The organism is Kribbella sp. NPDC050241 (assembly GCF_044459685.1).
Classification (GTDB): domain Bacteria; phylum Actinomycetota; class Actinomycetes; order Propionibacteriales; family Kribbellaceae; genus Kribbella.
This window is the reverse complement of the sequence record NZ_JBITJE010000006.1, coordinates 390,331-445,376: the sequence shown is the minus strand read 5'-3', so window position 1 is coordinate 445,376 and position 55,046 is coordinate 390,331. Positions and strand designations below refer to the sequence as shown.

The following is a 55,046-nucleotide window of genomic DNA, read 5'->3' as shown; positions in this document are numbered from 1 at the left end:
CCAGTCGACGGACATGCTCTGACCGTCGACGACTCCGACGACAGTGGCGCCGGGTCCCGCGTCGAAGCCGCCCATCGCGAACCGGCCGCCGGCGTGCGGCTCGATCCCGACCGGGTAGCCGAACCACGCCGACGCCTTCTCGGAGGTGGTCAGCGACTCGTACACCTGCGCGACCGGCGCGTCGATCAGCGCCTCTCCGGTGAACTCGGCCGAGGTGAAGTCCGGCCGGGTGGTGAGCGCGCGCCCTTCCAGGTGATCGACCAGGTTGGCCAGCGCGAGGGACCAGAAGGTCTGCAGTACGCCGCGGATCGACGCCCGGCTGATCGCGTCGGCGAAGTCGAAGTGACTCTGGGTAAGTTGGACCAGCGTGGCGTCGTCGGAATCGGCCGTCAGCGCGATCTCGGTGGTGGTCTCCTCACCGTCGAGTGTCCACGCCAGCTTCAGCGTCTGGCCGTCGTACCCCAGCACACGCTGGTGCGGGGCGTCGCCCTCGGGGATGTAGCGGCCCCAGAACTCGAAGGTCGCGGGCAGGTCGACGTTCGAGTGCTCGCCGAGCCAGAGGTTGAGGGCCTTCGGGTCGGTCAGCGCCTGCCGTACGTCGTCGATGCCGGCCCGGGCGCGAACCTGGAGGATGAGCGGTTCAGTCATGGTCTTGGTCTCCCTTGGGGTAGCACGCCACGGCCAGCTTGAAGGCATCGCCTTCGGAGCCGCCGTAGCGTTCGAACAGGTCCTGCAGCGTGCTGCGCAGGTCCTGGAAGAACTCGCGCCGCTGGTCCGGTGGGACCCGGATCTCACCAGAAACCCCGATGGACGGCAGCTCCGGAGCTGTCCGGTCCAGCGCGGCGATGTCGGTCTGGACCTCTTCCATCAGGTCCAGCAGATAGCCGAGGCTCAGTTCGTCCTGGGTTCGGCGGAGGCCGCCGATCCGGCCGACGAGCCGCGGGGACAGCCAGTACGAACGCGCGGTCGCCTGGTAGATGCCCTCGTGGACGCCGCGCACCTTGCGCTCGTCCACCTGCGTCACCAGCCCCGCCTCGACGAGGCGCTTGACGTGGTAGTAGACGCGCTGCGGAGTCTGCCCGAGCTGTTCGGCCACCTCGCCGCAGGTGTGCGGCTCGGCCAGCCGCCGCAACACCTCGATCCGCTGCGGCTTGAACAGCGCCTCGGCCTGTTCGAGCTGCTCCAGGTGCATCACGTCTCTGATCACACAAAAAAGTTTGTACGTAAAAAACCTGCTTGTCAATGCTGTTGCGGATCCATCGGCCGGGAATGTAAACGAGTACTTGCTCGTTCTACTGAGTGCCTCGGTGATGCGTCACCAAGGGAAGCCACCCCAGACCTGGGGCCTTTGCTACGGATCGTCCGGCACGTTCCTGCCGGCGAAGGAAGGAAGCGCGACATGGCAACTGTCTCGTTCAAGGGAGCCACCCGGGTCTACCCGGGCACCGACATCGCCGCCGTGGACAAGCTCGACCTCGACATCGAGGACGGGGAGTTCATGGTGCTGGTCGGACCATCCGGATCGGGGAAGTCGACCGCACTGCGGATGCTGGCCGGGCTCGAAGAGGTCAACGAGGGATCTATCTACATCGGCGATCGCGACGTCACCAACAGCCCGCCGAAAGAGCGCGACATCGCAATGGTGTTCCAGAACTACGCGCTGTACCCACATATGTCGGTCGCCGACAACATGGGCTTCGCCCTGAAGATGCAGGGCCTGCACAAGGACGAGCGGGCCAAGCGCGTCGCCGAGGCGGCCAAACTGCTCGGCCTCGAGGAGTACCTCGACCGCAAGCCGAAGGCGCTGTCCGGTGGTCAGCGTCAGCGCGTGGCCATGGGCCGCGCGATCGTCCGTGACCCGCAGGTCTTCCTGATGGACGAGCCGCTGTCGAACCTCGACGCCAAGCTCCGGGTCCAGACCCGCACGCAGATCGCCGAGCTCCAGCACCGCCTCGGCGTCACCACGGTGTACGTCACCCACGACCAGGTCGAGGCCATGACCATGGGCGACCGGGTCGCCGTACTGAAGGACGGGGTTCTGCAGCAGGTCGACACCCCGCTGAACCTGTACGACAAGCCGCGGAACAAGTTCGTGGCCGGCTTCATGGGATCGCCAGCGATGAACCTGATCGAGGCCAAGATCGCCGACGGCGGTGCGCTGATCGGCGACTACCTGGTGCCGATCGACCGCGCAGCGCTGGCCAAGGCCGGCGACGACAAGACGCTGACCATCGGCGTCCGGCCGGAGGCGCTCCACTTCGCCGACGAGGGGCTGCCGGTGACGGTCGCGGTGGTCGAGGAGCTCGGCTCCGACGCGTTCCTGTACGGCACCGCGGAGCACACCGGGAACCAGCAGATCATCGCCCGGATCAGCACCCGGCAGAACGCCGAGAAGGGCAGCCTGATTCACCTGGCTCCGGACCCGGAGAAGCTGCACCTCTTCTCGTCCTCCACCGAGGAGCGGCTGAACGCCTGATCACTGTGCTGCCGCCGGGTCTCTGCTTCAGGGCCCGGCGGCAGTGCCTTGTCTACCCCGCGTAAATTCTGTTGACCGGGTGGTGCGGGTCGCGTTTGCTCGGGGAGTGACGATCGAGCGGACCAACCCCGACGGACTGCACGCGACCCCCGGCTATCACCATGTGACCAAGGTCCAGGCGGACACCCTGATCTACCTGGCGGGCCAGTGCCCGCTGCAACCGTCCGGCGAGCTCGCCGAGGGCGGCCTCGAGGGTCAGACCGAGCAGGTGATCCGCAACATCCTGATCGCGCTCGAGTCCGCAGGTGCCACCCCGAACGACGTCGTACGTACCGTCATCTATGTCGCGAGCTCCGACCGCGACGAGCTGGGGGCGGTGTGGAGCCAGCTCAACGCGTCGCCGCTCGCGCCGGCGTTCAGCACGGCCAGCACTCTGCTCGGTGTCGCACAGCTCGGCTTCACGAGTCAGCTCGTCGAGATCGACGTCACCGCGGCATTGTGATCCCTCCGGCGTCGGTGGTCGAGTACGACGCGCGGTGGCCGGTGTGGTTCGCGGAGATCCGGGACGGGTTGTCGCCTTACCTGAAGGGCATCCCGCACACCGTCGAGCACGTCGGCAGCACCGCCGTACCGGGGCTGGCCGCGAAGCCGATCATCGACGTCGACGTGGTGGTCCCGGCTGTCGACCTTGTACCGCCGACCGTCGCGGCGATAGTTGCTGCCGGCTACCAGCATGAGGGCGACCTCGGCATCACCGGACGGGAGGCGTTCGCACTCCCGCCTGACGCCGCGCACTACCACCACCTGTATGTCGTTGTCGAAGGCAACAAGCCGCACCAGGACCATGTGCTGTTGCGCGACCACTTGCGGGCAGACGCCGCAGATCGGGAGCGGTACGCCGCCCTGAAGCGGGAGTTGGCCCATCTCCTCACCACCGACCGCGCGGCCTACGTCGAAGCAAAGGCCGGACTGGTCGAGGAGATCCTCCGGCGCGCTGCTCAGAGCTCGTGATTCGGTGCGAGCCGGCGGTCGGCGTCGTACCAGTTCCTGAGGTCGGTGAGCCGGCGGTGGTCGGCCGGGTCGAATGCCGCACGGATCTCGTCGCCGGTCAGCGGGCCGGTGGAGAAGTTCAGCAGGCGGCCGACCGTGACGCCGCGCCATGGCTCGAGGATGCTGTGGTGCAAGGCGGTTACGTCGTCCTCGCCTGGTGAGAGAACAGTCAGCGAGTACGACGCCGCGCGGTGGCCGACCGCGTTCGGTACGTCGGGCTGACGGCTGAGCGCACCACCGAGGTGACGGATGCCGATCACGCACATCGCCGACGCGTCCGGTCCGGCGAGCTTCGGCAGCGTCGCGAGCGCATCCCGGTCGAGATCGCTGAGCAGGGCGTTGCGTGAGCGGTAGCTGTCCGGGCGTTCCGGTTCGGCGAAGACCTTGCCCGACTCGGTGTACGGGAGCTCGCCGACGGTGTCGAGCACCGGCTCACCGATCGCGCGCAGCGGTTTGATCAAATCTTCTCCGCCCTCGCTGAGGACCGCGAGCTGCACCTGGGCGACGTACCTCCCGCGCAGCGGCTCCGGGACCTGCGGGATGTCCGGGAGCGGCACCAGCGCGATGGCCGAGGTCACCTCGTCGGGAACCGACCGGGTCCAATCGGCCCAGACCTCGAGCACAGGCGGGTTCTGCAGGAAGTCGAAGTACAGGCTGCCGCCGTACAACGTGGCGACGTCGAACAGGTCGACCTCGATCCCGGTCACCACGCCGAAGTTGCCGCCGCCACCGCGCAGCGCCCAGAACAGCTCCGCGTCATCCTCGGCGTTCCGCCGTACGCCGTCCGAGGTGACGATCTCGATCCGGCGGACGTGGTCGGCGGCGTACCCATACCGCCGGGCCATCAGCCCGAGGCCGCCGCCGAGCGTGTAAGAGATCGCGCCGACTCCCGGGAAGCTGCCGGACAGCGGGGCGAGACCGTACGGCGCGGTAGCGTCGATCACGTCCTGCCAGGTCGCGCCGGCCTCGATCCACGCCGTCTTCCGGTCGGGATCGACCCGGACGCCGTTGAAGGCTCCGGTCGCGATCAACACACCGCCGTCGAGACCCTTCGCGAGCCCATGCCCGGATGCCTGCACCGCCAGGCGCAGGTCGTGCTCGGCCGCGTACCGGACTGCTTCCTCGACCTCGGCCACGCTCGTGACCGGGAAGATGACGTCCGGCCGATGCGGGTCCCGCCGCTGGAACCCGAGCCGCGCCTCGTCGTATCCGTTCGATTCCTTCGTCACCATCATGAAACCGACGCTATGACCCCTTGCGGACACATCTTGTCCGCAAGGCATCCTTTCCGGGTGAGTACCCGGAAAGAACTGCCCGGCCGCATGCTCCGGTTGCTGTCGCTGCTGCAGAGCCGCCGCGAGTGGTCCGGCCGCGAACTGGCCGGACGCCTCGGCGTCACCGAGCGGACGGTACGACGCGACGTCGACCGGCTGCGGTCCCTCGACTACCCGGTGACCGGCACGACTGGGACGGCCGGCGGCTACCGCCTCGGTCCCGGTACGACGCTGCCGCCACTACTGCTCGACGACGATGAGGCGGTGGCGGTCGCACTTGGCCTGGTCGGCGCGGCGGGGGGTGGCGTGAGCGGGATCGCGGAGAGTTCGATGCGGGCTCTCGCCAAGCTCGAGCAGGTGCTGCCGGCGCGACTGCGACCGCAGCTGGCCGCGGTAGGTTCTGCGGCTGAGGCGGTCCCCCGGCCGGGTGTCACACAGGTTGATCCGGGTGTGCTCGCCGTACTGGCCCGCTGTTGCCGCAATCACGAGATCGTTGCCTTCGACTACCAAAGCCGCCAGGGTACGACGACCCGCCGGCGGGTCGAGCCGCATCAGCTGCTCACGTTGACCTGGCGCTGGTACCTGGTCGCGTTCGACCTGTCACGCGACGACTGGCGGATCTTCCGGGTCGACCGGATCTCCGAGGTGACGCCCGTACTGCACAGGTTCACGCCGCGGGTGCTGCCAGCCCCGGACGCCGCGACCTACCTGGTCGAGTCGTTCGCTGCCGCGCAGTACCGGCACGCGGTTCGGCTGACCGTTCAGCTCCCAGCTGAGCGCGTTGTCGACACCTTCGAGGGTGTCGTTCGCGGCACGGTCGAGCCGTCCGGACCTGACGCGTGCGTAGTCCGCTTCAGCGCGGACACCGCATCGCTGGTGCTCTCCTTGGTCGTCCCGATCGTTGCCCTGGGCGCCGAGTTCATCGTTGACGAGGCGACGCCGGAGGTCGCGGCGATGATCGCCGGCGTCGGCGAACGGCTTACGCGGTCCTTCGGCGCCGCGGCGGAGTCCGCGGCACCAACGTCGGATTGACGTTGGTCTCGACCGCGTCGCGATCCACGACCACCCGCTCGATGTCGTCGCGTCCGGGTACGTCGTACATCACCGGGAGCAGGACCTCTTCGAGGATCGCGCGCAGTGCGCGGGCACCGGTCCGGCGGAGCAGGGCGAGATCCGCGATCGCCTCGACCGCGTCCGGGGTGAACTCGAGGTCGACGCCGTCGAGCCGGAACAGCTTGCGGTACTGCTTGATCAGCGCATTGCGCGGCTCGGTGAGGATCCGGACCAGCGCGTCGCGGTCGAGCGCGGGCACGCTGGTGACGATCGGGAGCCGGCCGACGAACTCGGGGATCAGGCCGAACTTGACCAGGTCCGCCGGCATGACCTTCCCGCTCTCGGGCTGCTCGGCCGCAGCGCCGAAGCCCAGCCGGGATGGCCGCGTGCGCCGGGCGACCAACTCATCGAGTCCGTCGAAGGCGCCACTGACGATGAAGAGCACCCGTGTCGTGTCGATCTGGATGAACTCCTGCTGCGGGTGCTTGCGGCCACCCTGCGGCGGGACCGAGGCCGTCGTACCTTCCAGGATCTTCAGCAGCGCCTGCTGCACACCCTCGCCGGAGACATCGCGGGTGATCGACGGGTTCTCGCTCTTCCTCGCGATCTTGTCGATCTCGTCGATGTAGACGATGCCGGTCTCGGCCTTCTTGACGTCGAAGTCGGCCGCCTGGATCAGCTTGAGCAGGATGTTCTCGACGTCCTCACCGACATACCCGGCCTCGGTCAGCGCGGTCGCGTCGGCGATCGCGAACGGAACGTCGAGCATCCGGGCCAGCGTCTGGGCCAGATGGGTCTTGCCGGAACCGGTCGGGCCGATCAGCAGGATGTTCGACTTGCCGAGCTCGACGTCGCCGGCCTTGGTCCGGTGCCGCTTGTAGTGGTTGTAGACGGCAACGGCCAGTGCCTTCTTCGCGTCGTCCTGACCGATCACGTAGCCGTCGAGGAACTCGCGGATCTCACGCGGCTTCGGCACCCGGGCCGGCAGGTCGTCGCTGATATCGCTGAGCTCCCCCTCGGCGATCAGCTCGTTGCAGAGCTCGACGCAGCCGTCGCAGATGCACAGCGGGGTGGGGCCGGCGATCAGCTTGCCGACTTGGTGCTGGGTCTTGCCGCAGAACGTGCACTTCAGCACCTCGGCTGCCATCCCCCACCGCCTTCTCAGATGTTGTCGTCATCCAGATGGTAGCAACATCTGAGTGCTAGAGTGGTAGCCGTGAGCCGCTTGAGCAGGGCGGAACTGCAACGCCGCAACCGGGCGAAGGTGCTGGCCGCGGCGCGGGCGGAGTTCGCCGAGCACGGCTACCGGGATGCGACCATCGACCGCATCGCCGACCGCGCCGACCTCACTCGTGGCGCGGTGTACTCCAACTTCGCCGGCAAGCGCGCGCTCTACCTGACGGCGCTTGCCGATCAGAACCGGACGGGTCGAGGTGCGCGTCGACCGGTGAGCACACCTACCGAGGGGCTCGCCGCCTTCGCGTCTTCATGGTTCGACCGGGAACACCCGGGCGCACAACCCGACCTGGCAGACTTCGGGACGCCGTACGCCTCGTTGCTCGGCTTCAACGCGGTCCTCCTCGGCCTAGCCCTCGACGCCCTGAGCCCCGGCGAGCTCGGTCGGAGGATCCAGGTCTCGCGGCTCGCGCTCACGCTGCTGACCGGTGCAACCCAGCTGACCTCGGCCCCCGGGTTCGTCCAGCCGCTCGCGGTCGCTCGTGCCTGTGCTGGGTTGGCCGACCTCGACGTCGACGATCCCTGGACACGTCCACCAACCATGCCCCCGGTGCGGCCGGCGCACGAGACCTGGTCGCCGCCATCCGTGACCGACGAGGTGCTTCGCCGTACGGCGGAGTTCGGCACCGGCGTCGTCGTCATCCTCGGACTCAACCGACTGGCCGCCGCGGAGGACGTCGCACGGTCCACCGACGGAGCGGTCACGATCGCCCTGGTGTCCGGCGATCCGTCCGAGCTCGGGCCGCTCGCCCGGTACACCACCGACAGCCTTCTTGGTTGCCTGCGGCAAATAATTCCACTGCCGCGGGTGCAGGTGGTGCACGACGAGGGCGGCGTACTGGCGTCCACCCTCGGCTGCGAGGTGATCGGCGACGACCTCGAGTATGCCGTCGCGATCACCGGCGACCGGCTCGTCGCCCGCGCCGAGGGATTCGGGGCGGGTGCGGCGATCGCCTCGGTACAGCCGGCCCGAACCGTCGCGGCCGGCTGAGGTCAGGCGACGATCAGGCCGATGCCGAGGGTCAGGACGCCGAGCGCGAGCGACGCGGCGCCGAGCCACAGGACCCAGAGGAACTGGTTCGGCTGGGTCCGGTCCTTGCCGGCGGACGAGGCGAAGAAGCCGCCGGACATGAGGATCGCCGCTACCGGGATCGCCAGGCGGGCGACCCAGAGCATGACGCCGGACAGGCTGGTCTGATCGACGTACAGCAGCGCGACCAGGCTGAGGATCACGAGCACGCCGGCGTGTGCGTGGCCGGCTCGCGCGAACGACTTCTGGAAGTCCGTCATCGGCACCTGACCGCGGACGATCTTCGTCATGAAGTAGCCGCCGAACTGGATCGTGACGATGGTGAGCAGGATCGCCCCGGCGATGATCCGCGACGCCTCCGTCATGAGTGCACCAACTCCTCTCGCTGTGCCGCGGTGGTAGCGGGCTTGGTGGTCTTGGCGACCCAGAGCGCGACCGCCAGGTAAAGGATCTGCTCGGGGATCCGCTGCCACAGCGGGGTCGCCTCGCCGCCGGCGAACGGTACGTCGGCCACCGCCGCGTGGATGTTCGCCGGGAGCAACGCCACGAACAACGCGGCCAGGGCGTACCCGGCGGCCCAGCGCGTCGCGGTGAGCACGAGACCGGCCGCACCGAGCAGTTCCAGTACGCCGGTGACATACACCAGCGCATCGGCGAACGGCAGGAACGGCGGGACCATGCGCACCATGTCCGCGTGGTTCGGCATCACCGTCACGTCGGCCGGGACGAAGTGCGCGCTCGCGGTGAGCAGCAGCATGACTGCCATCGCGTGCGCCGCGCTGACGGGCCAGGTCGCGAACCGCCGCACCCCGAGCGCGCCGAGCGCCCGGAAGACGAACGTCGCCAGGACAAGAACGAGGGGGATCATCTGCCTCAACTCCTTACATGGATAGTGAAGGTATCCGCTTATGGATACTGATACTATCCATCACAGTCGAGAGGAAGGCAAGCGACAATGCGCATCGGGGAACTGAGCCGGGCCACCGAGGTCCCGGTGCCGACGATCAAGTACTACCTGCGCGAGGGCCTGCTTCCGCAGGGCGAGCTCAGCAGCCCGAACCAGGCGTCGTACGGCGACCGCCACGTCCGCCGGCTGCGATTGATCCGGGCACTGGTCGAGCTGGCCCAGGTCCCGGTGGCGCAGGTGAAGGAGATCCTCGAGTCGCTGGACGCTGACGACGTACCTCTGCACGAACAGATCGGCCGGGCCCATCGCGCGCTCACGCCGACCCGCAAGCAGACCGCTTCAGAGGAGGCCCGCGTGGCCGCCACCACTCAGGTGACCGAACTGATCACCCGCCGCGGCTGGTCCGTCGAACCCGAGGCGCCCGCGCTCGCCACTCTGATCGAAACCGTCGCGGCGCTGCGCACCCTCGGCCAGGACGACCTGGTCGGCTTCCTCGACGCCTACGCCGACGCCGTCGAACGCTTCACGGAATTGGAGATCGACGCCGTCACCACCAACCCCACCCGGGACCAACTCGCCGAGTCCGTCGTCATCGGCACGATCCTCGGCGAGACCCTCATCTCGTCCCTGCGCCTCCTCGCCCAGGAATCCATCTCAGCCCACCGCTGGAAGAACCGCTGACGCCGCTTCGCCCTCAGCCTGAGCCTCCTCCGGCGTCCGGTTCAGCTGCTGGCCGGGCTCGTCGTGGTCTGCGCGGCCGAGCTCGTCCTCGGCGTACTGCTGTGGACCGGCCAACGCCACGTTGGTGACTATCGTCGGTCCTGCTCCCGGCCGACCTCTTCTACCGGATCGGCTTCGCGCTCCCATTCGGTCCGCTCCTCGGCCTCGTGCGCACGGGTCTGGTGCTCACCGCGCACACGAGACCGAAGGTCGCGCGTCCGTGACGTGCGATCACCAGGCGACAGAGCCGAGCCGGTCGACGAAGGTGGCCGTCGGACCATCTGCGTCGAGGGTCGCGAGCCGGATGATGGAGTCGGTGCCCTCGGTGACCGTCAACGCGCCGGTGTGATGGTTCATGTCGGTGGCGGCGAACTTGTGGTTCGCGACCTCTCCAGGAGTGGCGACGTTGAACTTGATCTGCGGAAGCGCCTGCGCGTACCGAACCGTGATCATGTTCAGCGCCGCCTTCGACGAACTGTAGGCGAGCTCGTGCATCTTCGAGATCGGCTGCGCCGGATCGGTCACCACCGCGAACGACCCCCCGGCGCTGGACACCATCACCACGCGCGGATTCTCCGCCGCCTGCAGCAGCGGCAGGAACGCCTGCGTCACCCGGATCGGCCCGTACACGTTCGTGTCGAACACAGGATGAACGTCCGCCACCACCGCATCCGCCGGCGGCACACCCTTCCCCGGCGCACCCGCATTGTTGATCAACACATCCAGCCGATCAGTGTGCTTCCGAACCAGCCGTACGGCGTCCGCCACCGACTCGTCCGACGTCACGTCCAACGGCACCAGGACCACGTTCACCCCATCGTCCGCCAGCGTCGCCGCAGCGACCCGCCCGCGCTCTTCATCCCGCGACCCGAGGAAGACGGCCCACCCCATCTTCCCGAGTCGCCGCGCAGCCTCAAGCCCAAGCCCTTTGTTCCCTCCGGTGACCAGCACCGCGGTCTGTTCAGATCCAGTCATGCCCACGAGACGCCGTACGCCGCCACCCTGTGACACCGTGTGAACAACCTCACAGCGCACTCAGCCGTCGAACCGTTCAGCCGCGACCGTCATGATGTACGTCGACTACAACGCCTCCGCCATCCAGCCGCATTCACGTCGCGAGCATTCACCGCCAGAATGCTTGCGTCACACTCGATCGACATGCTGGCAGGGCTCATGAGACTCATCTGTCAACAACCCTCACCAACAACATCCAGGCATCCCGGTGAGAGCTGGCTGTGGCAGGGACCGGGCAACTTCCGCGTCGTGGTGGATGTCGGAAGCGCTGACGACTTCGCACGCGGAGCTGCGTCGTTCGCGCCGAACGTCCTCATCCTCACTCACGACGACGCTGATCACGTCGGTGCGATCGACAGCTTCTTCGAGGCCTACCGGCATCCACCATCAAGCGCCGCAACCGTCGTACCCGAGGTCTGGGCCCCGCTGGATTGGTTCCGCGTACTGCAAGCACTCGCCGGGTTGAGTGCTTCTCCGCCGGGGAGTTCTCCAGCGGAAGCCCGGCACCAATTGAGCCGACCAGTACTCGATCAGGTCGATGACGACGCGAGCGTCGAGGCAATCCAGGGTCTGCTCGGCCTGGCAAGCCCACTCCGCGATCACAGCATCAGATCGGGCGCCAGCGACCAGGTCGCGAATGCCTATCCCGGCGCCGATGCTGCGGAAAGTCTCGAACTCGACCTCGCTGAACCAGCGAACCTGCCTGCCAAACTCGTGGCCGACATCGAACAGTTTCTGAACATCGGTCCGGACAACCTGTTGTCCGACACACTTCCGGCACACCCGATCAGCGAGCCCACAGCCAGGCGGTCGGACGAGCGCCGCCGAGTGCGCGCGGCGATGCCGCCGCAGAACAGGATCCAGCAGGCCGTCGAAGCGGCGATCTCGACCAATCGTGAGGTCATCTCCAAGCTCCACCACGATGAGCCCAACGATGCGTGGCCCGACTCGGCGGCCGAGGTTGCGGACCGTGTCGCCGCATCGGCCGTCCGTCTCGCGCTCATCGTGCTGCGTGCGTCCTACGTCGGCTGCCGCTTTCGGTGGTTCGATGTCGATCGGGCGACCGCGGAGAAGTTGCCGTGCTGGCCTACTGAGGGCCGCCCGGGGCGGGCCACCATCGTCAATGCCGTTGAGGTCGAACCCGGTCGTTTGCCGGATTCAACGAGGCCAGACGTAGCGTTGTACTTCTCCGTTCGGCTCTCGATCCAGAATCGCCGGGCGTTGGTCACCTACCTCTGGCCAACCGCCCTGTCCGCCGAGCGCATCTGGGTGCGCGACAATCAGACAGACGGTGTTTTGATCTGGAGTGACTCCACAGGCCGGGTCGCAGGCGGTCCTCCGACTGCGGGCGTGGTTCCGTGGCGGACGACGTCGATCATGTCGGCGCCGCACCATGCGTCGAAAGATGCGGGGCACAAGGCGATCTGGCGGTACAGGCCGCCAGGCGTCAAGGTCATCTTGAGCAGCAACCGTCACCGAGACAGCCCCGACTTCCTTGCGCTACCTCTGAGCTTGCGCGACTGCACAATGTGCGGATCCCGCCGATCTGACACACCGGTCGGCGCGGATTCGTACAACTGGCCGGTTACCGAAGACGTCGAGTTGCGCGGTGGGTGCGCAACGGATCACCGTTAGCGCTTGCGCCACGACGTTCGACGCCAAACCGCAGGACTGGATCGTCGGCCGGTACTCCGAGGCGGTCCGTCTACCCGTCGTGAGCCATGTCGACGAAGCGGGAGTAGTGCCCCTGGAACGCAACCACGACATCCGCAGTCGGCCCATTACGGTGCTTGGCGACGATGAAGTCCGCCTCACCGGGCCGCGTGGACTCCCGCTCGTAGGCGTCCTCACGGTGAAGCAGGATGACAACGTCGGCATCTTGCTCCAAACTCCCGGATTCGCGGAGGTCGGAGGCCATGGGGCGTTTGTCGGAGCGTTGTTCGGAGCCTCGGTTGAGCTGGCAGATGGCTACCACGGGGAGCTCCAGTTCCTTGGCGAGGAGCTTGATGGAGCGGGAGAACTCGGAGACTTCGAGTTGGCGGGACTCGACCTTCTTGCCGGACGTCATCAGCTGGAGGTAGTCGATCACGATCAGGCGGAGGTCGTGGCGCTGCTTGAGGCGGCGGGCCTTGGCGCGGATCTCCATCATGGTGAGGTTCGGGGAGTCGTCGATGAACAGCGGCGCCTCGGAGACCTCGCCCATCTTGCGGGCCAGCCGGGCCCAGTCCTCGTCGGTCATCTTGCCGTTGCGCATGTGGTGCAGTGGCACCTTGGCCTCGGCGGACAGCAGACGCATGGTGATCTCGTTGCGGCTCATCTCCAGCGAGAAGATGCACGAGGTCAGGCCGTGCTTGATCGACGCCGACCGGGCCAGGTCGAGCCCCAAGGTGGAGTTGTGGGTCGGGATCATCGTCTTGCCGGCGAGGTACAAGTGATCGGGGTTGTCGACCTCGACGCAGCGCACCGGCACACTGTCGACCTGGTGGATCCATTCCACCCGCCGCTCGCCCTCGCCGGCCAGCGCGGCCGGGAAGCCGTGCCCGGTGATCTGCCGCGGCGCCGACCCGGTGATCGACGGTGTCAGTCCGGGACTCGCTGACATCGCCGTGAACAGGTCGGCGGTCGTGCAGACCACCGGGCGGCCGCCGTCCTCGACCCGCCACTGGTGCTCGGCGTCGGCGACGATCGTGCTGCCGTCCGAGAACGACAGCCGGAAACAGGGCCGGTCGACCATCACCTCGGTCGCCGCCACCACCGCGGTCGGCCGGCCTGCGGCGTCGAGCAACTGGTCGCCGACGGCGATCTCGGCCATCGTGGTCCAGCCGGTCGGCGTCGGCAGCGGGGTGTCGAGCGCGAGCGCCTTCCCCATTGCGGGACGGGCGGCGACGATGATCATCTGACCGGGGTGCAGACCGTTGGTCAGTTCGTCCAGGTCGGTGAACCCGGTCGGTACGCCGACCATCGCATCGCCACGGGAGTCGATCGCCTCGATCTCGTCGAGGGCGCCCTCCATGATGTCCTTCAGCGGCGCGTAGTCCTCGGCGGTCCGCTTCTCGGTGACCGAGTAGATCTCCGCCTGGGCCTCGTCGACGACGTCGTCGACCTCACCCTCACCGGCGTACCCGAGCTGGACGATCTTGGTGCCGGCCTCGACCAGGCGACGCAGGATCGCCTTCTCCCGGACGATGTGCGCGTAGTACCCGGCGTTCGCGGCGAGCGGGACGGAGGCGACCAGCGTGTGCACGTACGGCGCGCCGCCGATCCGGGCCATCTCGCCGCGACGGTTCAGCTCGGCCGCGACCGTGATCGCGTCGGCCGGCTCACCGCGGGCATACAGGTCCGTGACCGCGTCGAAGACGATCTCGTGCGCCGGCCGGTAGAAGTCGGTGCTGCGCAGGGTCTCGATCACATCGGCGATCGCGTCCTTGCTCAGCATCATGGCCCCGAGCACACACTGCTCCGCGGCCAGATCCTGCGGCGGCGTACGGTCGAAGCCCATCTCCGGGTTGCGCTCTTCCTGGCCGCCGCCCTGCCCCCCGCGGAACTCCGCCACGCTCACTTCGCCCGACCTCCTCGTCCGCCCACCGACGCGCCACCCCGACCATCGGAGGCCGGGGTTCGAACACCTGATCGAACCGTAAACACAGCCACCGACAGTTTGCGGACGGCACCAGACACGCGACCGTACGCCGGTCTGGTCACCGGGTGCTAGCCGGTCATCCACAGGGGGTGTGGACGAGCTGTGGGAAACTCCGTGATCGGGTGTGCACAGGTTGGGAACAACCCTGTGGATATCTGTGGAAAGGGATCCAAAAACATCCCTCTGACCTGCGGTTTCACTCATTCACAACTGTGGAGAAGAAAAAGTCCGCGACCTTCTTCCGGACTGTGGGATCCGGGCGTCTGTGCACAGCGCAAGTCAGGCACAATGGGCCGCATGCTCATGACATACCGCGCGCTGGCGACGGCGGCGCGGTGACTGAGCCGAGCCGGGCAGGACTGCGACGACTGATCGGTGCCCAGGACCGCGAGATCCTGCGGCTCGCCGTACCGGCGTTCTTCGCGCTGGTCTCTGAGCCGCTGATGCTGCTCGCCGACTCCGCGATCGTCGGCCACCTCGGTACGCCGCAACTCGCCGCACTGGGCATCGCCGGCACGATCCTCCAGACCCTGGTCGGGATCTGCGTGTTCCTGGCCTACGGCACGACGTCCGCGGTGGCCCGGCGGATCGGCGCGGGTGATCACCGCGGCGCACTGGCCCAGGGCATCGACGGGCTCTGGCTCGCGCTGCTGCTGGGCGTCGTACTGGCGATCGCCGGGCTGCTGCTCTCGCCCGTCGCGATCGCCGCGTTCGACCCATCGCCGGATGTCGCGGATCACGCCGTGATCTATCTGCGCATCTCGTGCTTCGGCATCCCGTCCATGTTGCTACTGATGGCGGCCACCGGCGTACTCCGTGGATTGCAGGACACCAAGACGCCGATGGTCGTCGCCATCTCCGCCAACCTCGTCAACATCGGTCTGAACGTCCTGCTCGTCTACGGCCTCGACCTCGACATCGCCGGCTCGGCACTGGGTACGGCGCTCGCACAGACGGCGGCTGGAGTGGCGCTGGTCGTGGTGGTTGTCCGCGGCGCCCGACGCGACGGCGCCAAGCTGCGACCGGATGGACCAGGCATCCTCGCGTCCGCACAAATGGGCATCCCGCTGATCGTCCGAACCCTGACGTTGCGGGCGGCACTCATCCTGCTCACCTTCGTCGCCACCGCTCTGGGTACGACGTCGGTCGCGGCGCACCAGGTCGCGTTCACTCTCTGGTCGTTCCTCGCGCTCGCACTCGACGCCATCGCCATCGCGGCGCAGGCGTTGACCGGGCGGGCACTCGGTGCGGGTGACGTGGCCGGCACCCGCGCGATCACCCGGCGGATGATGTGGTGGGGCCTGGTGTCCGGATTCGTCGGCGGGCTCGCGCTCTGGGGTCTGCGCGACATCTACGTCTCGTGGTTCACCACGGATCCCGAGGTACGACAGTCGCTCGCCGCCGTACTGGTCGTCGCGGCGTTGTGGCAACCCGTGAACGGCGTCGTGTTCGTGCTTGACGGCGTACTGATCGGCGCCGGAGACGGTCCGTACCTGGCGGTGGCCGGAGTGATCGCGCTCGTGCTGTACGTGCCGCTCGCGTTGAGTGTGCTGTGGTTGGACGGCGGCATCGTCGCGTTGTGGTGGGCGTTCGGCGGGTTCATGCTGCTGCGGCTACTCACTCTGATGACGCGCGAACGCAGCGACGCCTGGCTGGTGACGGGCGCTACTCGCTGACGTTGCGCTGCGGCGTGTCCGGGCTGAGCTTCTGCACGTGGATGATCAGCAGGTTCGCCGCGACCACCACCACGAAGACAACCGCGAGCACCGGGTGACCCAGGCTCCACAGTGCGGCTCCGGCGAGGCCGAACACCAGGACCTTCACCACCGTCCGCACCACCGGCGTGCCACGCTTCGCGGTGGGAGCGGCGTACAGACCCCAGATGACGGCCGCGACGACAGGCAGTCCGACGGCGAGCAGGATCCGCAGCGCGGTGTTGCCGGTCGCTTGCGATCCCCACCAGGCGAAGAGGCCTAAGGCAACCAACTCCACGAGGAACGCGAGCAGCAGGTTCGTCCACTTCCACATGTCAGATCCCCCGGAGGTTCGGTTGTCGCTGGTCGAAGAAGAGTCCGGCGGGCGGCTCCTCGACCGGCAGCGGCGGGATCGGGTACTCCGTATGGGCACCGCGGCAGGCCGCGAACGGACCGTCGGGGTCGAGAAGGACCGACATCTGCGGGTCCGCGTGGTCGCGCCACCAGGCTGACATCCCGATCGCCGGATCCAGCCGTAGGTGCTCCCAGGCGCGCCAGAGCGAGTCCAGCCGGCTGAGCGCCTCGGCGTGCCGGAACCACTCCGGGCACCAGACGAACTGCTGCCCGAGCCGGCGGGTGTAGAGGTAGATCAGCCGGTCCTCGACGAACGCCGCGACGTGCGGGTAGAAGAGTTCCTGTTCACCATCCACCACGTTGCTCCTCGCTCTGCTCCCACACCGGGACGCCGACCGGCACAGCGGACCGGGCCTCCCGCGTACGGGCGCCGGTCGCTCCCGGATCGTACTTCGCCAGCGAGGCCTCCACCGCGTGGGCATCCGGCCGGGCGAACCATGGCACCGTCTTCACCATCGTCGCCGGGATCCCGGACGGGAACACGACCGCGCGCCCGGATGGCAACGCGGCGAGGTCGGACACCTCGAGAATGTGGTGCCGCTGGATCTGCCGGCTGGTGCCGCGCTCGCCCTTGCTGTACGACACCGAGCTCGTGGTGATGTCGTAGTCGCCGATCAGTTTGCTGAGCTTCTCGAGGAACGTCGCGTCCGAGGCGCCACCGCCGTACACGCGGATGTTGGCGGCGGACCACAGCTTGTCCATGCCGCGCTCACCCCAGCACTCCGTTCCTTGCGCCCACGACTGCAGGATCGTCATCAGCACGATGCCGCGGGATCCGAAGTGGCTGTAGAGATCGGGCAGGTTCTTCCACCGGCACACGTTCGCCGCCTCGTCCAGTACGCCGACGAGTGGCGTCGGTAGACGACCCATCGGGCAACTCTTCGCATACTGCTCGGCCGCCTCGACGACGGCCACCGTCAACGCGGTGACCAGCGGTCCCGCCGTACCGGCGCCTTCCTTGGACAAGCTGTAGAGCGTGCCGCCCCGGCGGACGAACTCGTGCGGGTCGAACTGCGGGCGAGGGTCGTTCTGTCCCTGTGGGACGACCCAGCGAGTGACCTTGTGGTTGACCAGGAACTGGGCGCTTTGCTGGGCCGTGCCGTAGACACCGGCGCGCTGCTTGTCGGGCGCGCTGATCACACCGGCCAGCGCGTCGGCGGACAACTGGAGGCCGGGAGTGCTGCGCAGGATCCGCTCGGGCTCGTCGTTGCGCTGGTCCGCGAGCCAGCTGTAGACCTGCGTGATCGGGCGTCGCGCGACCGCCGCAGCGAGCAGCAGGCCGGCCAGCAGATCGGTGCCGGCGGCATCGAAGAATGCGTCGGTCTGGGCGTTCTCCCGGCGCTGCGATGCGACGAAGTGCCCGGCCAGGTCGCGCGCCTTCACCTCGTCGGTGATGTAAGTGAGCGGATTCCACCACCAGCTCGGCGGCTCCTCGCAGACCTGCTGTGGGTCGAACACCCACACCGGTCCCCGCTCCTGCCGCGGACCGCGGGTGGTGTCGACGAGGTCGCGCTTGTTCGAGGTGGCAACCACGGCGCCGGGCGCATCCAGAATCGCGGGCACGGCACGGGATGCCGTCTTTCCGGTCCGTGGTCCCCAGATGTCGATGTGCAGGTCCTCCCAGGATCCGAAGACCTCGAGGTCGTCTCGGACAGTCCGGCCGATCGGGATGCCGGGACCGGCGTGGCCGGCGCCGAGCCGGTCCGCGATTCCCTGCGCACCCGAGCGGGTGAGCTTCGAGATGTCCGAGCGCTTCGCCATCAGGTACGCCTGCCTGTCCACCCGGCCGACCCCGCTCCGACGTCTCCAGCCGAGGACGGCGAACGCGATCATCAGCAACAGGACGAACTCGAGGATCAGTACGCCGGTTGCCGCGGTGGACCACCGCAGTTGACCGTCGATCAGATCGACGAGTGCGGTCATCGGGTCTGGCACCGCGGGGGTTCCGTCGATCGCGGCGGCAGTCTTGAGCGCTCCCCAGATCCCCACGACGCCGATCGTGAAGACGCCGACACCGATGAAGACCAGGATCGTCTCGGCGGACAGCGCCCCCGGTCCAGTACTGCGCCTCCCGTCGGCCATCTACTTGTCGACTCCCGCTCGGGCGACCACGCGGGTGGCCGGGTCAGGCGGCGGCAACTCCAGCACCGGGTCGGTCCTCCAGAGCTTGTTGGTGTCGTTGATCTCGCGCTCGACCGAGGTGAGGCTGACGTGCACCGGGATGCCCGGACGGCCACCGACCTTGACCAGGAAGTTGCCGCGACCGGGCGGCGCGACCTCCACGCCGGTCGCCGGGTCCCAGGCGGGTGGGTCCTGCCAGCCGATGAGCATGTTCTGCTCCTCCTCGGACATCGGCACGACCTCGGTCAGGTTCTCCATCTCGGCGCGCGGCAGACCGCCGCAGACGACCATGCCGGACCGCTCGACGAACCCCTTGGCCTTCATCCGGTCCTCGGCGTTCTCGAGCGCGAGCAGGTCGGACATGGTGTGCGAGATCATCGCCGTCCCGACTCCGCGCTGACGGTTCAGCCGGGTCAGCGCGTCGACGCGGTCGACCAGACCGCGGCCGGCGCGTAGCACCCGCCACAGCTCGTCGAGGATGACGAAGTAGTGCCGCCTCGGCTCCAGACCGGCGTCCGCCAAGGCCTGCGACACCGCGACCGCGCCGAACCCGTAGGACCAGCAGGCCAGCAGTACGGCGGCCTGCAGGTTCGTCTCGGAGTCGTCGATCGAGGACACGTCGAACACGACCGGCCGATCCAGCCGCATCGGGTTGTCGGTCTGCGCGGAGAAGATCTCACCCAGCCGGCCACCGCCGACCAGACCGATCAGCGATGCCTCGAGGCCCTCGGTGATCTGCCGATAGCGATCCAGACTGCCGCGATCGAGAGCGACGTTGCGCACCCGGTCCGGCGCGTCCTGAACGACCTGGAGCAGATCGCGCAGTACCGGCGTACCGCTGGATCTCTCGTCGAGGACCTTGAGCGCCTCGTCAAGGATCGTCTCCTCGCGGTCCGTCGGCGGTGCCGAGCGCATGATCGAGATCAACGCGGAGACCATCGTGTGGCGGCGCCCGTGCGCATCGGCCTGAATCGCCTCGCGTGCCTTCCCGGTCAGCCGCTGCGCCGCCGTCCGCGACTCCCCCGGATCCAGCACATTGAGATGCCCGCGCCCCCGTCCCAGCCGAATGACCTGCCCACCCAACGCCTCGATCAAGTCCCGGTAGTCCGGCTTCAGATCCCCCAGCACCAACGGCTGCACCCCGTACCCCGCCAGCCCCAACGCCATCCGCCGGACCACAGTGGACTTCCCCAGGCCGGGCCTACCGAGCACGAACATCGAAGGGTTGGAGATGAGGTTGGCTCGGGTGAACCAGTTGATGGGATCGCAGCAGAGGGTGGCGCCGGAGAGGATGTTCCGGCCGATGGGTACGCCGACCATGGGACTGCCGGTGCCTGCGGCGAAAGGCCAGAGGCCGCAGACCTGGACTGTGGTGCCGCGCCACTCGGCCGGTGCCTGGAGGTACGTCGAGTAGCCGCGGCCCGCACCGGGCCAGCCGCGCGGCATCGGCCGCTTGCCGGTGCGGACCGGGTCGGCCGGCTTCACAGTGCCTCCCGGATGCCGGCGGGAACGGACAGGTGGCTCTGCAGTACGACGCCGAGCGGTAAGCCGGCCACGAAGGCAGAGTCCTGCGAGCCGTACGCCGGCCGCAGCAGGACGCGGGCGGTGGCGCCCAGATTGTCGATGGCGGCGATCATGTCCGGGACCTGCTCCGCGGTCATCACGGTGCCGGTCACGACCATGCCGAAGTTGACCAGGCCCGCGCCGTGCGCTTCCTCCTGCGCGGTCCGCTCCGCTGCCCTGGCCTCGGTCATGGTCCGGGCCGACGGACGGCTCGACGTGGTGGCGCGGAACGACGCGTTGCGCTTGTCGGCCTCGACCACTCGGGCCGCGGTAGCCGCGTCCAGCGGACGGTAGAGCAACGTGACGCGCTTCCGATCGATGTCCCCGTGCGGCGCGACCAATTGGGACAGCACCGAGGAGAACACCTCACCACGCGGCGCCTGCGTCATCTGCCATGTCACCGACCACGCGGAGTCGTGCCGATACTTGTCCCAGAACCCTTGCGCACCGGCCGGACCGACATCGGTCCACTGCAACTCCGGCATGTCCCCGTTGGTACGCGCCTCATCGATCAGTACGGCGGACGCCGGGTCGTAGGCGATGCGCACGGTCTCGCACAACTCTTGAGCGGTGACCGGACGGGCCGCGCCAGCACCGGTGGCGTTGAGGCTCTGGGTGAGAGCAGGCAGCCGGGACGCGAGCTCACGGCCCATGTCTTCCTCTTTGCGGCGCTTGCCGCTTCGGTCCGTGCCCTTGAACGTCAGAGCGACTCGGGCAGAGATCAGCGCTGAGCCCTCCGGGTACGTCTGCACGACCTCCGTCAGCATGGCCCGTGCGATGGCCGGCGTACCGTCCAGCATGTTGCTGCCGACCTCGCGACGGAGCCGGATGCCGGTGTCGGGCGCGCTCTCCACCGTCACCGACGCAGCCACGATGCCAGGCTCGTGGCCCAGCGCGGCGAGCCACTGACCCCAGTGCGCGACCCACACGTCCACCTGCTCCTGGTCCACGAGCGAGGCACCGTCCGGCTCGGCGTTGATGACGACGGTGAAGTGCCGGGTGCTCGGGTAGTACAGCAGCGCGAACGACCGCCCGTACGAGTCCTCGAACTCGCTCAGCTGGGACGCGGCGGCCAGACCCGGGAGCTGGAAGGTGCCCCACGCGGGGCGGCCGAGTGGGCCGGACCGGTAGATGTTGTGCTTCGCCATCTTCGCTCGTTCCCATCCGATCCGGGTGGAGAGACGTTGCAGGGCGGACAGCCCGTGCTTGTCCTTGGTGGTCAGCATGAGCAGGCAGACGCCGACGATCAGCAGCGTGACGATCGCGCCGATCAGACCGCCGGCCATCGTGGCCATGATCGTCATGACCAGCCCGCCCATCAGCAGAGCGGTGCCGAGCGACCCCAGTCCGGCGATCCCCGCGGAGGCGGGCTGCCGCCAGTTCCCGTACGTCCGCGGGACGCCGCGGACCGTGTCAGCGGCCATGGGTCATTGCAGGGCGCCGACGAGCAGCGTCGAGGATGCGATCACGATGCAGGCGGTGAGCACCCAGCCGAGCCGGGCGGCATGCTCGCCACCTTCACCGCGACGCTGGCCGACGGCCATCATGGCGCCGGCGATCAGGATGCCGAGAACGCAGACGGCGAAGGCGATCCAGCGCACCCAGTCGATCACCAGCTCGAGTTTCTCGCCGCCGGGTGGCCGGGTGCCGCCACCGCTGAGCGGTATCAGGGCATGCGTGTCCGAGATCAGATGGGCCAGCATCATCGCGGAGGGACCTTTCAGTACGGGGCGGGATAGTCCGCAGGGTTCGCGGCGCGCAGTGCGTAGATGGATTCGAGGACTTCGAAGACCTCGTCCGGGGTGTTCTCCGGCGTCGGAGCCTCCCCTCGGCGCCACTCCTCGATCCAGGGGATGTCCCAGACCCGCGGCACGCCGCCGCCGACGATGTCGGCGAAGTCGTCGAGCACCCGGGGCAGTCGCCCGGGCGCGTCCGCGATCAGCACCAGGCCCAGCACGGCCACGCCCTGGACCACACCGGACGCCCACTCGACCGCGGCCCGCTGGGCGGCCCGCAGACCGGAACCATGCGTCCGGGCGACAAGGACGACCGGCGTCGGCACCGGTGGCGGCGGGATCGGCCAGCGATGGTTCGCCGCCCGGCTCCCCGGAAGGAGGAGCGACATCGTGGTCTCGCCGGCGCCACCGTGCACACCGACCCACCAGAGTGTGTCCGCGGCCGGAATCGCGAACTTGGGCAGCCGCTGGTCCTCGGCCGGCGCGGAAACACCGTGCTGAGGTGCGGACGGCCCGCCCGCGGGCTGCGGCGAGGGACCCGGCGGTGGCTGGTGCGGACCTGAAGTCGTTGACTGCCGATCCCACGGATTCTGCGTCATGGCCCCTCCTTTCGTGGTGTGTGACAAGCTGTCGCTCACCGTATTCTCTCAATTCCCGGATGTACGTTGCGTGAGTTATCCACAGGCCTTGCGACCCGCCGCTCCCTGGCCGGAGCAGTCGAGCCGGGCCGGGCCCGCAGAGTCCCGCGGGCCCGGATTTCTGGCCTGCGGTGGACGCTGCACATGCTAGAACGGGGGCGGCGTAGTCGGATGAACGAGGGAGATCTGTGGCGGGAATGAGAGGTCGCCGTGGCTGAGAAGATCCCGTCCTGGCCCAAGGTGACGATCCGGTTGCACGACGACCGCAACGCCGAGGTCACCATCGCCGGGCGGACCCATCCGGTCAGCAACCACCGAGATCCACGGCAGGCCGCGATCTCCGTCGTGAGCGATCGGGCCGCACAGCTCGGCCGGCCGGTGCGGGCAACCGCGGTGGAGTCCGACGGTTCCTCCTGGCCGCTGATCGTCCACCCCGACGGCCGGGTCGACGCAGTGGACTCGGAGAGCCGAAGCAGCACCAGCAGCGGCGGCGCCCGCAGGCCAGGCTGGCCGGTCATCGCCGGCATCGCGCTGGCCGTCGTACTGATCGCAGGTACGACGCTCTACTTCACGGTGTTCCGGGATGGCGACAGCGACGCGGCCAAACCGTCGGAAGCACCGAAGGTCCCGACGCTGCCCGAGCCGAAGGTCGTACCGGACCAGTTCTCGGCCCGGCCGGTGCCACCGGGCTGGTCGACCAAGGCGAGTTGGACGGTCGACATCGCCACGAAGTCGGCGCCTGCGGTGTCACCGGACGGCAAACAGGTCGCCATCCTCACGCCGGACGAGAAGGTCGCGGTCTTCGACGGCAACGGCAAGGTCCTCTGGCAGGACAAGGTGCCGAAGGACGCGCAGAGCCCGGTCTACACCACGATCGACTCCAAGCCCGTGCTCGCGGTGGCGGCGCCGGATGCCTTGTACTACTGGGCTGGTGGCGGTGCCGGCGCCACCTCGGTGGAGCTGCCCGACCAAGCGCAGGTGCAGTTCTTCGGGACGTCGCCGCTGATCAAGGTGGAGGGCGACGCCGGTGCGAGCATGGTGGCCGGCGGCAAACTGAAGGCGGTGGCGAACCAGCCGCGCCTGTCCACGGTTCTGCTGGCCGAGAGCAGCAAGGCGTTGATGGCGCGGTACACCGGTCCACTGTTCTGGAGTCAGCTGGACAAGGGTCTGCAGACCGTGAACCCGAAGGCGCCGTCCGGGTCGAAGGGCATCGAGCATGTGGTCGCCGCCAGCCCCGGCCGCGCGCTGGTGCTGTGGAAGTCGGCCACCAAGGACATCGTGATCCCGGTAGTGCACTCGACGGTGAACGGCGCGGTCCTCGCCACCTGCCCGGTGGCGAAGGAGGCTGACGTCGAAAGCTGGCAGTGGGTGCCGGACCAGACCGGCAACGTCGCTGCCTGGGGCAACTGCGTGATCGACTTCGCGCACAAGTCGACGGCGCGGTACACCGACTTCCAGCCGGTTTCGGTCACGGGTACGACGATCTACGGGATGGTCGGCAATGATCTCGTCGCCACGACCCCCGGCGGCAAAGGCCAGACTCTTCCCGCCGATACCGCGCGGCCGTGGGGTGTTGCGGATGGGCGAGCGCTGGTGGTGCACGACTCGACGTTGTACGCGCTGGACAAGAAGTGAATCGGTCCGGCCGCGTGCTTGCGGCAGTGCTGGTGACAGCAGGGTTGCTGGTGCCGGCCGGGCGGGTGATGGCGGACGACGATCCCGGTCCGGTGCAATGGCCGCGGGTCGCTCTACCTGATGCCGGAGGCAACCAATCGGATCCGGGACCGGTCAAGTGGCCGAAGGTCGCCAAGCCGGAGAACGGCGGCGAGGGCAACGACCCCAAGCCACTCCCCTGGCCGACGCCGACCCCAGGCTGAGCAGAACACGACAAGGCCCGCATCCCCTGAGGGAGATGCGGGCCTTGGGTGTTGCTGAGGTCAGACGGCCGCGACCTCGAGGCGGACCGTGGCGGCCACCTCGGGGTGGAGCTGCACCGAGACCTGGTGCTTGCCGGTGCTCTTGATCGGCGACGCGATCGCGATCGCGCGCTTCTCGACGAGCGGGCCGCCGGCGGACTTGATCGCGCCGGCGATGTCGGCCGGGGTGACCGAACCGAACAGGCGGCCGGTATCGCCGGCCTTGACGTCCAGCGTGACGTTGAGCTGCTCGAGCTGGTTCTTGACCTCGCTCGCGTGCTCCTTGCCCTGGATCGCCCGGGCGTCACGCGCCCGCTTGATCGACTGGATCTGCTTCTCGGCGCCGCGGGTCCAGCCGATGGCCAGGCCGCGCGGAACCAGGTAGTTGCGGCCGTAGCCGTCCTTCACCTCGACGATGTCGCCGGGGGCTCCGAGGCCCTCGACCTCCTGCGCCAGGATGAGCTTCATGGTTCGGGCCTCCCTCAGCGAGCCGTGCTCGTGTAGGGCAGCAGCGCCACCTCACGAGCGTTCTTGATAGCGGTGGCCACATCGCGCTGGTGCTGCACGCAGTTCCCGGTCACCCGGCGGGCGCGGATCTTGCCGCGGTCCGAGATGAACTTCCGCAGCAGCGCGGTGTCCTTGTAATCGACGTACGTCGCCTTGTCCTTGCAGAAGCCGCAGACCTTCTTCTTCGGCTTCCGAATGATCTTGGCCATTGTGGTGCTCTCTTCCTTCCAGAGCCCGGCACACGTGCCGGAATGGTCTGTCTTACATGGTTACGACCCGGAGCGCCGGATCAGAACGGAGGCTCCTCCATCGAGCCGCCGCCCTGGCTGGCCCAGGGGTCGTTCTGTGGGGCAGCCTGACCGCCACCACCACCGCTGCCGCCACCCTGCGGGGTCGCCCAGGGGTCGTTCTGCGGGGCGCCGCCACCTTGGCCGCCGCCACCGAAGTTGCCGCCACCCTGGTTGCCACCACCGCCACCACCGAAGCCGCCGCCGTCTCCGCCGGGACCGGAGCGCATCGCCCGGGTCACCTTCGCGGTGGCGCTGCGCAGGCTCGGTCCGACCTCGTCCACGTCGATCTCGAAGACCGTGCGCTTGTTGCCCTCACGGTCGTCGTACGAACGCGACTTCAGCCGGCCCTGCACGATCACGCGCATGCCGCGCTGCAGCGACTCGGCCACGTTCTCCGCGGCCTGGCGCCAGACGGAACAACTCAGGAACAGCGACTCGCCGTCCTTCCATTCACCTGTCTGCCGGTCGTACGTCCGCGGCGTCGACGCGATCCGGAAGTTCGCGACGGCGGCACCGGACGGGGTGAACCGGAGCTCAGGATCGTCGACAAGGTTGCCGACCAGTGTGACGACGGTTTCGCCTGCCATTGCCGTTCCTCCTGCTATCGGGTGTGTCTGTGTCTACAGCTATCAGTACCGGCTGGTGCCGACAGTACCGATGGCTGCTGACGACCCCAGGGTCAGTGCTGGTCCGGCCGGATGACCTTGGTGCGGAGGATCGACTCGTTCAGCGTGAGCTGACGGTCGAGCTCCTTCACCACCGCCGGCTCGGCGGTCAGGTCGACGACGGCATAGATGCCTTCGGACTTCTTCTTCACGTCATAGGCAAGCTTGCGGCGACCCCAGATGTCGAGCTTCTCGACCGTGCCACCTTCCTTGCGGACGATGTTCAGGTACTGGTCGATGGACGGCTCCACGGTGCGCTCATCGAGCTCAGGGTCGAGGATCACCATGACTTCGTAACGACGCATGCGCGAACTCCACCTCCTTCGGACTTGGCGGCCACGGTCTCTCCGTGGCAGGAGGGCGATGCGATTCGCTTCACGCCGACACTTGCCGTCGGCGCCAAGCAACGAGCCCGGTCGATGGACCGGGCCACATCCAAGAGAATACCAGCGTCCGGCCGCCCGCTTGACCATATCCACAGGCCTGTTCCGATGACTCTCCGTCACCGCCTGACGACCTCGGGTGCGGGGCGCCGGGCCACGAGCACCAGCAACGGTACGGCGAGAACCGCCGAGACCAAGGTCAGGACGCGGAAGCCACCGAGACTGAAGAGCCAGGTCGAAGCGGCCGTGGCCACCGCGGCCACGGTCCAGATCCACGACTCCACCTTGCTCTCCAGGTGCGCGGACAGCTGCGAACTGCCACCGAGGTAGCAGAGGTTCCAGGCGTAGCCGAGCAGGAACAGGGCCGGTGTGAAGACCGGACCGGCATGAACGATCAGGACACCAGAGACGAGGATCAGGCCAAGGCCGGCAACCAGCACCGGTCGGGAACCGAACCGGTCGATGCACCACCCGGTCAGCGGAGACAAGGCGAACATGCCGAGTGTGTGAGCGGACAGCATCAACCCCAGCACGCCGAGGCCATCACCGTGGTTGTGGGCGTGCACAGGAACGGAAGTCATCAGAGCCACCATGACCAGGTGGCCCACGACCATCACACAGGCGGCCAGCGCAACCGGCGTACGACGAGAGACCGCGGAGTGGTCGCGAGACACGGGTACGTCGGTGGAGTGGGCGGGGACCCGGATGTAGGTGGAGGCGACCAGCGCGGCGAAGACCACCGCCAGGGCGAGCAGGAAGGGTCCGGCAGTTGCCGGCAGGCCGAAATCGGCGGCGAAGGACTGAGACGGCGCCATGAAGAACGGTCCCCCGGCCGCACCCGCAGTACTGGCCCAGACGACTGTGCTCATGGCCCGCGCGCGTCGGGCGGGCGGTACGGCGTCGGCAGCGGCGTACCTGGACAAGAGGCTCGCTGCATTACCGGCGCCGAGCAGGAACACCCCGATGAACAGCAGTGCCAAGTGGGCACCGACCGCTGTGAGCACTGTCAGCGCCCCGCCGGCGACACCGACGCCGTACCCCATGCGGAGTGCTTGCGCTCGGCCCAGCCGGGCAGTCCAGCGGCCGACGGCCATGGCGCCGACTGCGGTACCCAGAACGCCAGCGGCGTTGGGCAGACCGGCCACGCCGGGGCTCAACGCATCCGCGATCAGGATGGTGCTCACCGCACTCGCGGCGACCATCGCGGCGTTCATCAGGGCGGCGGCCAGAACGACGGGGATCAGCATGAAATCCACGCTAGGAAGGCGCGTCCGGCGGTTGAAGGCAGGAAGAAAGGCGTTCGGCCTTGCGGAGCAGCGATGTCGAAGGTGTTCTGGGGAGATGACCTTTCAGGAGCGTGAGCTCGACTCCACCGACTGGCAGATCCTGTCCGAACTGCAGACCGACGGGCGGCTGTCGTTCAACCAACTGGGCAAGCGGGTCAACCTGTCGCCGCCGGCCGTGGCGGATCGGGTACGGCGGCTGGAGGAGTCCGGCGTGATCGCCGGATACCGGGCCGAGGTGGATCCGGCTCGGGCCGGTCAGCCGCTGTCGGCTTTCGTCCAGATGCGCTGCACGACCGGGCGCTGCCTGCTGAAGACCACGCGGGCGGAGGACTTCCCAGAGGTCCTGGAGATCCACAAGCTGAGTGGTAACTCCTGCTCGATGCTGCGGGTCCGCGTCACCTCGATGAGTCACCTGGAGGGCCTGTTCGAGCGCCTCGGCGAGCACGGCGAGATGAATACGCACATCGTGCTGTCGACCGAGTTCGAGGGCCGTCCGGTGCAGCCTCCGGCGCAGGAGTCACGGCCGGTCACCCGATCGGCGGGCTGGGGTTCGTGAACTGTCCGTGGGCGGTTCTAGGGTGGGTCCCATGACTGTGAAACTCGGTGCGCACGTGGACCAGGCAGACCCGCTGGCCGAGGCGGCCGACCGGGGCGCCGACCTGGTGCAGTTCTTCCTCGGCAACCCGCAGGACTACAAGGCGCCGAAGCTCGCGTACGCCGATGGCGAGGGTGCGCTCAAGGAACGCGCGGCCGCCGCGGGCATCGACCTGTACGTGCATTCGCCGTACCGGCTGAACGTGGCCAACACGAACAACCGGATCCGGATCCCGAGCCGCAAGCTGCTGCAGCAGACGCTCGACAAGGCCGCCGAGATCGATGTCAAAGGTGTGATCGTGCACGGCGGCCACGTCGGCGACGAGGACGACCCCGAGGCCGGCTTCGACAACTGGCGCAAGTGCATCGAGCGCGCCCAGCTGCCCGTCCCGCTGCTGATCGAGAACACCGCCGGCGGCGAGAACGCGATGGCCCGCCAGCTGGACCGGATCGCCCGGCTGTGGGACGCGGTCCAAGCCTCCGGCAACGACCGCCTGGAGAACGTCGGGTTCTGCCTCGACACCTGCCACTTCCACGCGGCCGGCGAGGAGTTGCCGACGATCGTCGAGAAGGTGAAGGCGATCACCGGTCGGATCGACCTGGTGCACGCCAACGGTTCACGGGACGAGTTCGGCTCCGGCGCCGACCGGCACAGCAACTTCGAGGAGGGCCACATCGACCCGGCCGACATCGTCGCGGTGGTGCAGGCAGCGGGTGCGCCGGTGGTCGTCGAGACGCCGAACGCCGATCACGGTCAGAAGGCCGACATCGACTATCTGCGGGCGCACCTGAAGTAGCTACTCCTTCTTCGCGGGGATCACGTGGTGCAGCCAATAGGTGATGCCCCACGGCAGGAGCAGTGCCAGTGAGCCGGTGTCGCGGGCAGGGATGAGGATGTCCGCACCGATGGCCACCACCAGCAGGACAGTGGTCGCCTGGAAGACGGTGAACTTGCCGACCAGTGGCTGGTTGAGGGCGAGGCGGCCCACAGCGCAGGCCACGTCAATCGCGAGGAGGGCTGCGATCGAGATCGCTGCCAGCGCGACGCCGGTCCACGCCAAGCCGCCGTACTGCGCTGATTCGCCGACGACATCGGCGAGCAGGAAGACCCCGACGACCGCGGTGAGCGCGGCGGCGGCCCACAGCATCCGCTGAGTTGTCCGCCGGGCCCGTTCGGGATCAGGCCGGGCGTCAGGCGGTGGATCGGGGTGCGCCATGAGTGGGACCGTAGCGCAGGCGGAACAATGGCCACCATGCAGACCTGGGCCGAGCGGTTCCCCGAACTCTTCGCACCCGGCTACTGGACCTGGGGTGATCTCGACGTCCGGTTCACCACCGAGGAGCCACCGGACGAGCTGATCAGCAACGTGCACGTGGTCGCCCGGACCGCCGGCGGGATCGTTGTCTGCGGCAACGACCTGGGCTGGCGCTTCCTGCCCGGCGGCACCCGGGAGCCGGGCGAGACGATCGAGCAACTCGTCCATCGTGAACTGCTGGAGGAGGCCGGCGCCCGGCTGGCCGGTCCGATGACCTGGCTCGGCGCGCATCGGGCGGTGCATCGCCGGCCGGCGCCGTACCGTCCACATCTGCCGCACCCGATCTCCTACTGGGCCAACGTCGTCGCGGACGTCGTGATCGAGCAGGAGCCGACCAACCCCGAGGACGGCGAGCAGGTCACGGAGGTCCTCGTGCTGCCGCCGGACGAGGCGATCGCCTACCTCGACACGCAACCGGACGGCGTCATGGGACCGATCGTTGGACTGGCTCAGGCAATGGAGCTGGTGTAGCCGACCGCCACGGCAGGACGGCCGCGCTGAACAGGCAGCACACACCGGCCACGACCATTGCCCCACGCAACCCCATCACCACGGCGAGCGCGCCACCGATCGCCATGAACGCAGGCTGGACACAGCGAGAGCTGATCGACCAGGCGGTCAGCACCCGGGCCATATAGGCGTCCTCGGTGACCTCCATCCGGTACGTCGCGAACGACGGGTTGAAGGCACCGGCCATGAGCAGCATCCCGGCCTCGGCCACGGTCAGCCACACCAGCCCGGCCAGACCCGCCGGCGCGAACGGCAACGGCAGAAGCCACACCGCTCGCAGTGCACCGAACAGCAACAGCATCTTGTGCAGCCCCAGCCTGCGGGTGAGCGGCGGAGCCATTCGTGCACCGAGGATGCCGCCGAGACAGGACACTCCGAGAACCACTCCGTAGCTCCAAGGCTCCAGCTTCAGGTCGCGCAGCATCAGCACGGTGAGCAGCGGCGACACCATCATCACCGGCCCGCCGAAGAGCTGCGAGTTCCAGAACAGGGCGCGCAGCCCGCGGTGCCCGAGGATGTATCGCCACCCGGCGGTGATGTCGCGCTTCTCGTTCCGCGCCACCGGCTCCGGCTCCGGCTGCTGGATCCGACGGATGCCCAGCGCCGAGAGCAGGAACGAGACCGCGTCGACCCCGAGCGAGGCCGTCGCGCCGACGAGGCTGACAAGCGCACCGCCGATCGGCGGACCGACGGTCAGCGTCGTCCACGTCGTCTGCTCGAACTTGCTGTTCGCCTCGCCCCGCGCGGCCGCCGGCACCAGCGCTTTCAGGTGCGCACCGCTCGCGGCGGTGAACGCGATCAGGCCCGCGGCCTGGATGACGCCGACGACGCACAACTGGGTGTAGGTCATTACGCCGAACGCCGCGGCGATCGGCACCGACGCCAGCGCCCCGAACCGGATCAGGTCCGACGCGATCATCACTGGCCGCTTGTGCCGCTGCTCGATGAAGTCGCCCATCGGCAGCGCGAGTGCCGCACCGGCGAGCGTGGACAACGCCGCGAGAAGGGAGACCTGGAAGGTCGAGACGTCGAGCGCGAGCACCGCGACGAGTGGAAGAGCTCCGTTTCCTACCGCGCTGCCGAGCGCACTGATGGCGAAAGCGGCCCAGAGCCGCCGGAAGTCTCGACCCAAGGACATCCCGCGATCGTAGGAGGCGCCGCCGACAGAACCAGCGCAGGTTCACACCGCCGTCGCACCCCGGCCCGCTGGCGGGTTGTTTCACCGCTGACGCGTAAACAACCCGCCAGCCAGGACAAAACCCGCCACCCGCCGGCTGCACTCCTAGCGCAGGTTGAGGCCGCCGTCGAGGAGGACGACTTCGCCGGTGATGTAGGAGTTGTGGACAAGTGACGAGATCAGGTCCGCGACGTCCGCCGGCTGGGCCGCGCGACGCATCGGACTCGAGGTTTTCCACAGCTCCTGCGCCTCGGTCCACGACGCCGTGAGTGGTGTGTCGACGAGTCCGGGCGCGACCGCGTTGACGCGCACGTCAGGTCCCAGCGCCGCGGCCAGCAACTTGGTCACGTGATTCAGTGCGGCCTTGCTGGCGGCGTACCCGATCGAGCTTCCCTTCGGCCGCACGCCCGCGTGGCTCGTCACGTTGACGACGCATCCACCCGATTCGCGCAGCGCCGGGAGAGCCGCCGTACACAACAACCAGGGCGCGATCAGGTTGACGTCGAGCAACCGTCGCCAGTCAGCCGCGGACAACCCATCGAGCTCCGCGTGCGGCACCGGCCAGCTGATCCCCGCGTTGTTCACCAGTACGTCGAGCCGCCCGTGCTCAGCCAGCACACTCGGCACCAAGCCACTGGCCGCGGCATCGTCCTCGAGATCGACCTGGTGATACGACCCACCCAGTTCCGCGGCCAGGGCGACGCCAGCCTCCACGCTGCTTCGCGAGTGGACCGCAACGACCATCCCGTCGTCCGCCAAGCGCCGAGCCGTCGCCGCCCCGATCCCCGACGCGGACCCCGTCACCAACGCCACCTTCTGCATCCCGCAACCCTAGAAGCCGGTCAGGGGCGGTAGCGGAGGCCGTCCAGGAGAAGGTCGAGGAGGCGGTCGGCCTGGTCGCGGCGGCTGCCGGCGGCCAGCGCCACGCCGCTCAGGCTGACGAGGACGTCCTCGGCGGGAACGTCGGGACGGAGTTCGCCCGCGGCGGCGCCGGCGTCGAGGAGCGGTTTGATGGCGCCGACCAGGAGCTCGAAGCTGTGCGCATACGGGTTGGCGCCGGCCGCGATCACGGCACGGAGCGCCTCGGCCATGCCGAGCTTGCGGGTCATGTAGTCGATGAAGCGGTCCATCCACGCGCGCAGCGCCTCGGCCGGCGGCAGCTTCTCGAGCAGCTCGGGTGCGGCGTCGCAGACAGCCGCGAGCTCGCTGCGGTACGCCGCCTCGATCAGCGCGTCGCGGGTCGGGAAGTGCCGGTACAGCGTGCCGATCCCGACGCCGGCGTCCTTCGCGATCCCGTCCAGCGTCGCCTCCAGCCCGCACTTCGCGAACGCGCGCGACGCGGCGGCCAGGATCTGGTCGCGGTTGCGCTGGGCGTCGGCCCGTAGCGGGCGCTCAGTCGTGCCCGTCATCTCCCCCTCCTCACAAACGTGCGGCTAGCAAACCTAGCGGACTTGTTAATCGGAGGCTCCTCCGGTTAACTGGACTTACCGGAGGTTCCTCCGGTTACAGCGTAGCTCGCAGAACAGGAACAGACCTGATGAGCAGAATCACCACCCCCTTCGGCTATGACTCCACTGCCGCCGAGGTGATCGCCGGCGTCGACCTGGCCGGCCGGCGCGCGGTCGTCACCGGCGGCGCGTCGGGCATCGGTGTCGAGACCGCCCGTGCCCTGGCCTCGGCCGGCGCCGAGGTCACTCTCGCCGTTCGCAACACCGCGGCCGGTGAGCGCACGGCGGCCGGCATCATCGAGTCGACCGGCAACAATCACGTCTTCGTGGCGCCGATCGAGCTCGCCGACCGCGAGTCGGTCAAGGCCTTCGCGGCCACCTGGGAGGGCCCGCTCCACATCCTGGTGAACAACGCCGGCGTGATGGCCGAGCCGCTCAACCGCACTCCCGAAGGCTGGGAGCACCAGTTCGCCACCAACCACCTCGGTCACTTCGGCCTCGCCCTCGGTCTGCACGACGCCCTCGCGGCGGCCGGCGACGCACGCGTCGTCGCGGTCAGCTCCAGCGCCCACCTTCGTTCGGACGTCCACCTCGACGACCTTCACTTCGAGCACCGGCCGTACGAGCCGTGGTCGTCGTACGGGCAGTCGAAGACGGCCAACGTGCTGTTCGCCGTCGAGGCTTCCAAGCGCTGGGCGAGTGACGGCATCGTCGCCAACTCCCTGATGCCGGGCGGGATCCGGACCGCGCTGCAGCGGCACGTCGCGCAGGACCTGCTGACGCAGTGGGAGACGGAGTACCGCTGGAAGACCGTCGAGCAGGGCGCGTCGACCTCGGTGCTGCTGGCCGCATCGCCACTCGTGCAGGGCGTGACCGGCCGGTACTTCGAGGACAACAACGAGGCTCTGCCCAACGTGCCGGGCGAGAACACGGGTGTCGCGCCGTACGCGCTCGATCCGGAATCGGCCACCCGGCTGTGGGATATATCGATCGAACTGCTCAACAGCTGAGGTTTGATCAGGTGACCGGCTCGGCTACGGTCTGAGGCTCCGGGCCGGTAACCTGACCGACCGTGAGTGACTTGAGCATCCGGACCATCTCGGCCGACGAGCACGCGGCGTACGTCGCTGCGCAACCGTCGGCGAGCTTCCTGCAGACCCCTGGGTGGGCGGCGGTGAAGAGTGAGTGGAAGGCGGAGTCACTCGGCTGGTACGACCCGGCCGATCCGGCGGAGCTGGTCGGCGCCGGACTGGTGCTGTACCGGCAGATGCCGAAGGTGAAGCGGTACCTGGCCTATCTGCCCGAGGGTCCGGTGATCGACTGGGACGCTGTCGACCTGGGCCGGTACCTGCGTCCGCTGGCCGCTCATCTGCAGGAGCATGGGGCGTTCGGCGTACGGATGGGTCCGCCGGTGGCGACGCGGCGGTGGGGTGCGAAGACGATCAAGGACGCGATCGCCGGTGGACAGCAGCCGAAGCTCGGCGACGTACGCGCGGACGTGATCGAGCCGTCCGGTGCGGCGGTGACCGCGCAACTGCGCGCACTGGGCTGGAAGGCGCCGAAGGCCGGTGAGGGGTTCGCTGCCGGGCAGCCGCAGTACGTGTTCCAGGTGCCGCTGGCCGGCCGCACCCAGGAAGACCTGCTGAAGGGCATGAACCAACTCTGGCGGCGCAACATCAAGAAGGCGGAGAAGGCCGGCGTCGAGGTGACGCAGGGTGGCCCCGAGGACCTCAAGGCCTTCCACGCGCTGTACGTCGAGACGGCCGAGCGGGATCACTTCACCCCGCGGCCGCTGCCGTACTTCGTCAAGATGCTGGACGCGATGGCGAACCAGCCGGCCGGCTGCTGCGACTTCCGGATCTACAACGCCTACCATCAGGGCGACCTGGTCGCCTCGACGATCTGGGTCCGGGTCGGCGGTCACTCCTGGTACTCCTACGGAGCCAGCTCGACCGCCAAACGCGACGTTCGCGGATCGAACGCGATCCAGTGGCGCATGATGGCGGACGCACTCGCCGCGGGCGCGTCCGTGTACGACCTACGGGGCATCACCGACACCTTGGACCCGAACGACCCGCACGTCGGGCTGATCCAGTTCAAGGTCGGCACCGGCGGCGAGGCCGTCGAGTACGTCGGTGAGTGGGATCTGCCGTTGAACAAGGCGCTCTACACCGCATTCGACCTCTACATGAGACGGCGTTGACACCATGCCCCTAGTCCTGCACGTCGATTCCGATCGATGGCGCGAACACCTGCGTTCCACGTGGAACCCCGACATCGTCCCGGTCGCCAAGGGCAACGGGTACGGGTTCGGCAACCCCCGGCTGATGGCCGAGGCCCGGGCGCTCGGCGCCCGCACGATCGCGGTCGGCACGTACTTCGAGGTGCCGCCGGATCCGCGTGAGGACGTCGTCGTGCTGTCGCCGTGGCGCCCGTTCCTCGACGTGCCGCAGAGCAAGAACGTGATCCACACCGTCAGCCGGCTGGCCGACCTGGTCTCGATCCCGGCCGGCAGCCGGGTGCTGATCGAAGTACAGACCTCGATGCGCCGGCACGGCATCGGCGCCCGCGAACTGCGGCACACGATGCTGCTGAACGCGCTCGACCGGATCCGGTTCGAGGGCTGGTCGCTGCACTTCCCGATGGGAGCCGGCGGTACGTCGGCCAACCTCAGGGAAGCGCAGGAGCTGGGCAAGGCGGCCGAGGCGGTCCGGCGCGGCACGCTGTGGGTGTCGCACGTGCCGGCGCAGAAGCTGGCCGACGTCGGCGCGAACGTCAAGCTGCGGATGGGCACCGGCCTCTGGCTGGGCGACCGGGGTGCACTGACCGTGCGGGCGACCGTACTGGACGTGCACTCGGTCCGCCGGGGCGAGCGGGTCGGCTACCGGCAGCGCCGGGTGAGCGGTGACGGCCACATCTTGGTGGTGTCGGGCGGGACCGCGCACGGTGTCGGCCTAGAGGCTCCCACCGCGGCGGCCAGCGTCCGTCAGCGGGCGATCGCGATGGCGAAGGGCAGCCTGGACGCGGCCGGCATGGCGCTGTCGCCGTTCACGATCGAGGGCAAGCAGCGCTGGTTCGCGGAGCCGCCGCACATGCAGGCCAGCATGCTCTTCCTGCCCTCGTCGGTGGCGCCCCCTGCGGTCGGCGACACGGTCGGTGTCGACGTCCGCTTCACCACCACGAGCTTCGACAAGGTGTCGATGGACTAGAACGTCTAGGCCGGCGAGGCCAGGTCGATGACGGTGCCGTCGGGGCAGCGCAGGTACGACGAGACCTGCCCCCACGGCGTCTTCTCCGGAGCCTTCAGCGGCTCCGCGCCGGCGTCGACGGCCCGCTGGAAGTCGCCCTCGACGTCCTCGCTGGTGAGCCCGAGCTCGAAGCCGACCGCGCCGGGCGTGCCGACGGCGGACAGGTGGCTCTGGCCGACCGCGTAGGTGGCGAAGACGATCTTGGTGTCGCCCGCGTCCACCTCTCCCGCGCCCTGGTCCCAGTAGGTCCCCTTCAACCCGAACGCGCGCTCGAAGAACTCGATCGACGCCTTGGCGTCCTCGACGTACACGATGGTCTTCGCGAGCTTCACGACCCTGCTCCCTGTCTTGCGAGATCGACGGGACGGTCCCGACACCCAGCCTGACGCAGATCCGCCCGGAAGTGTGACAACCTCCGGCTTGACTTCAGGTGGACCTGAAGTTGCAGCGTGAGGTCATGAGCTTTCTGGATCGGATCGAGGAACGGGCCGGAGCAGCGGAGCTCCGGGCGGAGTCGTACCGGCTGCTGGGCCTGAAGCGGGGCGCGACCTGCGTCGATGTGGGTTGCGGCGCCGGGCATGCGGTCGGCGAGTTGGCCGAGAAGGGCCTCAAGGTGACCGGCATGGACGCGGACCCTGAGGCGATCGACGCTGCCCGGACCCGCGTGCCCGGTGCGATGTTTCACGTGGCACGGTCCGACGACCTGCCGCTGGAGAACGAGTCGGTGGACGGCTATCGCGCGGTCAGGCTGTTCCACCTGCTCGAGGACCCGGTCCCGACGGTGGCGGAGGCGCGACGGGTGGTGCGGCCGGGCGGACGGATCGTGCTCGGCGGGCAGGACTACGGCTTCCTGCTGATCGACAGCGCCGACCAGGACCTCACCGACGTCGTACTACTGGGCCTCGAGTCGCGCTCGGTGTCCCCCCGGGCGGCCCGCAGCCTCCGCGATCTGCTCCTCGACGCCGGGTTCCGGGACCTCGAGATCGTCGTACGGACCGAGGTCGTGACGGATCACTCGGTGATGGCGCCTCAGTTGGAGATGGCGGCGGCCGCGGCGGTGAAGGAGGCGCTGATCACGCAGGACGACGCCGACAGTTGGCTGGCCGAACAGGCCGACCGCGGCCGGCGCGACCGCTTCCTCGCCGCGATCCCGACGCTGCTTGTCGGTGGGCGTGCCTAGGGTGTGGTGAATGAACGAGAAGATTCCGTTGATGGGTGTGGTCCTCGACGCACCGGACGCGCAGGAGCTGGCCCGGTGGTACTGCCGGCTGCTCGGGTGGGAGCTCGGCGACGACGAGGAGGGGTGGGCGACCGCGATCGGCCCGCAGGGCGTGACGAAGTTGTCGTTCCAGGGCGAACCGACCTACCAGCCGCCGACCTGGCCGAGCTCTCGCGAGCAGCAGCAGATGCAGCTGCACCTGGACTTCAAGGTGGACGACCTGGAGACGGCGCACCGGCGCGCGATCGACGCCGGAGCGCGGCTGATGGAGTTCCAGCCGCTGCCCAACGTGCGCGTGTACGCCGACCCGGTCGGCCACATCTTCTGCTTCTTCGTCTAGGAGTTCTTCAGGTCCCCCCGCCAGCGGACGGTCGGCAGTAGTGCGGCGGGGTCGACCCGGTCCTTGTTGGCGGAGACGATGTCGAACATCGACTCGATCAGCGTCTCCGACAGCAGGTGCGGCTGCAGGCCGAGGCCGACCAGACCGGTGTGCTTGACGTTGTAGTAGTGCTCGGCCAGCTCGACCCGCGGGTTCTCCAGGTGCTCGACCTGGACGGGGCCGGCGAAGCACTCCGCGACCTTCTCCGCGATCTGGGCGACCGAGTAGCTCTCGGTCATCTGGTTGAAGACACGGAACTCGCCGGCGTCCGCGGGGTTCTCGACCGCGAGCCGGATGCACTCGACCGTGTCCCGGATGTCCAGCAGGCCACGGGTCTGGCCGCCGGTGCCGTAGACGGTCAGCGGCTCGCCGAGCACGGCCTGGATGACGAACCGGTTGAGCACGGTGCCGAACACGGCGTCGTAGTCGAACCGCGTCGCCAGCCGCGCGTCCTGCACGGTCTGGTCGGTCTGCTGCCCGTAGACGACGCCCTGGTTCAGGTCGGTGACGCGCAGGCCCCAGATCCGGCAGCCGAACTCGAGGTTGTGCGAGTCGTGCACCTTGCTCAGGTGATAGAAGGAACCGGGCTTCTTCGGGTAGAGCATCCGGTCCTTGCGCCCGTTGTGCTCGACCTCCAGCCAGCCTTCCTCGATGTCGATGTTCGGTGTGCCGTACTCGCCCATCGTGCCGAGCTTGACCAGGTGGATGTCCGGATTCGTCTCGGCGATGGCGTACATCAGGTTCAGCGTGCCGACCACGTTGTTGTGCTGGGTGTAGACCGCGTGGGCCCGGTCGATCATGGAGTACGGCGCGGCCCGCTGCTCGGCGAAGTGGACGATCGCGTCCGGCTCGAACTCGCTCAGCACCCGATAGACGAAGTCCGCGTCGAGCAGGTCCCCGACGTACGACGTGAGCCGCTTTCCGGACACCTCCTCCCAGGCGGCGACCCGGGCGTCCAGATCCTGGATCGGCACCAGACTCTGCACTCCCAGCTCGGTGTCGTAGCCCCGGCGGGCGAAGTTGTCGAGTACAGCGATGTCATGACCACGATCGGACAGGTGGAGCGCGGTCGGCCACCCAAGGTAACCATCACCACCGAGGACCAGTACGCGCACGAGGGGTTCCGCCTTCGCAGTAGAGAGAAGAGTTGCCGTTGTACCTGTTCCTATCCCGGCATGAACCAAACCTAACGTGATCAGTTCCACTTCGGAGGCTGAGAATTTGCTGGCAATCCGTCCCAGTCGTCACGGCCTCGCGGGGAGGGGGCACAATTGCCAGGATGCGGGAACACACCGGAGCCTTCAGCGACGCGACCGGACGCGACCTCGAGCAGGGTGGCGCCGACCAACCGCGGTACCGCCGCTACCAGTACGACCTGATCGCGCCGCACTGCGGACACAGCGTCCTGGAGGTCGGCGCCGGGCTGGGTGAGTTCGCGGCTCAGTTCACCGGTCTGGACCGGTTGGTGCTCACAGACGCGGATCCGGATGCGGTCGGGTTGCTGGCGGAGCGGTTCGCCGACCGGCCGGAGGTGGAGGCGCGGCAACTGGCGCTGGGCGGCGAGCTGTCGCTGGGCAAGCCGGTCGACTCGATCGTTGCGATCAACGTGCTGGAGCACATCGAGGACGACGCCGCAGCGCTGAAATCACTGGCCGGATTGGTGATTCCCGGCGGCACCATCGTGCTGTGGGTGCCCGGCTACCAGCAGTTGTACGGCGAGTTCGACCGCCGGGTGGGCCATTTCCGCCGGTACACGCCGGCCACGCTCCGCGACGCGTTCGAGCGGGCCGGACTCCAGGTCGAGCTGGCCAAGCCGGTGAACCTGCTCGGCGGGATCGCCTGGTGGGCAGCCGTTCGCCGCGGCGGCAGCACCAAGCCGAACCCGCGACTGGTCTCGATCTACGACCGGTTCGTCGTACCGGTGACGCGGGCGGTGGAGTCGGTGGTCCCGGTCCCGTTCGGGCAGACGGTGCTCGGCGTGGCCCGGGTGCCGGGATGAGGCTGCCGCGGTTCCGGTTGTTGCTTTGGGCAAGGTACTCCGCGTCGTCGGTGATCGCGGGGGTGATCAGCGAGCTGGCGTTCGCCTTGTGCTACTGGGTCGGTGCCCGCCCGCTGTGGGCGAGTGTGGTCGCGTTCCTCGCCGGCGCACTGCCGAACTATGTGCTGAACCGGCGCTGGGCGTGGGGCCGCACCGGACGGGCCGACCGCACACGCGAGCTGTTGCCGTACGCAATCATCGTGGTGGTCACCGCACTCGCCGCGGCGCTGGCGACCAGCGCCGCGGACCATTGGCTGCGGGATCGGATCGACTCCCACGTCTGGCAGACCGTGCTCGTCAGCGCGACCTTCCTCGGCACCTACGGAGTGATGTTCATCCTGAAGTTCGTGCTGTTCGACCGGTTCGTGTTCGCCAAGCCGGAAGCCGCCGCAGTACGTACTCCCGCCACCACGTCCCAGTCATGACCCGGGCGTAGTTCGCGCCGTACACCAGGCCCGGGCCTTTCTTGCTGCTGCCGTCGCCACGGCGGCGCATCGTCATCGGCAACTCGACGACCCGCGCGCCGCCGGCCAGCACACCGAGCAGCAACTCCGACGACTGGTACTGCGGCTCCCTCAGCGTCACCGAGCACGCAAGCGCAGCCCGCATCGCCCGGAACCCGAACGACGTGTCGGTCAGCTTCCGCCGGGTCAGGATCGACGCCAGTACGGCGAACACGCGCACGCCGACCCAGCGCAGGCGACTGTCCGCGTCCTCCTGACCGAGTCGCCGGGAACCGGTGACGAAGTCGGCCCGGCCCTCCAGGATCGGCGCGAGCAACACCGGCAGCTCGTTGTTGTCGTACTGTCCGTCGCCATCCGTGGTCGCGACGTACTGCGCTCCGCCCTGCGCGGCGATCTGGTACCCGAGTCGAAGCGCCGCACCCTGACCACGGTTGACCGGCGCGACGCAGACGTACGCGCCATGCCCGGCCGCGATCTCGGCGGTGTTGTCCTCGGCGCCGTCGACCACGACCAGTACGTCGACCGGGAGGCCGGCGCAGGTCTTGGGCATGTGCTCCAGCACCGGACCGATGCCGCCTGCTTCGTTGTACGCGGCAATCACCACGACGAGCGGAGCGAACGCCGGGTCACCGTGCCGTTCGCGGAGATCATCCAGCGCGGCCGAGTCGACCTTGTCCGGGTACTGCGCGAGCGGCGGGCGCTGCTGGCTCCGGCCGAGCAGTGCGGTCAGCCCCAGCGCACCGGCGAACGGGAACAGAACCAGTCCGGGCAGCTGGTAGCGCCAGGAGAACTCGAACGCGGCCGACCCGAGCAGCAGGATCACTGCCGCCGCGACCGGCAGCAGTGCGGCCGACCGGAGTCGCGATGTCCTCGCCCGGCCGAGCCCGAACGCCGCAGCGAACGCGATCAGGCCGGCGATACCGAGCAGCAGGCCCGGGGTGTAACCGCCGTGCAGCTGGTAGGCGCGCAGTACCTTGGCCGGCCCGGTGTTGACGTGCGGCTCGGTGCCGCCCCACTTCACCGCGGCCTTGGCGGTGTTGGGGTCGCTGAGGTTCGGGTAGGTGAGCTGGAACTGCCAGCGGTCCAGCGGCACGTCGTCCGGCGAGGTGGTGCGCGTGGGCGCGAAGCCCTTGAAGAAGTCCTTCAGTGCCGCCCACGCCACGTCGCCCGGCTGGTGCCGGATCACGAGCATGCTGAAGTCGGTCGCCAGCTGCCGCTTCGTCGTACCGGCTGGCAGCGGTCCGGGCCAGTTCGGGTCGCCATAGTGCTCGTGGGCGTACTCGTCGACCCCCAGTCGGTGCCCGAGCGGCTCCTTGGGGCAGAACAGGCGAGTGCCGTCGTTCAGCGGCAGCTTCGCGCAGTTGGCGACGACCGCGGTCCGGCCGTAGAGCACCTGGTTCTCGGCACCGGAGAAGCCCCACCGGCCGGTTTGCGAGTGGAAGTACGTCGCGTAGCCGCCGAGCACGATCGCGAACACAGCCGTTACCGCTGCGCTCCGGCCGAGTACCTTGCGCCAACTGGTCCGCCAGGCAGAGCCGACCACGACGAGGTAGATGACGACGGCAACGAGCAGAGTGATGCCGATGGTGCGCAGTACGAACGCGGCACCGAGGATCAGCCCGGCGGCAGCCGCCCGCTTCCAGCCGGGGGCACCCCATCCGAGCAGAAGCCACAGCAGACCGACGAGCAGTACGTCGAACAGGGTCTCGGCCATGATGTTCTGCTCGATCTGGACTTGGTACGCGTCCAGGAGCAGTGGTGCGGCTGCCAGAGCGGAGAGCCAGCGGTAGACACCGAGGCGGCGGCACAGTGCGTAGATCGCGACGCCGAGGGCGAGGCCGATCACGTGCTGCAGGATCACCACGAAGGTGACGCCGCCGAGCGCTGTCAGCGGCTTGAGGAAGAGCGAGTACCCGATCGGGTTGAGCTGATCGGGCTTCAGCTCGCGCATGTTGTCGAGGTAGCGCACCGAGTCGACGTACAGGATCGCCGGTTGGTACGCGACCGTCGCCAGCACCCGGAGCGCGGCCCCCAGCACCAGCAGCGCAACGAGCAGCCAGTGCTTCCTCAACATTTCTATCCCGTCCCCGAGCGAAGCGAGGGGGCGGCGCAGTTGACTGATCACTGGTTGGAGAAGTAGTGCCACGTGCGGGCGAGCCCGTCTTCCAGGGACACCGTCGGCGCGTAGCCGAGGTCGTTGGTGACGTCGACTACCACCGCCGGCATCTCACCCGCCGGTGCCTCGATGTGCTCAGCCGGCACCGGACATCCAGTCACCGTCCGCACCGTCTCGATCATCTCGAGCACCGACACCGAACGACCCGATCCGATGATCGCGCGCCCGTCGTACTTGCTGTCCAGCGCCAGCAGGATCCCGTTGACCACGTCATCGATGAACACCAGATCCCGCCGCTGCAGACCATCGCCGTACACCCGGACGCCGGTCCCGCTCAGGGCGGCCCGCATCATCCGCGGCACAAAGCTGTCCTTGTGCGACATCCCCGGCCCATAGACATTCGTGAACCGCAGCGCGGCAGTCGCCATCCCGTAGCTACCCGAGTACGCCGACAGCAACATCTCGCACGCCGCCTTGGTCGCGCCGTACGGCGTGAGTGGCCGCAGGGGCAGGTCCGCGGTGATGGTCGACGTACCGACGTTGCCCACGACCGCGTTCGTGGACGCGAGCACGAAGGTCTCCACTCCACTGCCCCGGGACAGCTCCAGCAGCACCTGCGTGATCGTCACGTTCTGGGCGAACGTCTGCATCGGCGCATCCACCGACCGCAACACCGAGGTCAGCGCCGCAAGATGCACCACCGCGGTAGGCCGAGTCTCGAACGCCCCAACACACGTCTCCTGCTCGGCAAGATCCCCCGTCACCACGTGCACACCCTCGTCCCACGCCGGGTCCGGCGGCTCCCGATCCACCGCGGTCACCGCAACCCCACGCTCCCGAAGCGCAGCCACCACAGCCCGCCCGATAAACCCGGCCGCCCCGGTAACCAGCACACGTTCGTCCATGCCCCTCAACCTACCGCCGACCGACCAAACCCGAGACACGGGCGAACAGTGCGCAACGAACCCTTGACCGCGGGTGATCATGATGGGCAGGATCGCCCCGGGCGCGGGCTGACAACCTTGTCATCGGGGCCGCGTACTCCTACTGGCGGACAGCTCGCGCTGTCGTGCCGGTCCGGCCGTGCAAGGAGCGTAGATGGATCTCCGCCGCCCTCTGGGGCTCGTCGCGTCTCTCGGGCTAGTTGTGACAATGTCGTCTGCCATGACGTCAGCGCATGCCGTTCCCTCGGCATCAGACACCGCGCAGGACCAACCGGTAGTGACCGGATCCTCGTTCTTCACCTCGTTCGAGCCGGGGCAGCCGCAGCCGGGGTATACCGACGCGGTCGAGACCGGGGCGGACGGGCAGCCGCGCACCGACGGGGTCCGCGGGCCGACGCCGACCGGGATCGGCGGCAGCGAGATGGACAAGGTCACCAAGGTGACCGCGAACGGCGAGAACACCGGCGGCGGTGAGATCGCCACCAACGTGGCCGACGGTGACAAGTTCACCAAGTGGCTGGTCTTCGAGCCGACGGGCTGGCTGGTCTACGAGACTTCGGTCCCGGTGGTGATCCGCAAGTACGCGCTGACCTCGGCCAACGACGCCGACGGTCGCGACCCGCAGAACTGGACCATGCAGGGCTCGAACGACGGGACCACGTGGACGACGCTGGACACCCGGACGGGCGAGAGCTTCGAGACCCGGTTCCAGACCAAGGAGTACAGCTTCACCAACGAGACGGCGTACAAGTTCTTCAAGCTGGACGTCACGCTGAACCATGGCGAGGACATCGTCCAGCTGGCCGACTGGTACCTGTCGAACGGCGCGCCGCTGCCCCCGCCCGGCCCAGTGGCAGAGTCGCGGCTGGACTCCGGCCCGACCAGCGCGTACAACGCCCGCGCCCGGGTCGGTTTCACCGGCGTCAAGTCGTTCCGGTACGCCGGGCACCAGACCGCCGAGGGCCGTGGCTTCACCTGGAACAAGATCGCCGACGTGGATCTGAAGGTCGGCAAGGACACCCGGCTGTCGTACAAGATCTTCCCCGAGCACACCGAGGGCGACCTCAGCTACCCGAGCACGTACGCCGCGATCGACCTGGCGTTCTCGGACGGGACGTACCTGAGTGATCTGAAGGCGAAGGACCACCACGGCTTCGAGCTCAGCCCACGCGGCCAGGGCGACGCCAAGGGCCTGTCCACGAACCAGTGGAACAACGTCGAGGCGGACCTCGGCACGGTGGCCAAGGGCAAGACGATCCAGCGAATCCTGATCGGCTACGACAAGCCGTCCGGACCGGCCGAGTTCCGCGGCTGGGTCGACGACCTGCGGATCGCGCAGGCGATCAACCCCGACACCGCGGCGCAGAAGACCGCGTCGAAGCACCCGTCCGACCTCGCACTCACCACCCGCGGCACCAACGCGACCGGTGGCTTCTCGCGGGGCAACAACTTCCCGGCGACCGCCGTACCGCACGGCTTCAACTTCTGGACGCCGGTGACGAACGCCGGCTCGACGTCCTGGCTGTACGACTATGCCAAGGGCAACAACGAGGACAACAAGCCGACGATGCAGGCGCTGTCGATCAGCCACGAGCCCAGCCCGTGGATGGGAGATCGGCAGACGTTCCAGGTGATGCCGTCGACGGCCCCCACTCCGACCGCGGACCGGAAGGCGCGGGCCTGGTCGTTCAGTCACGACAACGAGGTCGCCCGGCCGTACTACTACGGCGTCACGTTCGACAACGGCAACGCGGCCGAGATCGCGCCGACCGACCACGCCGCGATGCTGCGGTTCAGCTTCCCGGCCGGCAAGGCGTCGCTCATCTTCGACAACGTGAACAACAGCGGCGGCCTGACGCTCGACCCGGAGACCGGCGTGGTGACCGGGTTCAGCGACATCAAGAGCGGCCTGTCGACCGGCGCCGGCCGGCTGTTCGTGTACGGCGTGGTCGACCAGAAGGTGATTGCCTCCGGCAAGCTGTCCGACGGTGGCGGCGCGGCGGTCGGCGGCTACTTCTCGTTCGGCCCGAAGGTGACGCAGGTCGAGCTGCGGATGGCGACCTCGCTGATCGGCACCGCCCAGGCGAAGAAGAACCTCGAGCTCGAGCTGCCCGCCGATGCGCAGTTCAGCAAGGTCAAGGACACCGCGCAGCAACTCTGGGACGCCAAGCTGCGCACCATCGAGGTCGAGGGCGCGACGGCCGACCAGCTGACCACCCTGTACTCGAACCTCTACCGCCTCTTCCTCTACCCGAACAACGGCTCGGAGAACACCGGTACGGCGCAGAAGCCGGTGATCACCTACGCGTCGCCGACCTCGCCCAAGGTGGGTACGGACACCCCGACCACGACCGGATCGAAGATCGTCGCCGGGCAGACGTACGTGAACAACGGCTTCTGGGACACCTACCGCACCGTCTGGCCGGCGTACTCGCTGTTCTCCCAGGACGACGCGGCCGACCTGGTGAACGGGTTCGTCCAGCAGTACAAGGACGGCGGCTGGATCTCCCGCTGGTCGTCCCCGGGCTATGCGAACCTGATGGTCGGCACCAGCTCCGACGTCGCCTTCGCCGACGCCTACCTGAAAGGCATCAAGGGGATCGACGTCCAGGCGGCGTACGACGCGGCGGTCAAGAACGCGACCGCCGTGCCGCCGTCGCAGAACGTCGGCCGCAAGGGCATGGACCTGGCAGCCTTCAACGGCTACACCGCCAACACCACCGGTGAGGGCTTCAGTTGGTCGATGGACGGCTACATCAACGACTTCGGCATCGCGAACATGTCGAAGGCGCTGTACGACAAGGCGAAGAAGAACGACCCGCGCAAGCAGGAGTACCTGGACAACTACAAGTACTTCCTGAACCGGTCCCGCAACTACGTCACGCTGTTCGACCCGGCGCTCGGCTTCTTCCAGGGCAAGGGCCCGGACGGCGTCTGGGGCAGCTCGCCGGGCACGTTCGACCCGCGCGACTGGGGTCACGACTACACCGAGACGAACGCGTGGAACATGGCGTTCTCGACGCCGCAGGACGGCGCCGGCCTGGCCGCCCTGTACGGCGGCCGCGACGGCCTGGCGAAGAAGCTCGACGAGTTCTTCAGTACGCCGGAGGACGCGCTGCACACCGGCGGGTACGGCGGCACGATCCACGAGATGCTCGAGGCACGCGACGTACGGATGGGTCAGTACGGCCACAGCAACCAGCCGTCGCACCACATCACGTACATGTACGACGTCGCGGGTCAGCCGTGGAAGACGCAGGAGAAGGTGCGCGAGGTGCTGTCGCGGCTGTACCTCGGGTCCGAGATCGGGCAGGGGTACCCGGGTGACGAGGACAACGGCGAGATGTCGTCCTGGTACCTGTTCAGCATGCTCGGGTTCTACCCGTTGCAGGTCGGATCGCCGACGTACGCGATCGGGTCGCCGCTGTTCACCAAGGCGACGGTGCGGCTGGCCGGCGGCAAGAAGCTGACGATCAGCGCGCCGGGCAACAGCGCGAAGAACATTTACGTCAAGGGCGTGAAGATCAACGGCAAGACGTGGACGTCGACCGCTTTGCCGCACGACCTGATCGCGAACGGCGGCAAGATCGAGTTCGAGATGACCGACCAGCCGTCGCGGTGGGGCACCGGCCGCAACGACGCCCCGCCGTCGATCACCACCCCGGGCGAGGACCCGAGCACGTGGCGGGACTCGACCGAGGACGAGGGTGCGGTGATCGGGGCCGGTGACGCGGACGTGACCGCGCTGACCGACAACGACTCCAAGACTCAGGTCACGCTGACCGGCGCGACCCCGGCGATCACGGTGGCGCTCCCGCAGGGCCGCCCGGTCGGGATGTACACGCTGACCAGCGGCGCCACGGGTACGGCGCCGTCGGCCTGGGTGCTGGAGGGATCGAACGACGGTACGACGTGGTCGACGGTGGATCGCCGTACCGGCCAGAGCTGGCCGTGGGTGTCGTCCACCCGAGCCTTCAGCATCGCTTCGGCGAAGGCTTACACGCAGTACCGGCTGGTGCTGACCCCGGCGGCGGGCGCTGACGACGTCACGCTCGCCGAGATCGAACTGCTGGGCACCCTGAAGGGTGTCGAGCCCGGCACGCACCCGAGCGACAAGCGCGTCGCCGAGACCAAGCCGAGCCCGAGCCCGACCCCGTCCCAGTCGATCGACCGCAACTACGGCTGACCGCGTCGCCGGTTCCTGTCACTTCTTGTAGTGACAGGAACCGGCGAACCGCAGCAGGGTCGCCTCGTCCCAGCCCAGGTTGGTCGCCTGGTTCCCGACGGCAATGAGACGCGTGGTCTGTCCCTGGCGGTAGTCGGCGATCTCCACCCTGGAACTACTGGCCGACCACCGGCGGCGGTTGCATGCCGCGCGACAGCAGTATGGGCGGCAGCCTGACCCGGCCACCGCCCACGCTGGACGATTCTCCGGCGGAGCCTGCCCCTGAAAGGTTCCGCCGGAACATTTGAGAGGGGTGGCGGTCCCCGCCCGGACTGCCACCCCTTCACACCTAACGACGTCCGAGGCCCCTCCGGGGTTGCCTACCCCGCAAACTGTCCACATGCCGGACGGTTCAGGCGTGAACATGCCCCGTCAGCCGGACCAGCGGCCGGTGAAGAAGGCGGCCGCCCAGATCGCGGCCAGGGGTATCGCGAGGGCCAGATAGAGGCGGCCGAGCCAGAGTCTGCGCCTGCTCATGACCGCCAGGCCGATCCACAGCGGCCACCAGAGCAGCGTCGCCCGGGTGAGCGAGTAAATCCAGAACGACGTACAGAACGCGCCGACGGTGGCGGCGACCCAGGCGGCCTCACCCCAGGAACGGCGCCGGATCAGCCAGGCGAGCAGCAGCAGGCCGACGACGAGCGCGACCAGTTCGGCCCGGAACATCCAGGTCCAGTCGCTGCGGTCCGCGGAAAAGTGGCCCTTGCTTGCGGCCTCGATCGTGTGCTTCAGCGAGGTCCACGGCCAGGTGAACTCGCGCGCCCAGCCCTTCTCCTGCGCCTCCTGCCAGGCGAACCAGGAGCCGTGGATCTGCTTCAGGTACGCCATGAAGGCGAGCACCGGGACGGCCGGCAGGGCCAGCCACGGGAGCGACAGCCAGTCCCGCTTCTTCGACGTGACGAACTCGACCACGAGGGCGAACGCGAGGAAGATGCCGGACACCCGCACGGTCGAGGCCAGCGCGACGAAGATCGCCGCGCGTGCCCACCGCCCCTGCCGTGCCGCCAGCCAGGCGGGGAACGCGAAGGCACAGAACAGCGCCTCGGTGTACCCGGCGGCCAGGAACACACCGACCGGAGCGCCGTACCAGATCATCGCCGCGTGCGGCCCGAGGCCCTTCAGTTCCGGGAACTCGTACTGCGCCAGCCGCGCCAGGTACACGCCCGCGACAGCACTGGCGACCGCGGACACGACGATGCCGGCGGCAACGTAACCGATCCCGGTCCAGCTGACGATCCGGACCAACAGCGGGAACCCGGGGAAGAACGCGGCCAACGGCGCCCCGGACGGCTCACCGTTGTTGTAGCCGAACTCCGCGACCGCCTTGAGGTGCCAGACATCCCACTGCAGCCAGGCCCGCCAGACGTTCGGGTAGTCGTTGCCGGGGTTGAACAGCAGGGGCGCGGACACCGACAGCATGAACAGCGCTGCCCGGGTGACCAGCCACCACCCGAGCACCTCCCGGCCCATCGCGGTCGGCATCCATCGCGACAACCGGACCCCGTCGGCCCGGGCCCGCCGAGCCCGGCCGGGCTTGCCTTCGTCGCCGGCCGTCCGCTCGAACACGAGGGCCGGCTACTGGCCGCCGCCGGGACTGGCCGGCGTGTCGGGCGTGCCACCCGTCGGGAGCGGCCAGCCCGGAGGTGTCCGGGGCGGCTTCCCCGTCGGCTTGTCGGTCGGGGTGCTCGACGGCGGGTCCTTCGGCGTCTTGGTCGACGGCGCCGGCGGAGTGCTCGTCGGCGGTGCGGGTGGTGTGCTGGTCGGCGGCTCCGACGGCGTGATCGTCGGCGTCGGACTGTCCTTGAGTTGGTCCTCGTCGGGGTCCTGGAAGCCCTCGTCCGGCTGACCTGCCAGTGCCGGGTCCATGTAAGCCAGCCAGGTCTTCAGCGGCCAGCCGCCACCGAAGAACGCGTCGTCGCTGGAGTACGGGTCGAGGTCGCCCTCGCCGGACGCGCCGGCCCGGTACAGCACCGACGTGGACAGTTGCGGCGTGTACCCGGTCCACCACGACGTCAGGGTGTCGTCGCCGTCCTTGCAGCCGTCGCACGCGGCGTTGGCCTTGCGGTGCTCGACCGCCACACCACCGGCCGTTCCGGTCTTGCCTGCCACCGGGCGGTCCAGCTCCTTGGCGTCCTCACCGGTGCCCTTCTCGACCACGTCCTGCAACGCGTAGTTGACCATCCGGGCGACGTTCTCGTCGAACTTCCTGGCCTTCTTCTTGTCCAGGCTCTTCTCGCTCCACAGCACCTTGCCGTCCGGGCCGGACACGCTCTTGATCGTGTGCACCGGCGCGTACATGCCGTCCGCGGCGAACGTCGCGTAGGCGTTGGCCATGTCGACCGGCGACGCGTACGGGTCCGGCCCGAGAACCGTGGACGGGTTGTTCCGGCCGATCTCGAGCGCCTTGGTCTTCGGGATGCCGGCCGCCTCAGCGGCGTCGACGAGCTTCGCCGGACCGTCCTCCATCTTCTTGTCGACCAGGTCGTAGAAGGCGGTGTTGATCGACTGCTCGGTCGCCTTCAGCAAGGTGACGTCGCCGTAGTCCTCGTCGAACTCGTTGTTCAGCTCCTGGCCCTGGACCTCGATCGGACTGTCGCCCTGGAAGATGTCCCAGACCGACGTGCCGTCCTTCAGCGCGGCCGCCAGGGCGAAGGGCTTGAACCCCGATCCCGGGCGGGCCGGTCTGGTTGCCCAGTTCAACTGACTCTTCAGGTAGTCGGGTCCGCCGTACATCGCGACCAGTTCGCCCGTCCCAGGCCTGACCGAGGCCATCCCGACGTGCAGGCCGTTCCGCTTCTTCGGCAGCTCCTGCATCCCGGCCTTGTTGATCTGGTTCTGCGCCTTGAGGTCGAAAGTGGTGACCACCTTCAGACCGCCGCCGCTGATCTGGTCCTCGTCGAAGCCCAGCCGCTGCAGTTCCTTGCGCGCCATGTCGAGCAGGAAACCGTTCGGGCCCTTGTACCGGTCGTTCTTCGGCTTCTTGTTGATCTTCGGCAGTGCCTTGCCGTACGCCGTCGCCTGCGCCTGGGTGATGGTGCCGTTCTGCCGCATGCCGTCGAGGACGTACCGGTACCGCTCGATGATCCGCTTCTTGGTGCGCGGGTCCGGGTCGTCGATGTCGAACAGGGTCGGGTTGTTCAGCACCGTGGCCAGGAAGGCGGCCTGCGGCACGGTCAACTTGCGCGGCTCCGGCACCTGGAAATAGGCGTCGCCGGCCGCGGAGATGCCGTACGCACCTTCACCGAAGTAGACGGTGTTGAGGTAGCCCTCGAGGGTCTTGCTCTTGTCCTGCGACCGGCTCAGCTTGGTCGCGATGAACAGCTCCTGGAACTTCCGGGAGACGGTCCGCTCCTGGGTCAGGTACATGACTTTCACGTACTGCTGGGTGATCGTCGAGCCACCCTGCAACTGCTCGCCGTTGGCGATGTTCCACGCCGCGCGGACCATACCCGACGGCGAGATGCCGGGGTTGGTCCAGAAGGTGCGGTCCTCGGCCGCGGTCACCGCGTCCTGGACGTGCTTCGGGATCTGTGACAGCGGCACCGAATGCCGGTTCTGCTCGAAGAAGGACCCGAGCGGCTGCTTGCCGTCGGCGAAGGTGACCGTCGTCGTGTTGGTCGCGAACTCCTTGTTCGGGTCCGGGATGTCCGTCGTCTGGTAGACGATGAAGAAGGTGGCTACTGCGCCGATGACGCCGACGAAGAAGAGTGCGGTCACCCAGCCGAGGACCCGGAGCGCCCAGTGCTTCTTGGGCTTGCGGGCCGGGACGGCCCTTCTACGAGCTTCACTCACTGTGCAATCCTCGACGATCTCGCGGAAGTCATTGCCCCACAGACTACGGTGGATGTGGTAACGGCCCCGAATCCGCTCCGGATGCTAACAAGCCGAGCGGTCACCCGGGCGCGGGCAGGGCCAGGCCTTACCCAGATCTTTCCCGGCGGAAGCAAGCGATTTCCGCCCGGCTCACCCGGTGACGTGCGGTGCCGAGGCCCAGGAACGCCATGGCGCCCAGCGCGCGGTAGTCGGCCTTCGGCACGTTGCGGGCCACCTCACGCGCCAGGATCGCGGCGAAGACGAGGCTGAACGCCCAGTTCAGGTACGACGCCAGCATGGCCACCGCGGCGACGAACGCGACCGCGGTCCGCGGGCTCTGCGGGATCCTGGCCAGTCGAGCGATCAACCGGGCGACCGGTCCACTGGTCGCGACGGCGTACCCGCCGATGATGATCATGACCATCTGCAGCGTGAAAGTGATCAGGCTCCAGAACCCGAGGCCCCACGCGTCGACTAGGCCGAAGCCCTTGGTCGCGGCCGGATCGTCGGGGCGCTTGAGCAGCGGCTCACCGGTGACCAGCCCGAACAGCAGCACCACGAAGGTGCCGACCAGCACGAACCCGAACGCGTCCGGCAACCACTTCTCGGTGAAGGCGGTGAACCGCAGCGCGACCTGGGCCAGCGGGCCTCCGCCGTTCGCACCGCTCTCTACGTCCTGCTGCGCGTGCTTCGCCTGACTGTCGGCCATGACCCTCCGCTCTTGAACCACGACGCTGTGTCACCCGATCAAACGCAGATCGCCACCTGACGTAACAGGTTTCTCGGCGTGCCGCGTGATCAAGCTGACAAAGGGCGGCTTTGTCAGGAGTTGTCCACAGTCCTCAGGTCTGCTTACAGTGGCGAAGCGATGTATCGAACCGATACATCAGGTCATGACAAACTAGACCGTGGGAGGTGGGTCATGGGAAACCGCAGTGGGGTCCTGGAGCTCGCCGTACTCGGTCTGCTGCATGAAGCGCCGATGCACGGTTACGAGCTCCGCAAGCGCGTCAACGCCCAGTTCGGCTGGGGACGTGTGCTGTCGTTCGGTTCGCTCTACCCGTGTCTGAAGGCGATGCTCCGCAACGGGCTGATCACGGCCGACCCCGGGACGCCGGAGTCGGGTCGCCGGCCCAAGATCGTCTACACGATCACGGCCGACGGCAAGGACTACTTCGCGCACGCGATGCACGAAGCCGGTCCGTCGGCCTGGGAGGACGACACGTTCGGCGTCCGCTTCTCGTTCTTCGGCCGGACCGATCCGGCCACCCGGTTGCGCATCCTCGAGGGCCGCAGGGCCCGGATGGAGGAGCGGCTGGCCAACTTCCGGGCGGCGATGACCCGGACCGCGGAGCGGGTCGACGCCTACACCCTCGAGCTGCAACGGCACGGCCTGGAGTCGGCCGAGCGCGAGGTCCGCTGGCTGAACGAGCTGATCGACGGCGAGCGGCGGCAACAGCGGCCCCCTGAACAGCACCAACCGCCTATCCAAGGAGATTCCAGATGACCTCGATCCGCGTAGCGATCGTCGGTGTCGGCAACTGCGCCAGCTCGCTCGTCCAGGGCGTGCACTACTACCGCGACGCGAAGCCCGACGAGCGCGTCCCCGGTCTGATGCACGTCCAGTTCGGCGACTACCACGTCCGCGACGTGCAGTTCGTCGCCGCCTTCGACGTCGACGGCAAGAAGGTCGGCCTGGACCTCGCCGACGCGATCGGCGCCAGTGAGAACAACACGATCAAGATCTGCGACGTGCCGCCGACCGGCGTCACGGTGCAGCGGGGTCACACCCTGGACGGTCTCGGCAAGTACTACCGCGAGACCATCACCGAGTCCGAGACCGCGCCGGTCGACGTGGTCGCCGCGCTGCGCGAGGCGCAGGTCGACGTACTGGTCTGCTACCTGCCGGTGGGCTCGGAGCAGGCTGCCAAGTTCTACGCGCAGTGTGCGATCGACGCAGGTGTCGCGTTCGTCAACGCGCTGCCGGTCTTCATCGCCGGCACCAAGGAGTGGGCGGACAAGTTCACCGCGGCCGGCGTACCGATCGTCGGCGACGACATCAAGTCGCAGATCGGCGCGACCATCACGCACCGCGTGCTGACCAAGCTGTTCGAGGACCGCGGCGTCACCGTCGACCGGACCTACCAGCTGAACGTCGGCGGCAACATGGACTTCAAGAACATGCTCGAGCGGGAGCGCCTGGAGTCCAAGAAGATCAGCAAGACCCAGTCCGTCACCTCACAGCTGCGCGACGAGATCGACCCGCGCAACGTGCACATCGGGCCGTCGGACTACGTGGCCTGGCTGGACGACCGCAAGTGGGCGTTCATCCGGCTCGAGGGCCGCAACTTCGGCGATGTACCGCTGTCGCTGGAGTACAAGCTCGAGGTCTGGGACTCGCCGAACTCGGCCGGCATCATCATCGACGCGATCCGCGCCGTGAAGATCGCCAAGGACCGCGGCATCGGCGGCCCGATCCTGTCCGCGTCGTCGTACTTCATGAAGTCACCGCCGGAGCAGTACGCCGACGACGTGTGCCGCGACCTGGTGGAGAAGTTCATCCGCGGCGAGGTCGAGCGCTGACGTACGTCGTACAGCCCCGCAGTCACCGGTGTGGTGGCTGCGGGGCTGTTCTATAGATTGGCCTGATGCGGCTGCATGTGGGGTGTGCGCAGTGGACCCACGCCGCCTGGCCGCAGCCGTCGCGGTCGAAGCTGGAGTGGTACGCGTCGAGGTGCAACGCCGTGGAGAGCAACACCACCTTCTACGCGACGCCCGCACAGTCGACCGTCGCCGGCTGGGCAGCGCAGACGCCACCTGACTTCCGCTTCGTGGTGAAGCTGCCGCAGGTGATCAGCCACGAACGGCGGTTGACCGGCGTCGACGGCGAACTGCGTGCGTTCCTGTCCGCCATCGAACCACTCGCCGAACGCAACCACGCCGTATGGATCCAGCTCCCGGCGTCCTTCTCCCCCACCGACCTCGGCACGCTCGCCGCGTTCCTCCACCACGCCCCTCGCGGTTACCGGTACGCCGTAGAGGTCCGCCACCCGGCGTTCTTCGACGACGCGGTTGCCGCCGGTCAACTCGAACGGGTTCTCGGGCGTGTGGATGCCGAGTGGATCCCGTTCGACACGGTCACGCTCTTCGGACGCCGGCCGACCAGCTACGCCGAGCGCGACGCGTGGATGAAGAAGCCCCGGGTGGTACGACGTACGCGTGCGCTGACCGCGCATCCGATCGTCCGGTACATCGGGCGGGACTCCGTTGCCGAGACGGTCGAGGGCTGGGGCTACCTCGTGGAGCAGGTGGTGAACTGGCTCGCCGAGGGCCGCTCACCGACCATCTTCCTGCACACACCAGACAACGTGGAGGCGCTGAACCTGGCCCGGCGCTTCCACTCCGCGGTCCGCTCAGCCGTGCCCGGCGTCGAGCCCCTACCGGAGCCACCCGTCGACGCCGCCCCTCCGACCCTGTTCTAACCGACCCGGGGTGCCGCGGGGTGCCGCGGGGTGCGGCGGGGTGCCGCGGACAGGATCTGGGGACCGCGGACATGTTATTACCTGTCCGCGGTCCCCACAGGGTGTCCGAGGTTCAGTTATCCACAGGTGAGAAGTTCGCCGCTGGGAGAGGGGCGAATCTCCATATGTTCTCCGCCGAGATCACACCTCGGGAGGACAGACCATGGAGCATTCGAGCCACACTCCGCCGGACTATGCGGCGCACACGCCACCGGCCTACACGCCAGCGGCCTACGCGCCGCCGGAGGTCCCGCCGCCGAGTCGCTCGACACCGGCGGAGCGGAAGGCGCGGACCGATTGGCTCGTCACGGAGCTGCGCCGACTCGCGGCCTCTACTGACAATCCACATGAGCAGGCGAACCTTCATCGGTCCGCAGATTCGCTGATCCGCCTGGCGACGGCCTTCCGCCCATGACCGTCT

The 55,046-nt window shown here is 68.2% G+C and carries 58 protein-coding genes (2 of these 58 only partly in view); 25 read left to right on the top strand and 33 right to left on the bottom strand.

Annotated elements, in window-relative coordinates; all coding sequences use genetic code 11:
* Together ACIBG5_RS28930 and ACIBG5_RS28925 are read right to left on the bottom strand one after the other, a co-directional pair.
* On the bottom strand, nt 1-648 hold the 5' portion of the coding sequence (locus tag ACIBG5_RS28930) for an SRPBCC domain-containing protein (RefSeq protein ID WP_396394613.1). 186 nt of this gene lie to the left of the window's left edge; 648 of the gene's 834 nt are visible here — the first part of the coding sequence; it begins with the start codon at nt 646-648; the stop codon falls past the left edge of the window.
* The gene (locus tag ACIBG5_RS28925) at nt 641-1,207 is read right to left on the bottom strand and encodes a transcriptional regulator (protein WP_238164455.1); all 567 of its coding nucleotides are present in this window, start codon (nt 1,205-1,207) and stop codon (nt 641-643) included. Before ACIBG5_RS28925 ends, ACIBG5_RS28930 begins: the two co-directional genes overlap by 8 nt.
* Before the next feature lie 192 nt (nt 1,208-1,399).
* On the opposite strand from ACIBG5_RS28925, the gene ACIBG5_RS28920 reads away from it, so the two are divergent.
* The 3 genes from ACIBG5_RS28920 to ACIBG5_RS28910 all read left to right on the top strand — a co-directional run bounded on the left by ACIBG5_RS28920 (nt 1,400) and on the right by ACIBG5_RS28910 (nt 3,487).
* On the top strand, nt 1,400-2,476 hold the full coding sequence (locus ACIBG5_RS28920; protein WP_396394611.1) for an ABC transporter ATP-binding protein: 1,077 nt from the start codon (nt 1,400-1,402) through the stop codon (nt 2,474-2,476).
* 106 nt (nt 2,477-2,582) lie between these two features.
* Nucleotides 2,583-2,978, top strand: a complete 396-nt coding sequence (locus ACIBG5_RS28915) for a RidA family protein (RefSeq protein ID WP_396394610.1) — start codon at nt 2,583-2,585, stop codon at nt 2,976-2,978.
* Nucleotides 2,975-3,487, top strand: a complete 513-nt coding sequence (locus tag ACIBG5_RS28910) for a GrpB family protein (protein WP_396394609.1) — start codon at nt 2,975-2,977, stop codon at nt 3,485-3,487. The genes ACIBG5_RS28915 and ACIBG5_RS28910 overlap by 4 nt, the downstream gene beginning before the upstream one ends.
* Here ACIBG5_RS28910 and ACIBG5_RS28905 read toward each other — a convergent pair.
* Nucleotides 3,475-4,761, bottom strand: coding sequence for an FAD-binding oxidoreductase (locus ACIBG5_RS28905; protein ID WP_396394608.1), 1,287 nt, complete (start codon nt 4,759-4,761; stop codon nt 3,475-3,477). The genes ACIBG5_RS28910 and ACIBG5_RS28905 overlap by 13 nt on opposite strands.
* Before the next feature lie 57 nt (nt 4,762-4,818).
* Here ACIBG5_RS28905 and ACIBG5_RS28900 point away from each other — a divergent pair, with 57 nt between their 5' ends.
* A complete protein-coding gene (locus tag ACIBG5_RS28900) occupies nt 4,819-5,832 on the top strand; it encodes a helix-turn-helix transcriptional regulator (protein WP_396394607.1) in 1,014 nt (337 codons plus the stop codon).
* Here the strand turns inward: ACIBG5_RS28900 and clpX are convergent.
* On the bottom strand, nt 5,780-7,000 hold the full coding sequence (clpX, locus tag ACIBG5_RS28895; protein ID WP_396394606.1) for an ATP-dependent Clp protease ATP-binding subunit ClpX: 1,221 nt from the start codon (nt 6,998-7,000) through the stop codon (nt 5,780-5,782). The two genes, ACIBG5_RS28900 and clpX, sit on opposite strands and share 53 nt — an antisense overlap.
* A 69-nt stretch (nt 7,001-7,069) precedes the next feature.
* Here clpX and ACIBG5_RS28890 point away from each other — a divergent pair, with 69 nt between their 5' ends.
* Nucleotides 7,070-8,080 carry a TetR/AcrR family transcriptional regulator gene (locus ACIBG5_RS28890; RefSeq protein ID WP_396394605.1) on the top strand — a complete coding sequence of 337 codons (1,011 nt, stop codon included), beginning with the start codon at nt 7,070-7,072 and terminating at the stop codon, nt 8,078-8,080.
* A gap of 2 nt (nt 8,081-8,082) precedes the next feature.
* Here the strand turns inward: ACIBG5_RS28890 and ACIBG5_RS28885 are convergent, their stop codons facing one another.
* Together ACIBG5_RS28885 and ACIBG5_RS28880 are read right to left on the bottom strand one after the other, a co-directional pair.
* A complete protein-coding gene (locus ACIBG5_RS28885) occupies nt 8,083-8,484 on the bottom strand; it encodes a hypothetical protein (protein ID WP_396394604.1) in 402 nt (133 codons plus the stop codon).
* Nucleotides 8,481-8,987: a hypothetical protein gene (locus ACIBG5_RS28880; protein ID WP_396394603.1), complete on the bottom strand. Its 507-nt coding sequence runs from the start codon at nt 8,985-8,987 to the stop codon at nt 8,481-8,483. The genes ACIBG5_RS28885 and ACIBG5_RS28880 overlap by 4 nt, the downstream gene beginning before the upstream one ends.
* Nucleotides 8,988-9,074: 87 nt before the next feature.
* Here ACIBG5_RS28880 and ACIBG5_RS28875 point away from each other — a divergent pair, with 87 nt between their 5' ends.
* Nucleotides 9,075-9,707 (top strand): MerR family transcriptional regulator, encoded by a 633-nt coding sequence (locus ACIBG5_RS28875; protein WP_396394602.1) that lies wholly within the window; start codon nt 9,075-9,077, stop codon nt 9,705-9,707.
* Here ACIBG5_RS28875 and ACIBG5_RS28870 read toward each other — a convergent pair.
* Both ACIBG5_RS28870 and ACIBG5_RS28865 read right to left on the bottom strand, forming a co-directional pair.
* On the bottom strand, nt 9,681-9,827 hold the full coding sequence (locus ACIBG5_RS28870) for a hypothetical protein (RefSeq protein WP_396394601.1): 147 nt from the start codon (nt 9,825-9,827) through the stop codon (nt 9,681-9,683). The genes ACIBG5_RS28875 and ACIBG5_RS28870 overlap by 27 nt on opposite strands.
* A gap of 150 nt (nt 9,828-9,977) precedes the next feature.
* On the bottom strand, nt 9,978-10,721 hold the full coding sequence (locus tag ACIBG5_RS28865; RefSeq protein ID WP_396394600.1) for an SDR family NAD(P)-dependent oxidoreductase: 744 nt from the start codon (nt 10,719-10,721) through the stop codon (nt 9,978-9,980).
* A 183-nt stretch (nt 10,722-10,904) separates the two neighbouring features.
* Here ACIBG5_RS28865 and ACIBG5_RS28860 point away from each other — a divergent pair, with 183 nt between their 5' ends.
* Entirely contained in the window at nt 10,905-12,395 is a 1,491-nt protein-coding gene (locus ACIBG5_RS28860; RefSeq protein WP_396394599.1) for an MBL fold metallo-hydrolase, read from the top strand.
* Between the two features lie 70 nt (nt 12,396-12,465).
* On the opposite strand, the gene dnaB is transcribed toward ACIBG5_RS28860, so the two are convergent.
* Nucleotides 12,466-14,319 (bottom strand): replicative DNA helicase, encoded by a 1,854-nt coding sequence (gene dnaB / locus ACIBG5_RS28855; protein WP_396394598.1) that lies wholly within the window; start codon nt 14,317-14,319, stop codon nt 12,466-12,468.
* Nucleotides 14,320-14,735: 416 nt separating this feature from the next.
* Between dnaB and ACIBG5_RS28850 the strand changes: the two genes are divergently transcribed.
* Nucleotides 14,736-16,076: an MATE family efflux transporter gene (locus ACIBG5_RS28850; protein WP_396394597.1), complete on the top strand. Its 1,341-nt coding sequence runs from the start codon at nt 14,736-14,738 to the stop codon at nt 16,074-16,076.
* Here ACIBG5_RS28850 and ACIBG5_RS28845 read toward each other — a convergent pair.
* Genes ACIBG5_RS28845 through ACIBG5_RS28815 form a run of 7 tightly spaced genes read right to left on the bottom strand, consistent with a single transcriptional unit; the run spans nt 16,066 to nt 22,527 of the window.
* Complete coding sequence (locus ACIBG5_RS28845; RefSeq protein ID WP_396394596.1) at nt 16,066-16,428, bottom strand: YrdB family protein; 363 nt, start codon at nt 16,426-16,428, stop codon at nt 16,066-16,068. The two genes, ACIBG5_RS28850 and ACIBG5_RS28845, sit on opposite strands and share 11 nt — an antisense overlap.
* Nucleotide 16,429: 1 nt before the next feature.
* Nucleotides 16,430-16,804, bottom strand: coding sequence for a DUF4913 domain-containing protein (locus ACIBG5_RS28840; protein ID WP_396394595.1), 375 nt, complete (start codon nt 16,802-16,804; stop codon nt 16,430-16,432).
* Nucleotides 16,794-18,590, bottom strand: a complete 1,797-nt coding sequence (locus tag ACIBG5_RS28835) for a type IV secretory system conjugative DNA transfer family protein (protein WP_396394594.1) — start codon at nt 18,588-18,590, stop codon at nt 16,794-16,796. Before ACIBG5_RS28835 ends, ACIBG5_RS28840 begins: the two co-directional genes overlap by 11 nt.
* A complete protein-coding gene (locus tag ACIBG5_RS28830; RefSeq protein ID WP_396394592.1) occupies nt 18,591-20,114 on the bottom strand; it encodes an ATP/GTP-binding protein in 1,524 nt (507 codons plus the stop codon). It abuts the gene before it with no gap.
* Nucleotides 20,111-21,616, bottom strand: coding sequence for an SCO6880 family protein (locus tag ACIBG5_RS28825; protein WP_396394591.1), 1,506 nt, complete (start codon nt 21,614-21,616; stop codon nt 20,111-20,113). Before ACIBG5_RS28825 ends, ACIBG5_RS28830 begins: the two co-directional genes overlap by 4 nt.
* Nucleotides 21,617-21,619: 3 nt before the next feature.
* Nucleotides 21,620-21,898: a conjugal transfer protein TrbC gene (locus tag ACIBG5_RS28820; RefSeq protein ID WP_360451629.1), complete on the bottom strand. Its 279-nt coding sequence runs from the start codon at nt 21,896-21,898 to the stop codon at nt 21,620-21,622.
* A gap of 14 nt (nt 21,899-21,912) precedes the next feature.
* Nucleotides 21,913-22,527, bottom strand: coding sequence for a DUF6668 family protein (locus ACIBG5_RS28815; protein ID WP_360451627.1), 615 nt, complete (start codon nt 22,525-22,527; stop codon nt 21,913-21,915).
* Nucleotides 22,528-22,776: 249 nt separating this feature from the next.
* Here ACIBG5_RS28815 and ACIBG5_RS28810 point away from each other — a divergent pair, with 249 nt between their 5' ends.
* Nucleotides 22,777-24,201, top strand: coding sequence for a hypothetical protein (locus tag ACIBG5_RS28810; protein ID WP_396394590.1), 1,425 nt, complete (start codon nt 22,777-22,779; stop codon nt 24,199-24,201).
* A gap of 32 nt (nt 24,202-24,233) precedes the next feature.
* Nucleotides 24,234-24,443, top strand: coding sequence for a hypothetical protein (locus ACIBG5_RS28805; RefSeq protein ID WP_396394589.1), 210 nt, complete (start codon nt 24,234-24,236; stop codon nt 24,441-24,443).
* A gap of 60 nt (nt 24,444-24,503) precedes the next feature.
* On the opposite strand, the gene rplI is transcribed toward ACIBG5_RS28805, so the two are convergent.
* The 5 genes from rplI to ACIBG5_RS28780 form a co-directional block, all read right to left on the bottom strand.
* Entirely contained in the window at nt 24,504-24,950 is a 447-nt protein-coding gene (gene rplI / locus ACIBG5_RS28800; protein WP_131511788.1) for a 50S ribosomal protein L9, read from the bottom strand.
* A gap of 14 nt (nt 24,951-24,964) precedes the next feature.
* Nucleotides 24,965-25,198, bottom strand: coding sequence for a 30S ribosomal protein S18 (rpsR, locus tag ACIBG5_RS28795; RefSeq protein ID WP_012924539.1), 234 nt, complete (start codon nt 25,196-25,198; stop codon nt 24,965-24,967).
* An 80-nt stretch (nt 25,199-25,278) separates the two neighbouring features.
* Nucleotides 25,279-25,866: a single-stranded DNA-binding protein gene (locus tag ACIBG5_RS28790; RefSeq protein WP_360451621.1), complete on the bottom strand. Its 588-nt coding sequence runs from the start codon at nt 25,864-25,866 to the stop codon at nt 25,279-25,281.
* Between the two features lie 92 nt (nt 25,867-25,958).
* Nucleotides 25,959-26,249 (bottom strand): 30S ribosomal protein S6, encoded by a 291-nt coding sequence (gene rpsF / locus ACIBG5_RS28785; RefSeq protein ID WP_130386399.1) that lies wholly within the window; start codon nt 26,247-26,249, stop codon nt 25,959-25,961.
* A gap of 197 nt (nt 26,250-26,446) precedes the next feature.
* Nucleotides 26,447-27,574 carry an MFS transporter gene (locus ACIBG5_RS28780; RefSeq protein ID WP_396394588.1) on the bottom strand — a complete coding sequence of 376 codons (1,128 nt, stop codon included), beginning with the start codon at nt 27,572-27,574 and terminating at the stop codon, nt 26,447-26,449.
* 94 nt (nt 27,575-27,668) lie between these two features.
* Here ACIBG5_RS28780 and ACIBG5_RS28775 point away from each other — a divergent pair, with 94 nt between their 5' ends.
* Both ACIBG5_RS28775 and ACIBG5_RS28770 read left to right on the top strand, forming a co-directional pair.
* Complete coding sequence (locus ACIBG5_RS28775) at nt 27,669-28,169, top strand: Lrp/AsnC family transcriptional regulator (protein WP_360451617.1); 501 nt, start codon at nt 27,669-27,671, stop codon at nt 28,167-28,169.
* A 31-nt stretch (nt 28,170-28,200) separates the two neighbouring features.
* Nucleotides 28,201-29,004, top strand: a complete 804-nt coding sequence (locus ACIBG5_RS28770) for a deoxyribonuclease IV (RefSeq protein WP_396394587.1) — start codon at nt 28,201-28,203, stop codon at nt 29,002-29,004.
* Here ACIBG5_RS28770 and ACIBG5_RS28765 read toward each other — a convergent pair whose 3' ends face one another.
* Nucleotides 29,005-29,424: a hypothetical protein gene (locus ACIBG5_RS28765; protein WP_396394586.1), complete on the bottom strand. Its 420-nt coding sequence runs from the start codon at nt 29,422-29,424 to the stop codon at nt 29,005-29,007. It abuts the gene before it with no gap.
* A 36-nt stretch (nt 29,425-29,460) separates the two neighbouring features.
* Here ACIBG5_RS28765 and ACIBG5_RS28760 point away from each other — a divergent pair, with 36 nt between their 5' ends.
* Nucleotides 29,461-29,994, top strand: coding sequence for an NUDIX domain-containing protein (locus ACIBG5_RS28760; RefSeq protein ID WP_396394585.1), 534 nt, complete (start codon nt 29,461-29,463; stop codon nt 29,992-29,994).
* Here the strand turns inward: ACIBG5_RS28760 and ACIBG5_RS28755 are convergent.
* From ACIBG5_RS28755 to ACIBG5_RS28745, 3 genes are all read right to left on the bottom strand, one after another.
* The gene (locus tag ACIBG5_RS28755) at nt 29,948-31,171 is read right to left on the bottom strand and encodes an MFS transporter (protein ID WP_396394584.1); all 1,224 of its coding nucleotides are present in this window, start codon (nt 31,169-31,171) and stop codon (nt 29,948-29,950) included. The two genes, ACIBG5_RS28760 and ACIBG5_RS28755, sit on opposite strands and share 47 nt — an antisense overlap.
* 144 nt (nt 31,172-31,315) lie before the next feature.
* The gene (locus ACIBG5_RS28750; protein ID WP_396394583.1) at nt 31,316-32,032 is read right to left on the bottom strand and encodes an SDR family NAD(P)-dependent oxidoreductase; all 717 of its coding nucleotides are present in this window, start codon (nt 32,030-32,032) and stop codon (nt 31,316-31,318) included.
* Between the two features lie 20 nt (nt 32,033-32,052).
* Nucleotides 32,053-32,619: a TetR/AcrR family transcriptional regulator gene (locus ACIBG5_RS28745; RefSeq protein ID WP_396394582.1), complete on the bottom strand. Its 567-nt coding sequence runs from the start codon at nt 32,617-32,619 to the stop codon at nt 32,053-32,055.
* Between the two features lie 128 nt (nt 32,620-32,747).
* On the opposite strand from ACIBG5_RS28745, the gene ACIBG5_RS28740 reads away from it, so the two are divergent.
* The 3 genes from ACIBG5_RS28740 (at nt 32,748) to ACIBG5_RS28730 (ending at nt 35,867) form a co-directional block, all read left to right on the top strand.
* Nucleotides 32,748-33,668: an SDR family NAD(P)-dependent oxidoreductase gene (locus tag ACIBG5_RS28740; protein ID WP_396394581.1), complete on the top strand. Its 921-nt coding sequence runs from the start codon at nt 32,748-32,750 to the stop codon at nt 33,666-33,668.
* 62 nt (nt 33,669-33,730) lie between these two features.
* On the top strand, nt 33,731-34,861 hold the full coding sequence (locus tag ACIBG5_RS28735; RefSeq protein ID WP_360451601.1) for a peptidoglycan bridge formation glycyltransferase FemA/FemB family protein: 1,131 nt from the start codon (nt 33,731-33,733) through the stop codon (nt 34,859-34,861).
* A 4-nt stretch (nt 34,862-34,865) separates the two neighbouring features.
* A complete protein-coding gene (locus tag ACIBG5_RS28730; protein ID WP_396394580.1) occupies nt 34,866-35,867 on the top strand; it encodes an alanine racemase in 1,002 nt (333 codons plus the stop codon).
* A gap of 5 nt (nt 35,868-35,872) precedes the next feature.
* Here ACIBG5_RS28730 and ACIBG5_RS28725 read toward each other — a convergent pair whose 3' ends face one another.
* The gene (locus ACIBG5_RS28725; protein ID WP_396394579.1) at nt 35,873-36,238 is read right to left on the bottom strand and encodes a VOC family protein; all 366 of its coding nucleotides are present in this window, start codon (nt 36,236-36,238) and stop codon (nt 35,873-35,875) included.
* 125 nt (nt 36,239-36,363) lie between these two features.
* Here ACIBG5_RS28725 and ACIBG5_RS28720 point away from each other — a divergent pair, with 125 nt between their 5' ends.
* Together ACIBG5_RS28720 and ACIBG5_RS28715 are read left to right on the top strand one after the other, a co-directional pair.
* On the top strand, nt 36,364-37,086 hold the full coding sequence (locus ACIBG5_RS28720; RefSeq protein ID WP_396394578.1) for a methyltransferase domain-containing protein: 723 nt from the start codon (nt 36,364-36,366) through the stop codon (nt 37,084-37,086).
* 10 nt (nt 37,087-37,096) lie between these two features.
* Complete coding sequence (locus tag ACIBG5_RS28715; RefSeq protein WP_396394577.1) at nt 37,097-37,465, top strand: VOC family protein; 369 nt, start codon at nt 37,097-37,099, stop codon at nt 37,463-37,465.
* Here the strand turns inward: ACIBG5_RS28715 and ACIBG5_RS28710 are convergent.
* Nucleotides 37,462-38,619: an NAD-dependent epimerase/dehydratase family protein gene (locus ACIBG5_RS28710; RefSeq protein ID WP_396394576.1), complete on the bottom strand. Its 1,158-nt coding sequence runs from the start codon at nt 38,617-38,619 to the stop codon at nt 37,462-37,464. The genes ACIBG5_RS28715 and ACIBG5_RS28710 overlap by 4 nt on opposite strands.
* A gap of 164 nt (nt 38,620-38,783) precedes the next feature.
* Here ACIBG5_RS28710 and ACIBG5_RS28705 point away from each other — a divergent pair, with 164 nt between their 5' ends.
* Nucleotides 38,784-39,503 (top strand): class I SAM-dependent methyltransferase, encoded by a 720-nt coding sequence (locus ACIBG5_RS28705; RefSeq protein WP_396394575.1) that lies wholly within the window; start codon nt 38,784-38,786, stop codon nt 39,501-39,503.
* Nucleotides 39,500-39,967, top strand: a complete 468-nt coding sequence (locus ACIBG5_RS28700; RefSeq protein ID WP_396394574.1) for a GtrA family protein — start codon at nt 39,500-39,502, stop codon at nt 39,965-39,967. Before ACIBG5_RS28705 ends, ACIBG5_RS28700 begins: the two co-directional genes overlap by 4 nt.
* On the opposite strand, the gene ACIBG5_RS28695 is transcribed toward ACIBG5_RS28700, so the two are convergent.
* Together ACIBG5_RS28695 and ACIBG5_RS28690 are read right to left on the bottom strand one after the other, a co-directional pair.
* Complete coding sequence (locus ACIBG5_RS28695; protein ID WP_396394573.1) at nt 39,876-42,080, bottom strand: glycosyltransferase family 2 protein; 2,205 nt, start codon at nt 42,078-42,080, stop codon at nt 39,876-39,878. The genes ACIBG5_RS28700 and ACIBG5_RS28695 overlap by 92 nt on opposite strands.
* 47 nt (nt 42,081-42,127) lie before the next feature.
* Complete coding sequence (locus ACIBG5_RS28690; RefSeq protein ID WP_396394572.1) at nt 42,128-43,027, bottom strand: NAD-dependent epimerase/dehydratase family protein; 900 nt, start codon at nt 43,025-43,027, stop codon at nt 42,128-42,130.
* A 259-nt stretch (nt 43,028-43,286) separates the two neighbouring features.
* Here ACIBG5_RS28690 and ACIBG5_RS28685 point away from each other — a divergent pair, with 259 nt between their 5' ends.
* Nucleotides 43,287-47,252 (top strand): GH92 family glycosyl hydrolase, encoded by a 3,966-nt coding sequence (locus ACIBG5_RS28685; RefSeq protein WP_396394571.1) that lies wholly within the window; start codon nt 43,287-43,289, stop codon nt 47,250-47,252.
* 18 nt (nt 47,253-47,270) lie between these two features.
* Here ACIBG5_RS28685 and ACIBG5_RS28680 read toward each other — a convergent pair whose 3' ends face one another.
* The 4 genes from ACIBG5_RS28680 to ACIBG5_RS28665 form a co-directional block, all read right to left on the bottom strand.
* Nucleotides 47,271-47,399 (bottom strand): hypothetical protein, encoded by a 129-nt coding sequence (locus ACIBG5_RS28680; protein WP_396394570.1) that lies wholly within the window; start codon nt 47,397-47,399, stop codon nt 47,271-47,273.
* A 264-nt stretch (nt 47,400-47,663) separates the two neighbouring features.
* On the bottom strand, nt 47,664-48,857 hold the full coding sequence (locus ACIBG5_RS28675) for a mannosyltransferase family protein (RefSeq protein WP_396394569.1): 1,194 nt from the start codon (nt 48,855-48,857) through the stop codon (nt 47,664-47,666).
* A 9-nt stretch (nt 48,858-48,866) separates the two neighbouring features.
* Nucleotides 48,867-51,083: a transglycosylase domain-containing protein gene (locus tag ACIBG5_RS28670; protein WP_396394567.1), complete on the bottom strand. Its 2,217-nt coding sequence runs from the start codon at nt 51,081-51,083 to the stop codon at nt 48,867-48,869.
* Between the two features lie 127 nt (nt 51,084-51,210).
* Nucleotides 51,211-51,813 (bottom strand): TIGR00366 family protein, encoded by a 603-nt coding sequence (locus tag ACIBG5_RS28665; RefSeq protein WP_396394566.1) that lies wholly within the window; start codon nt 51,811-51,813, stop codon nt 51,211-51,213.
* Between the two features lie 213 nt (nt 51,814-52,026).
* Between ACIBG5_RS28665 and ACIBG5_RS28660 the strand changes: the two genes are divergently transcribed.
* The 4 genes from ACIBG5_RS28660 to ACIBG5_RS28645 all read left to right on the top strand — a co-directional run.
* The gene (locus ACIBG5_RS28660; protein ID WP_396394565.1) at nt 52,027-52,611 is read left to right on the top strand and encodes a helix-turn-helix transcriptional regulator; all 585 of its coding nucleotides are present in this window, start codon (nt 52,027-52,029) and stop codon (nt 52,609-52,611) included.
* Complete coding sequence (locus ACIBG5_RS28655) at nt 52,608-53,687, top strand: inositol-3-phosphate synthase (RefSeq protein WP_396394564.1); 1,080 nt, start codon at nt 52,608-52,610, stop codon at nt 53,685-53,687. The genes ACIBG5_RS28660 and ACIBG5_RS28655 overlap by 4 nt, the downstream gene beginning before the upstream one ends.
* A gap of 65 nt (nt 53,688-53,752) precedes the next feature.
* Nucleotides 53,753-54,586 carry a DUF72 domain-containing protein gene (locus ACIBG5_RS28650; RefSeq protein WP_396394563.1) on the top strand — a complete coding sequence of 278 codons (834 nt, stop codon included), beginning with the start codon at nt 53,753-53,755 and terminating at the stop codon, nt 54,584-54,586.
* A 450-nt stretch (nt 54,587-55,036) separates the two neighbouring features.
* Nucleotides 55,037-55,046 carry the 5' end (the start) of a hypothetical protein gene (locus ACIBG5_RS28645; protein ID WP_396394562.1) on the top strand. The gene runs 1,070 nt beyond the window's last position, so 10 of the gene's 1,080 nt are visible here — the first part of the coding sequence; it begins with the start codon at nt 55,037-55,039; its stop codon lies off the right edge, out of view.

Bases quoted from the DNA above. Each gene is read 5' to 3' on its own strand.
- ACIBG5_RS28650 (WP_396394563.1), top strand. From the start codon at position 53,753: ATGCGGCTGCATGTGGGGTGTGCGCAGTGGACCCACGCCGCCTGGCCG.
- ACIBG5_RS28760 (WP_396394585.1), top strand. From the start codon at position 29,461: ATGCAGACCTGGGCCGAGCGGTTCCCCGAACTCTTCGCACCCGGCTAC.
- rplI (WP_131511788.1), bottom strand. From the start codon at position 24,950: ATGAAGCTCATCCTGGCGCAGGAGGTCGAGGGCCTCGGAGCCCCCGGC.
- ACIBG5_RS28875 (WP_396394602.1), top strand. From the start codon at position 9,075: ATGCGCATCGGGGAACTGAGCCGGGCCACCGAGGTCCCGGTGCCGACG.
- ACIBG5_RS28780 (WP_396394588.1), bottom strand. From the start codon at position 27,574: ATGCTGATCCCCGTCGTTCTGGCCGCCGCCCTGATGAACGCCGCGATG.
- ACIBG5_RS28885 (WP_396394604.1), bottom strand. From the start codon at position 8,484: ATGACGGAGGCGTCGCGGATCATCGCCGGGGCGATCCTGCTCACCATC.
- ACIBG5_RS28770 (WP_396394587.1), top strand. From the start codon at position 28,201: ATGACTGTGAAACTCGGTGCGCACGTGGACCAGGCAGACCCGCTGGCC.
- ACIBG5_RS28825 (WP_396394591.1), bottom strand. From the start codon at position 21,616: ATGGCCGCTGACACGGTCCGCGGCGTCCCGCGGACGTACGGGAACTGG.
- ACIBG5_RS28700 (WP_396394574.1), top strand. From the start codon at position 39,500: ATGAGGCTGCCGCGGTTCCGGTTGTTGCTTTGGGCAAGGTACTCCGCG.
- ACIBG5_RS28835 (WP_396394594.1), bottom strand. From the start codon at position 18,590: ATGGCCGACGGGAGGCGCAGTACTGGACCGGGGGCGCTGTCCGCCGAG.
- ACIBG5_RS28705 (WP_396394575.1), top strand. From the start codon at position 38,784: ATGCGGGAACACACCGGAGCCTTCAGCGACGCGACCGGACGCGACCTC.
- ACIBG5_RS28880 (WP_396394603.1), bottom strand. From the start codon at position 8,987: ATGATCCCCCTCGTTCTTGTCCTGGCGACGTTCGTCTTCCGGGCGCTC.
- ACIBG5_RS28695 (WP_396394573.1), bottom strand. From the start codon at position 42,080: ATGTTGAGGAAGCACTGGCTGCTCGTTGCGCTGCTGGTGCTGGGGGCC.
- ACIBG5_RS28860 (WP_396394599.1), top strand. From the start codon at position 10,905: ATGCTGGCAGGGCTCATGAGACTCATCTGTCAACAACCCTCACCAACA.
- ACIBG5_RS28720 (WP_396394578.1), top strand. From the start codon at position 36,364: ATGAGCTTTCTGGATCGGATCGAGGAACGGGCCGGAGCAGCGGAGCTC.
- ACIBG5_RS28655 (WP_396394564.1), top strand. From the start codon at position 52,608: ATGACCTCGATCCGCGTAGCGATCGTCGGTGTCGGCAACTGCGCCAGC.
- ACIBG5_RS28865 (WP_396394600.1), bottom strand. From the start codon at position 10,721: ATGACTGGATCTGAACAGACCGCGGTGCTGGTCACCGGAGGGAACAAA.
- ACIBG5_RS28920 (WP_396394611.1), top strand. From the start codon at position 1,400: ATGGCAACTGTCTCGTTCAAGGGAGCCACCCGGGTCTACCCGGGCACC.
- clpX (WP_396394606.1), bottom strand. From the start codon at position 7,000: ATGGCAGCCGAGGTGCTGAAGTGCACGTTCTGCGGCAAGACCCAGCAC.
- ACIBG5_RS28745 (WP_396394582.1), bottom strand. From the start codon at position 32,619: ATGACGGGCACGACTGAGCGCCCGCTACGGGCCGACGCCCAGCGCAAC.
- ACIBG5_RS28660 (WP_396394565.1), top strand. From the start codon at position 52,027: ATGGGAAACCGCAGTGGGGTCCTGGAGCTCGCCGTACTCGGTCTGCTG.
- ACIBG5_RS28730 (WP_396394580.1), top strand. From the start codon at position 34,866: ATGCCCCTAGTCCTGCACGTCGATTCCGATCGATGGCGCGAACACCTG.
- rpsR (WP_012924539.1), bottom strand. From the start codon at position 25,198: ATGGCCAAGATCATTCGGAAGCCGAAGAAGAAGGTCTGCGGCTTCTGC.
- ACIBG5_RS28665 (WP_396394566.1), bottom strand. From the start codon at position 51,813: ATGGCCGACAGTCAGGCGAAGCACGCGCAGCAGGACGTAGAGAGCGGT.
- ACIBG5_RS28820 (WP_360451629.1), bottom strand. From the start codon at position 21,898: ATGATGCTGGCCCATCTGATCTCGGACACGCATGCCCTGATACCGCTC.
- rpsF (WP_130386399.1), bottom strand. From the start codon at position 26,249: ATGCGTCGTTACGAAGTCATGGTGATCCTCGACCCTGAGCTCGATGAG.
- ACIBG5_RS28755 (WP_396394584.1), bottom strand. From the start codon at position 31,171: ATGTCCTTGGGTCGAGACTTCCGGCGGCTCTGGGCCGCTTTCGCCATC.
- ACIBG5_RS28715 (WP_396394577.1), top strand. From the start codon at position 37,097: ATGAACGAGAAGATTCCGTTGATGGGTGTGGTCCTCGACGCACCGGAC.
- ACIBG5_RS28685 (WP_396394571.1), top strand. From the start codon at position 43,287: ATGACGTCAGCGCATGCCGTTCCCTCGGCATCAGACACCGCGCAGGAC.
- ACIBG5_RS28740 (WP_396394581.1), top strand. From the start codon at position 32,748: ATGAGCAGAATCACCACCCCCTTCGGCTATGACTCCACTGCCGCCGAG.
- ACIBG5_RS28905 (WP_396394608.1), bottom strand. From the start codon at position 4,761: ATGATGGTGACGAAGGAATCGAACGGATACGACGAGGCGCGGCTCGGG.
- ACIBG5_RS28815 (WP_360451627.1), bottom strand. From the start codon at position 22,527: ATGACGCAGAATCCGTGGGATCGGCAGTCAACGACTTCAGGTCCGCAC.
- ACIBG5_RS28790 (WP_360451621.1), bottom strand. From the start codon at position 25,866: ATGGCAGGCGAAACCGTCGTCACACTGGTCGGCAACCTTGTCGACGAT.
- ACIBG5_RS28690 (WP_396394572.1), bottom strand. From the start codon at position 43,027: ATGGACGAACGTGTGCTGGTTACCGGGGCGGCCGGGTTTATCGGGCGG.
- ACIBG5_RS28775 (WP_360451617.1), top strand. From the start codon at position 27,669: ATGACCTTTCAGGAGCGTGAGCTCGACTCCACCGACTGGCAGATCCTG.
- ACIBG5_RS28750 (WP_396394583.1), bottom strand. From the start codon at position 32,032: ATGCAGAAGGTGGCGTTGGTGACGGGGTCCGCGTCGGGGATCGGGGCG.
- ACIBG5_RS28845 (WP_396394596.1), bottom strand. From the start codon at position 16,428: ATGTGGAAGTGGACGAACCTGCTGCTCGCGTTCCTCGTGGAGTTGGTT.
- ACIBG5_RS28765 (WP_396394586.1), bottom strand. From the start codon at position 29,424: ATGGCGCACCCCGATCCACCGCCTGACGCCCGGCCTGATCCCGAACGG.